This window comes from Ruegeria sp. CF5 (genome assembly GCF_056537325.1).
This window is the reverse complement of record NZ_JBQFRI010000001.1, coordinates 1,135,177-1,191,179: the sequence shown is the minus strand read 5'-3', so window position 1 is coordinate 1,191,179 and position 56,003 is coordinate 1,135,177. Positions and strand designations below refer to the sequence as shown.

General features: G+C 57.1%; 56 protein-coding genes and 1 tRNA gene (2 of these 57 only partly in view). 38 read left to right on the top strand and 19 right to left on the bottom strand.

The window, feature by feature from the left end:
- The 4 genes from ACR0NW_RS05685 to ACR0NW_RS05670 all read left to right on the top strand — a co-directional run.
- Positions 1-737, top strand: the 3' portion of a protein-coding gene (locus ACR0NW_RS05685; RefSeq protein WP_480448442.1) for an NAD(P)H-dependent flavin oxidoreductase. It extends 391 nt beyond the left edge of the window; 737 of the gene's 1,128 nt are visible here — the last part of the coding sequence; its start codon lies off the left edge, out of view; its stop codon occupies positions 735-737.
- Between the two features lie 2 nt (positions 738-739).
- Complete coding sequence (locus tag ACR0NW_RS05680; protein WP_480448444.1) at positions 740-1,531, top strand: TIGR03084 family metal-binding protein; 792 nt, start codon at positions 740-742, stop codon at positions 1,529-1,531.
- A 107-nt stretch (positions 1,532-1,638) separates the two neighbouring features.
- Complete coding sequence (locus ACR0NW_RS05675; protein WP_170651195.1) at positions 1,639-2,796, top strand: acyl-CoA dehydrogenase family protein; 1,158 nt, start codon at positions 1,639-1,641, stop codon at positions 2,794-2,796.
- 253 nt (positions 2,797-3,049) lie between these two features.
- Positions 3,050-3,814, top strand: coding sequence for a nuclear transport factor 2 family protein (locus ACR0NW_RS05670; RefSeq protein WP_480448445.1), 765 nt, complete (start codon positions 3,050-3,052; stop codon positions 3,812-3,814).
- A 27-nt stretch (positions 3,815-3,841) separates the two neighbouring features.
- On the opposite strand, the gene ACR0NW_RS05665 is transcribed toward ACR0NW_RS05670, so the two are convergent.
- Positions 3,842-4,732 carry a LysR substrate-binding domain-containing protein gene (locus ACR0NW_RS05665; RefSeq protein ID WP_480448446.1) on the bottom strand — a complete coding sequence of 297 codons (891 nt, stop codon included), beginning with the start codon at positions 4,730-4,732 and terminating at the stop codon, positions 3,842-3,844.
- A 98-nt stretch (positions 4,733-4,830) separates the two neighbouring features.
- Here ACR0NW_RS05665 and ACR0NW_RS05660 point away from each other — a divergent pair, with 98 nt between their 5' ends.
- Genes ACR0NW_RS05660 through ACR0NW_RS05645 form a run of 4 tightly spaced genes read left to right on the top strand, consistent with a single transcriptional unit; the run spans position 4,831 to position 10,564 of the window.
- Positions 4,831-5,997 carry a pyridoxal phosphate-dependent aminotransferase gene (locus tag ACR0NW_RS05660; protein WP_480448447.1) on the top strand — a complete coding sequence of 389 codons (1,167 nt, stop codon included), beginning with the start codon at positions 4,831-4,833 and terminating at the stop codon, positions 5,995-5,997.
- A gap of 30 nt (positions 5,998-6,027) precedes the next feature.
- Positions 6,028-8,220, top strand: a complete 2,193-nt coding sequence (locus ACR0NW_RS05655) for a dehydrogenase E1 component subunit alpha/beta (RefSeq protein WP_480448448.1) — start codon at positions 6,028-6,030, stop codon at positions 8,218-8,220.
- Positions 8,217-9,251 carry an ACP S-malonyltransferase gene (locus ACR0NW_RS05650; RefSeq protein WP_480448449.1) on the top strand — a complete coding sequence of 345 codons (1,035 nt, stop codon included), beginning with the start codon at positions 8,217-8,219 and terminating at the stop codon, positions 9,249-9,251. The genes ACR0NW_RS05655 and ACR0NW_RS05650 overlap by 4 nt, the downstream gene beginning before the upstream one ends.
- 41 nt (positions 9,252-9,292) lie before the next feature.
- The gene (locus ACR0NW_RS05645; protein ID WP_480448450.1) at positions 9,293-10,564 is read left to right on the top strand and encodes an NAD(P)/FAD-dependent oxidoreductase; all 1,272 of its coding nucleotides are present in this window, start codon (positions 9,293-9,295) and stop codon (positions 10,562-10,564) included.
- 4 nt (positions 10,565-10,568) lie between these two features.
- Here ACR0NW_RS05645 and ACR0NW_RS05640 read toward each other — a convergent pair whose 3' ends face one another.
- Complete coding sequence (locus ACR0NW_RS05640; protein ID WP_480448451.1) at positions 10,569-11,273, bottom strand: SDR family oxidoreductase; 705 nt, start codon at positions 11,271-11,273, stop codon at positions 10,569-10,571.
- A gap of 104 nt (positions 11,274-11,377) precedes the next feature.
- On the opposite strand from ACR0NW_RS05640, the gene ACR0NW_RS05635 reads away from it, so the two are divergent.
- Positions 11,378-12,229, top strand: coding sequence for a LysR substrate-binding domain-containing protein (locus ACR0NW_RS05635; protein WP_480448452.1), 852 nt, complete (start codon positions 11,378-11,380; stop codon positions 12,227-12,229).
- Here ACR0NW_RS05635 and ACR0NW_RS05630 read toward each other — a convergent pair.
- Positions 12,220-13,122, bottom strand: coding sequence for a LysR family transcriptional regulator (locus ACR0NW_RS05630; RefSeq protein WP_480448453.1), 903 nt, complete (start codon positions 13,120-13,122; stop codon positions 12,220-12,222). The two genes, ACR0NW_RS05635 and ACR0NW_RS05630, sit on opposite strands and share 10 nt — an antisense overlap.
- Before the next feature lie 74 nt (positions 13,123-13,196).
- On the opposite strand from ACR0NW_RS05630, the gene ACR0NW_RS05625 reads away from it, so the two are divergent.
- From ACR0NW_RS05625 to ACR0NW_RS05595, 7 genes are all read left to right on the top strand, one after another.
- The gene (locus tag ACR0NW_RS05625; RefSeq protein WP_480448454.1) at positions 13,197-16,409 is read left to right on the top strand and encodes a reductive dehalogenase; all 3,213 of its coding nucleotides are present in this window, start codon (positions 13,197-13,199) and stop codon (positions 16,407-16,409) included.
- A 127-nt stretch (positions 16,410-16,536) separates the two neighbouring features.
- A complete protein-coding gene (locus ACR0NW_RS05620; RefSeq protein WP_480448455.1) occupies positions 16,537-17,397 on the top strand; it encodes an FAD binding domain-containing protein in 861 nt (286 codons plus the stop codon).
- 3 nt (positions 17,398-17,400) lie between these two features.
- A complete protein-coding gene (locus ACR0NW_RS05615; RefSeq protein ID WP_480448456.1) occupies positions 17,401-17,880 on the top strand; it encodes a (2Fe-2S)-binding protein in 480 nt (159 codons plus the stop codon).
- Complete coding sequence (locus ACR0NW_RS05610; protein ID WP_480448457.1) at positions 17,880-20,138, top strand: xanthine dehydrogenase family protein molybdopterin-binding subunit; 2,259 nt, start codon at positions 17,880-17,882, stop codon at positions 20,136-20,138. The genes ACR0NW_RS05615 and ACR0NW_RS05610 overlap by 1 nt, the downstream gene beginning before the upstream one ends.
- Positions 20,131-20,376: a MoaD/ThiS family protein gene (locus ACR0NW_RS05605; RefSeq protein WP_480448458.1), complete on the top strand. Its 246-nt coding sequence runs from the start codon at positions 20,131-20,133 to the stop codon at positions 20,374-20,376. The genes ACR0NW_RS05610 and ACR0NW_RS05605 overlap by 8 nt, the downstream gene beginning before the upstream one ends.
- Positions 20,377-21,405: 1,029 nt before the next feature.
- A complete protein-coding gene (locus ACR0NW_RS05600; protein WP_480448459.1) occupies positions 21,406-22,581 on the top strand; it encodes a PH domain-containing protein in 1,176 nt (391 codons plus the stop codon).
- A 227-nt stretch (positions 22,582-22,808) separates the two neighbouring features.
- Positions 22,809-23,429, top strand: a complete 621-nt coding sequence (locus tag ACR0NW_RS05595) for a thermonuclease family protein (RefSeq protein WP_480448461.1) — start codon at positions 22,809-22,811, stop codon at positions 23,427-23,429.
- 1,241 nt (positions 23,430-24,670) lie between these two features.
- Here the strand turns inward: ACR0NW_RS05595 and ACR0NW_RS05590 are convergent.
- The 3 genes from ACR0NW_RS05590 to ACR0NW_RS05580 form a co-directional block, all read right to left on the bottom strand.
- The gene (locus ACR0NW_RS05590) at positions 24,671-25,231 is read right to left on the bottom strand and encodes a recombinase family protein (protein ID WP_480448462.1); all 561 of its coding nucleotides are present in this window, start codon (positions 25,229-25,231) and stop codon (positions 24,671-24,673) included.
- Between the two features lie 251 nt (positions 25,232-25,482).
- Positions 25,483-25,920, bottom strand: a complete 438-nt coding sequence (locus ACR0NW_RS05585) for a hypothetical protein (RefSeq protein ID WP_480448463.1) — start codon at positions 25,918-25,920, stop codon at positions 25,483-25,485.
- A 3-nt stretch (positions 25,921-25,923) separates the two neighbouring features.
- Entirely contained in the window at positions 25,924-27,054 is a 1,131-nt protein-coding gene (locus ACR0NW_RS05580) for an XRE family transcriptional regulator (protein WP_480448464.1), read from the bottom strand.
- 12 nt (positions 27,055-27,066) lie between these two features.
- On the opposite strand from ACR0NW_RS05580, the gene ACR0NW_RS05575 reads away from it, so the two are divergent.
- On the top strand, positions 27,067-27,555 hold the full coding sequence (locus ACR0NW_RS05575; RefSeq protein ID WP_480448465.1) for a hypothetical protein: 489 nt from the start codon (positions 27,067-27,069) through the stop codon (positions 27,553-27,555).
- Positions 27,556-27,583: 28 nt separating this feature from the next.
- Here the strand turns inward: ACR0NW_RS05575 and ACR0NW_RS05570 are convergent, their stop codons facing one another.
- The 3 genes from ACR0NW_RS05570 to ACR0NW_RS05560 all read right to left on the bottom strand — a co-directional run bounded on the left by ACR0NW_RS05570 (position 27,584) and on the right by ACR0NW_RS05560 (position 29,942).
- Entirely contained in the window at positions 27,584-29,116 is a 1,533-nt protein-coding gene (locus ACR0NW_RS05570; protein WP_480448466.1) for a site-specific integrase, read from the bottom strand.
- Between the two features lie 282 nt (positions 29,117-29,398).
- Positions 29,399-29,474, bottom strand: a tRNA-Ala gene (locus ACR0NW_RS05565).
- Positions 29,475-29,621: 147 nt separating this feature from the next.
- Positions 29,622-29,942: a TIGR02300 family protein gene (locus ACR0NW_RS05560; RefSeq protein ID WP_480448467.1), complete on the bottom strand. Its 321-nt coding sequence runs from the start codon at positions 29,940-29,942 to the stop codon at positions 29,622-29,624.
- Between the two features lie 100 nt (positions 29,943-30,042).
- Here ACR0NW_RS05560 and ACR0NW_RS05555 point away from each other — a divergent pair, with 100 nt between their 5' ends.
- The 3 genes from ACR0NW_RS05555 (at position 30,043) to ACR0NW_RS05545 (ending at position 32,689) form a co-directional block, all read left to right on the top strand.
- Positions 30,043-30,738, top strand: coding sequence for a M48 family metallopeptidase (locus tag ACR0NW_RS05555; RefSeq protein WP_480448468.1), 696 nt, complete (start codon positions 30,043-30,045; stop codon positions 30,736-30,738).
- Positions 30,739-30,768: 30 nt separating this feature from the next.
- Positions 30,769-31,416 (top strand): GntR family transcriptional regulator, encoded by a 648-nt coding sequence (locus ACR0NW_RS05550; RefSeq protein WP_480448469.1) that lies wholly within the window; start codon positions 30,769-30,771, stop codon positions 31,414-31,416.
- A gap of 133 nt (positions 31,417-31,549) precedes the next feature.
- Complete coding sequence (locus ACR0NW_RS05545) at positions 31,550-32,689, top strand: lytic murein transglycosylase (protein WP_480448470.1); 1,140 nt, start codon at positions 31,550-31,552, stop codon at positions 32,687-32,689.
- Between the two features lie 36 nt (positions 32,690-32,725).
- On the opposite strand, the gene ACR0NW_RS05540 is transcribed toward ACR0NW_RS05545, so the two are convergent.
- Entirely contained in the window at positions 32,726-33,688 is a 963-nt protein-coding gene (locus ACR0NW_RS05540; RefSeq protein ID WP_480448472.1) for an acetyl-CoA carboxylase carboxyltransferase subunit alpha, read from the bottom strand.
- Between the two features lie 124 nt (positions 33,689-33,812).
- Here ACR0NW_RS05540 and ACR0NW_RS05535 point away from each other — a divergent pair, with 124 nt between their 5' ends.
- Complete coding sequence (locus tag ACR0NW_RS05535) at positions 33,813-34,646, top strand: AraC family transcriptional regulator (protein WP_480448473.1); 834 nt, start codon at positions 33,813-33,815, stop codon at positions 34,644-34,646.
- Position 34,647: 1 nt separating this feature from the next.
- Here the strand turns inward: ACR0NW_RS05535 and ACR0NW_RS05530 are convergent, their stop codons facing one another.
- Positions 34,648-35,244 carry a LysE family translocator gene (locus tag ACR0NW_RS05530; RefSeq protein ID WP_480448474.1) on the bottom strand — a complete coding sequence of 199 codons (597 nt, stop codon included), beginning with the start codon at positions 35,242-35,244 and terminating at the stop codon, positions 34,648-34,650.
- Positions 35,245-35,316: 72 nt separating this feature from the next.
- On the opposite strand from ACR0NW_RS05530, the gene ACR0NW_RS05525 reads away from it, so the two are divergent.
- Positions 35,317-35,769, top strand: a complete 453-nt coding sequence (locus ACR0NW_RS05525) for an Lrp/AsnC family transcriptional regulator (protein WP_480448475.1) — start codon at positions 35,317-35,319, stop codon at positions 35,767-35,769.
- A gap of 119 nt (positions 35,770-35,888) precedes the next feature.
- Positions 35,889-36,470, top strand: a complete 582-nt coding sequence (locus tag ACR0NW_RS05520; RefSeq protein ID WP_480448476.1) for a PA14 domain-containing protein — start codon at positions 35,889-35,891, stop codon at positions 36,468-36,470.
- A gap of 196 nt (positions 36,471-36,666) precedes the next feature.
- Here ACR0NW_RS05520 and ACR0NW_RS05515 read toward each other — a convergent pair whose 3' ends face one another.
- The gene (locus tag ACR0NW_RS05515; RefSeq protein ID WP_480448477.1) at positions 36,667-36,807 is read right to left on the bottom strand and encodes a hypothetical protein; all 141 of its coding nucleotides are present in this window, start codon (positions 36,805-36,807) and stop codon (positions 36,667-36,669) included.
- 208 nt (positions 36,808-37,015) lie between these two features.
- Between ACR0NW_RS05515 and ACR0NW_RS05510 the strand changes: the two genes are divergently transcribed.
- On the top strand, positions 37,016-37,825 hold the full coding sequence (locus tag ACR0NW_RS05510) for a division plane positioning ATPase MipZ (protein ID WP_170651168.1): 810 nt from the start codon (positions 37,016-37,018) through the stop codon (positions 37,823-37,825).
- Here the strand turns inward: ACR0NW_RS05510 and ACR0NW_RS05505 are convergent.
- Entirely contained in the window at positions 37,822-39,057 is a 1,236-nt protein-coding gene (locus ACR0NW_RS05505) for an adenylate/guanylate cyclase domain-containing protein (protein ID WP_480448478.1), read from the bottom strand. The genes ACR0NW_RS05510 and ACR0NW_RS05505 overlap by 4 nt on opposite strands.
- Before the next feature lie 59 nt (positions 39,058-39,116).
- Entirely contained in the window at positions 39,117-39,569 is a 453-nt protein-coding gene (locus ACR0NW_RS05500) for a MarR family winged helix-turn-helix transcriptional regulator (RefSeq protein WP_480448479.1), read from the bottom strand.
- 57 nt (positions 39,570-39,626) lie between these two features.
- Between ACR0NW_RS05500 and hmgA the strand changes: the two genes are divergently transcribed.
- The 9 genes from hmgA to ACR0NW_RS05455 all read left to right on the top strand — a co-directional run bounded on the left by hmgA (position 39,627) and on the right by ACR0NW_RS05455 (position 47,501).
- The gene (gene hmgA, locus ACR0NW_RS05495; protein ID WP_480448480.1) at positions 39,627-40,982 is read left to right on the top strand and encodes a homogentisate 1,2-dioxygenase; all 1,356 of its coding nucleotides are present in this window, start codon (positions 39,627-39,629) and stop codon (positions 40,980-40,982) included.
- Positions 40,983-40,989: 7 nt separating this feature from the next.
- Positions 40,990-41,613: a LysE family translocator gene (locus ACR0NW_RS05490; RefSeq protein ID WP_170651164.1), complete on the top strand. Its 624-nt coding sequence runs from the start codon at positions 40,990-40,992 to the stop codon at positions 41,611-41,613.
- A gap of 44 nt (positions 41,614-41,657) precedes the next feature.
- Complete coding sequence (fahA, locus tag ACR0NW_RS05485) at positions 41,658-42,914, top strand: fumarylacetoacetase (RefSeq protein ID WP_480448481.1); 1,257 nt, start codon at positions 41,658-41,660, stop codon at positions 42,912-42,914.
- A 10-nt stretch (positions 42,915-42,924) separates the two neighbouring features.
- Positions 42,925-43,875 carry an MBL fold metallo-hydrolase gene (locus ACR0NW_RS05480; protein WP_480448482.1) on the top strand — a complete coding sequence of 317 codons (951 nt, stop codon included), beginning with the start codon at positions 42,925-42,927 and terminating at the stop codon, positions 43,873-43,875.
- A 135-nt stretch (positions 43,876-44,010) separates the two neighbouring features.
- Complete coding sequence (locus tag ACR0NW_RS05475; protein WP_170651161.1) at positions 44,011-45,621, top strand: FAD-dependent oxidoreductase; 1,611 nt, start codon at positions 44,011-44,013, stop codon at positions 45,619-45,621.
- A gap of 6 nt (positions 45,622-45,627) precedes the next feature.
- Complete coding sequence (locus ACR0NW_RS05470) at positions 45,628-45,825, top strand: DUF2783 domain-containing protein (protein WP_480448483.1); 198 nt, start codon at positions 45,628-45,630, stop codon at positions 45,823-45,825.
- Between the two features lie 5 nt (positions 45,826-45,830).
- A complete protein-coding gene (locus ACR0NW_RS05465; RefSeq protein ID WP_170651159.1) occupies positions 45,831-46,373 on the top strand; it encodes a VOC family protein in 543 nt (180 codons plus the stop codon).
- Positions 46,374-46,442: 69 nt separating this feature from the next.
- Positions 46,443-47,081, top strand: coding sequence for a maleylacetoacetate isomerase (gene maiA, locus ACR0NW_RS05460; RefSeq protein ID WP_480448484.1), 639 nt, complete (start codon positions 46,443-46,445; stop codon positions 47,079-47,081).
- An 87-nt stretch (positions 47,082-47,168) separates the two neighbouring features.
- Positions 47,169-47,501: a DOPA 4,5-dioxygenase family protein gene (locus ACR0NW_RS05455; protein ID WP_480448485.1), complete on the top strand. Its 333-nt coding sequence runs from the start codon at positions 47,169-47,171 to the stop codon at positions 47,499-47,501.
- A 50-nt stretch (positions 47,502-47,551) separates the two neighbouring features.
- On the opposite strand, the gene ACR0NW_RS05450 is transcribed toward ACR0NW_RS05455, so the two are convergent.
- A complete protein-coding gene (locus ACR0NW_RS05450; protein ID WP_480448486.1) occupies positions 47,552-49,180 on the bottom strand; it encodes an acyl-CoA synthetase in 1,629 nt (542 codons plus the stop codon).
- Positions 49,181-49,400: 220 nt separating this feature from the next.
- Between ACR0NW_RS05450 and ACR0NW_RS05445 the strand changes: the two genes are divergently transcribed.
- Both ACR0NW_RS05445 and ACR0NW_RS05440 read left to right on the top strand, forming a co-directional pair.
- Complete coding sequence (locus ACR0NW_RS05445; protein ID WP_480448487.1) at positions 49,401-50,798, top strand: aminotransferase family protein; 1,398 nt, start codon at positions 49,401-49,403, stop codon at positions 50,796-50,798.
- A gap of 205 nt (positions 50,799-51,003) precedes the next feature.
- Positions 51,004-51,822 (top strand): M90 family metallopeptidase, encoded by an 819-nt coding sequence (locus ACR0NW_RS05440; protein ID WP_170651154.1) that lies wholly within the window; start codon positions 51,004-51,006, stop codon positions 51,820-51,822.
- 109 nt (positions 51,823-51,931) lie between these two features.
- Here the strand turns inward: ACR0NW_RS05440 and rplT are convergent, their stop codons facing one another.
- The 3 genes from rplT to pyk form a co-directional block, all read right to left on the bottom strand.
- Positions 51,932-52,297, bottom strand: coding sequence for a 50S ribosomal protein L20 (gene rplT, locus ACR0NW_RS05435; protein ID WP_008756009.1), 366 nt, complete (start codon positions 52,295-52,297; stop codon positions 51,932-51,934).
- A gap of 14 nt (positions 52,298-52,311) precedes the next feature.
- Positions 52,312-52,512, bottom strand: a complete 201-nt coding sequence (rpmI, locus tag ACR0NW_RS05430) for a 50S ribosomal protein L35 (RefSeq protein WP_010443552.1) — start codon at positions 52,510-52,512, stop codon at positions 52,312-52,314.
- Between the two features lie 152 nt (positions 52,513-52,664).
- Positions 52,665-54,110, bottom strand: a complete 1,446-nt coding sequence (gene pyk / locus ACR0NW_RS05425; protein WP_480448489.1) for a pyruvate kinase — start codon at positions 54,108-54,110, stop codon at positions 52,665-52,667.
- Between the two features lie 118 nt (positions 54,111-54,228).
- Between pyk and ACR0NW_RS05420 the strand changes: the two genes are divergently transcribed.
- From ACR0NW_RS05420 to ACR0NW_RS05410, 3 genes are all read left to right on the top strand, one after another.
- On the top strand, positions 54,229-54,966 hold the full coding sequence (locus ACR0NW_RS05420) for an N-formylglutamate amidohydrolase (protein ID WP_480448490.1): 738 nt from the start codon (positions 54,229-54,231) through the stop codon (positions 54,964-54,966).
- 87 nt (positions 54,967-55,053) lie between these two features.
- Positions 55,054-55,293, top strand: coding sequence for a DUF6868 family protein (locus ACR0NW_RS05415; RefSeq protein ID WP_170651151.1), 240 nt, complete (start codon positions 55,054-55,056; stop codon positions 55,291-55,293).
- A gap of 125 nt (positions 55,294-55,418) precedes the next feature.
- The gene (locus ACR0NW_RS05410; protein ID WP_480448491.1) at positions 55,419-55,733 is read left to right on the top strand and encodes a DUF1244 domain-containing protein; all 315 of its coding nucleotides are present in this window, start codon (positions 55,419-55,421) and stop codon (positions 55,731-55,733) included.
- Here ACR0NW_RS05410 and ACR0NW_RS05405 read toward each other — a convergent pair.
- Positions 55,720-56,003: the 3' end of a CaiB/BaiF CoA transferase family protein gene (locus tag ACR0NW_RS05405; RefSeq protein WP_480448492.1), read on the bottom strand. It continues 907 nt past the right edge of the window; only the last 284 of its 1,191 coding nucleotides appear in the window; its start codon lies beyond the right edge, outside the window; the stop codon is at positions 55,720-55,722. The two genes, ACR0NW_RS05410 and ACR0NW_RS05405, sit on opposite strands and share 14 nt — an antisense overlap.

Here is a 56,003-nt window from a genome sequence, read left to right as displayed (position 1 = left end):
AGGAAATGCTGGATGTGGCCTTTTCCTTTCCCATCAAACTGATCGCAAATGCGCTGGGGACACCGCCGCAGGTAATGCTGGATCGTGCCCGTCAGGCGGGTGTCCCGGTCGCGGCTTTGGTCGGATCCCGAAAACATGCCGAACGTCAGGTTGCGGCGGGCGTGGACATTCTGGTGGCAGCCGGTGGCGAGGCCGGCGGGCACTGTGGTGAAATTTCGACCATAGTGCTGGTGCCCGAGGTGGTCTCGGTCGCGGGGGATACGCCGGTTCTGGCGGCGGGTGGTATCGTCACGGGGCGGCAGATGGCTGCCGCAATGGCCATGGGGGCCGCCGGGGCGTGGTGCGGTTCGGTCTGGCTGACGACTGCCGAGGGCGAGCCCAGCCAGACGATCAAGGACAAGATGCTGGCGGCCTCGTCTTCGGATACGGTCCGTTCCCGGTCGCGCACCGGCAAAACCTCGCGCCAGTTGCGCTCGGCCTGGACCGAAGCGTGGGAGGCGAAAGGCCCCGATCCGTTGCCGATGCCGTTCCAGTCGCTGATCTCGGAACCGGCCCTGGGCAAGATCGAGAAACTGGCAGAAGGCGGGCACGAAGGCGCGGCCGAGCTTGCGACCTATTGGGTCGGGCAGGGGGTCGGTCTGATGAACCAGATGTCATCGGCGGGCGCTGTCGTGCAGGAGTTCAAGCAGGATTATCTGGACGCCACCGAACGGCTGATGGCGACGTTGGAGGGATGAGCATGGAACAGGCAAAGGATTTTCTGGACGAAAGCGAGGCTCTGCACGGCGTTCTGGCTGACGTGGCGGGCGACAAGTGGGAAACGGTTACCCAGTTCAAGGGCTGGACGTTGAACGATGTTCTTGTGCACCTGCACTTTTGGAATCAGATGGCTGAGCTGTCGTTGAACGACGAGGACGCCTTTCAGGTTCGCGTGGCCGAGACCTTTGCCGGAATTCAGTCCAACGGTTTCAGGGCAACCGAAAACGCCATGATATCCGAGCGTGGCGAAGATCTGCGTGATGCGTGGCGGGAACTGTACACGGGCATTGGTAAGCGCTGGGCCGGTCTCGATCCGAAGCAACGCGTGAAATGGGCCGGTCCGGACATGTCCGTTCGTTCGTCGATTACCGCCCGCCAAATGGAAACCTGGGCGCATGGTCAGGAGGTGTTCGACATCCTTGGGGTAGAGCGGCACGAGACCGACCGGATAAAGAACATCGTCATTCTGGGCGTGAACACGTTTGGCTGGACCTACAAGGTGCATGGCTTGGCTGTACCTGAAATCATGCCGCGACTGGACCTGACCGCCCCGTCCGGAACCCTTTGGGAGTTCGGAGAATCGGGCGAGAACCGGATTTCCGGTTCTGCGGTGGAATTCGCTCAGGTGGTCACACAGACACGCAACATTGCGGACACCACGCTCAAGGTAGAAGGGCCTGTTGCGGTCGAATGGATGTCCATTGCCCAGTGTTTCGCGGGCGGTGCCGAAACACCCCCGGCAAAAGGCGTTCGGCGGCGAGTATCCGGCTGATCCCAAAGGACGTTGCGTAGCGCCCTTTCGAGACGCGGCGTCACCCGGATTGGTTTGAATCGCCTTGCGCGTTAGCCTTTCTGCAACTTCAGACCGGAGAGATGGATATGTCGCTAATCACCAGCACCTCAGCCTGGGCCACCGACGAACACCGCATGTTCGCGGAAATGGCTGGCCGATTCATGGACGACGAACTTGTTCCCAACATCGACAATTGGGTCGGCAACGGTGTTGTCGATCGCGAGTTCTGGCACAAGGCCGGTGAAACCGGCCTGATGGCCGGTTCGATCGCCGAAGAATACGGCGGTGTTGGTGGTGACATGGGTTTCGACTCGATCACGATTTACGAACAGACATCGCGCGGGGATGCCGGTTGGGGTTATGGCATCCAATCTATCGTTACCCACTATATCACTGCTTATGGCAGCGAAGATCAAAAGCAGAAGTGGCTGCCCAAGCTGGCATCCGGCGAAATGGTCGGTGCCATCGCCATGACCGAACCGGGCACCGGGTCCGATCTGCAATCGGTCCGGACCACGGCGGAAAAGGACGGCAATTCCTACCGGATCAATGGCTCCAAGATATTCATCACCAACGGACAGACCGCCGATCTTGTCATTGTGGTCGCCAAGACGGACAAATCGCAGGGCGCCAAAGGTGTCTCGCTGATTGCTGTCGAAACGGATGGGGCCGAGGGTTTCCGCCGGGGGCGCAATCTCAAGAAGCTTGGGATGAAAGCCAACGATACCGCCGAGCTGTTCTTTGAAGATGTGAAGGTCCCGATGACCAACCTCATCGGACCCGAAGAGGGGCAGGGGTTCTATCAGCTGATGAAGCAGCTGCCTTGGGAGCGCCTGACAATCGGCATCATGGCGCTGGGCGCCATCGATTTCGCGATCGCTGAAACGGTGAAATACGTGCAGGAGCGCAAGGCGTTCGGCCAGCGCGTGATGGATTTTCAGAACACCCGGTTCAAGCTGGCCGAGTGCAAGACAAAGGCCGAGGTCCTGCGCAGCTTCGTCAACGACTGCATCGCCAAGCTGGAACAGGGGCAGCTGGATGCACCGACGGCTTCGATGGTGAAATACTGGGGCTCGGAAGTGCAAAACGAGATCATGCACGAATGCCTGCAACTGTTTGGCGGTTATGGCTTCATGATGGAATATCCCATCGCGCGTCTTTATGCGGATGCGCGCGTGCAGATGATCTATGGCGGCACCAATGAGGTGATGAAAGAACTCATCGCCCGTTCGCTGGACGTTTAAGCAAGCAAGGGGCGCTCCCGCCTGTCGTCGACCTTCCTGCCGGAAGACTTCCTCCCGTTGGGCTGGGCACGCGCGAGCATTGAACGCGTGCGCCCAGCCCCTCATCCCGCTGTCCGCAGGACGCAAGGCCGAAGGCCGCGCAGTTTAAGCTGCTGTATCGTTGCAGACCCAGTTCACAACCATGTTGCCGGGATCAAAGATGCCTGACATTCTGTCCCGAACCGCGACATCTGACCCGTGAATGGATATCGATATGTCGGACGCCAATAAGGACCGCATTCGCGCCCTGCTGAAAAGCATCGAAACCGGTGACCCCGGCCCGGTCGCCGTGGTCAATGAGGCCAAGTACATCCAACACAACCCTCAGACACACGAGGGCAGCGAGGGATTGGCGGTGCTGTTCAAGCGCCTGTCCGAAACCTCGCCCCGTGTGAATATCGTGCGCGCCTTTGAAGACGGGGATTTCGTCTTTGCACATACCGAATACGATTTTTCCCGCCGCAACATCGGGTTCGAGGTGTTCCGGTTTGAAGACGGTCAGGCCGTCGAGCACTGGGACAACATCCAGAAGCGGCAAGGCCCAAACCCGTCCGGGCGCAGCATGGTTGACGGCCCCGCCGAAGCCACCGATCCGGAAAAGACCGATGCCAATCGGGCCCTTGTTCGGAAGTTTGTCGAAACCGCTTTGATCGGTGGTGATGGGGGCCAGATCGATGCCTGCATCGACACATCCGCCTTTGCCGAGCACAACCCGCATTTTGGTGACGACCTCGTGCAGCTGCGCAAGGCTCTGTCCCCGGATATGGATGGGCAGCGGATGATCGACTATCACCATCTGCACCGGGTATTGGCCGAGGGCAGTTTTGTCCTGACGGTTTGCGAAGGGTATTCCGATGGGACGCACAGCGCGTTCTATGACCTGTTCCGTGTCGCGGATGGCAAGATCGTCGAGCATTGGGACACCGTTGAAAAGATAGCACCGCGCAGCGAATGGAAGAATGAAAACGGCAAGTTCTGAAGTTGAAAACTCGGACCGGTCACTTCATCAATCCTGCTCAAGTTGCCCCTTCAGCCATTTCAGAAAGGACTTGAGCGGTTCGGGCTCGGCCCGTCTTTGCGGCCAGACGAGGTAATAATCTCCAAGGCTTACCGCGGGCCCGTCCAAGGCCAGAACCAGACGCCCGGATTTCAGGTCTTCGGCCACCAGATAGCTGGGCATCAGCGCAACGCCCAGCCCGTGAATGGTTGCCTGTATCATTGTCGAGAACTGATCGAACAGCATGCCGCGGACGCCTTCGGCAGGCTGACCCTGTGCTGCAAACCACTGCTCCCAGGCATCGGGGCGCGTGTCGAGGTGCAGCAGCGGCGCGTCCTGCAGCCAACCGATGCTGCTCAAACCATCCGGCAAAAGGTCAGGTGCGCAAACTGGCAAAACCTCTTCGCGCATGATGGGCAGGTAGTTCACTCCGGCCCAGTCCTGCTGGCCAAAGTGGATTGCGGCATCAAAGGGCTCGGTTTCGAAATCGAACGGTTTCAGTCGCGTGTTCAGGTTTACCGTCACCTCGGGGTGGCGCCGCGCAAAGTCCTGCAGCCGAGGTGCCAGCCAGTGCATGCCAAATGCGGGCAGGATCGACAGATGCAGCGACCCGCCTGTTGGATTGGCCTTCAGCTTGAGTGACGCCTGCGCCAGTTGTTGCAGCGCCGATCTTGCCGTTTCCACATACTCTCTTGCCGCAGGTGTCAGATGAAGACGCATCTGTGTACGTTGGATCAGCTCGACCCCCAACTGTTCTTCCATCGTTTTGAGTTGCCGGCTGATCGCGCTTTGTGTCAACGACAGCTCCTCGGCCGCTGCCGAGGCGCTGCCAAGCCGGTCCACGGCCTCAAGCGCCAGCAGGGATGAGATCGAGGGCAGAAACCGGCGGGGCGCAATCATATGACTTATCCTCATACCTTTTGAATGGAATATCACTGGCTTTCTGCCAATGCCAGCAGGATACACGCAGGTACTGACTGCTATTCGGGGATTGCACCATGACCATTCAGAACAGCTTGGGCGAATTTCAAAGGGCCGGGCGGCTTGAAGGGATCGAACTGTCCGAAATCGTTCAGATTTCGGAACATGCGGCAAGACTGCGCGCACAGGGCGTGGATGTGATCGCGCTGAGTACGGGCGAGCCTGATTTTCCAACCCCAGGCCACGTGGTCGAGGCGGCACATAGCGCGGCGCTAAATGGGCAAACCAGATATCCTGCGACGGCCGGAACACCAGCATTGCGCGGTGCAATTGCGGAACAGGCAGGGGTGGAGGCCGCCAATGTGATCGTTTCCACAGGGGCAAAGCAGGTCCTGTCAGCGGCCTTCATGGCAACGCTCAACACCGGGGACGAAGTCATAACGACCGCCCCATTCTGGACCAGCTACGCGGACATGGTAAAGCTGGCCGGAGGCGTGCCGGTGGTGCTGGATTGCCCGGTCACGCAGGATTTCAAGCTGACTCCTGCGCAACTGGAGGCCGCGATCACCCCGCGCACCCGCTGGTTGCTGCTGAACACACCTTCCAATCCGACCGGGGCCGTATATTCCAAAGATGAATTACAGGCGCTGGGCGAGGTTCTGGAAAAACACCCTCAGGTCTGGGTGATTTCGGACGAGATTTATCAGCACCTTGCCTATGTGCCTTTCACGCCGTTTGTGCAGGCCGTACCAACGCTGGCGGATCGCACGCTGATCGTGAACGGGGTGTCCAAGGCCTATTCGATGACCGGCTGGCGGATCGGCTGGGGCATCGGGCCCGCGCCGCTGATCAAGGCTATGGTGGCGGTTCAAGGTCAGATTACATCCGGTGCCTGTTCCATCGCGCAGGCTGCGGCGCTGGAGGCCATCACAGGCCCGCAGGACTTGTTGGCCGAGCGTCGAAACGAGATGCAGGCGCGCCGTGATCTTGTCGTCGCAGGGCTGAATGCCGCCGGACTTAGCTGCGCAACACCTGACGGGGCTTTCTACGTGTTCCCCAAAACACCCGCGAAGATGCCTGTAGACCATGAGTTCTGCCGGTATCTGCTGGATGAGGCCGGTGTCGCGCTGGTTCCGGGTCGCGCCTTTGGGATGCTCGGCCATTTGCGCCTGTCCTTCGCCTATGCAACGGATAGCCTGACCGAAGGGCTTGCCCGCATCTCGCGCGCGGTTGCCGCGCTCTGACACGACAACACTACTTGAGAAGGCCGAGCCATGGACCGCGCCCAGATCGTTCACGAGAATTTCCTGACCCGCGTTGCAAAGCGCGACTTTCCTGATGGCGCCGACCCGACACCGGGTTTGAGTGATGCCGAGGCCGTCTCGCTCTATCGCTCGCAGGTGCTTAGCCGTGCATTGGATCGCACGAGCCGGGCGATGCAAAAGGCCGGGCAGGGGTTCTATACTATCGGTTCGTCGGGGCACGAAGGGATGGCCGCAGTCGCACACGCGCTGCGTCCGACCGACATTGCCTTTCTGCACTATCGCGACGCCGCGTTTCAGATCGCCCGCGCCGAACAGGTGCCCGGTCAACAGATCACATGGGACATGTTGTTGAGTTTTGCCTGTTCGAAAGAGGACCCGACTTCGGGCGGGCGGCACAAGGTGCTGGGATCGAAGGCACTGATGATCCCACCACAGACATCGACGATTGCAAGCCATCTGCCCAAGGCGGTGGGGGCGGCCTATTCGCTGGGCGCGGCGCGCAGGCACGGCCCGGAGCACCGGCAACTGCCCGCAGATGGGATCGCCATGTGTTCCTTTGGCGATGCGTCCGCCAACCATTCGACGGCACAGGGGGCAATCAACACGGCGGGCTGGACGAGTGTGCAATCCACGCCGCTGCCACTGCTTTTTGTGTGCGAGGATAACGGCATCGGTATTTCGGTGAAAACACCGAAGGGGTGGATACAGGCTTCGATGGAACATCGACCGGGCATCAGGTACTTCCAGGCCAACGGTCTGGATATCTATGAGACCTACGCCATCGCCCAAGAGGCGGCCGAGTATGTGCGCACCCGCCGCAAACCCGCCTTCCTGCACCTGAAAACCGTCCGCCTTTATGGTCACGCCGGGGCCGACGTGCCAACCACCTACCTCAGCAAGTCCGAGGTTGAGGCGGATGAGGCGAATGATCCGCTGCTGCATTCGGTGCGCCTGCTGGATCAGGCCGGTGCCTTGTCGCCGGATCAGGCCTTGCAGATTTACGAAGACACCTGCGCCCGCACCGACCGCGTAGCGGCCGAGGCGGCAACCCGTCCGCATCTGGCCACCGCGCAGGAAGTCATGGCCAGCCTGATCCCGCCCAAACGCGACTGCAAACCCACCAATGGCCCCAGCGCCGAGGCGCGTGCGCAGGCATTTGGTGGCGACATGCGGGCAATGAATGAGCCCCAGCCCATGAGTCGCCTGATCAACTGGGCGCTGACCGATCTGATGCTGGAACATGGCGAGATCGTCTGCATGGGCGAGGACGTCGGCCGCAAAGGGGGCGTCTATGGTGTGACGCAGAAATTGCAGCAACGCTTTGGCCCTGACCGGGTGATCGACTCGTTGCTGGATGAGCAGTCGATTCTGGGCCTTGCCATCGGTATGGGGCATAACGGATTTGTTCCGATCCCCGAAATTCAGTTCCTGGCCTATCTGCATAACGCCGAGGACCAGATCAGGGGAGAGGCCGCGACCCTGCCATTTTTCTCGAACGGTCAGTTCACCAACCCTATGGTGCTGCGCATCGCGGGGCTGGGCTATCAGAAAGGCTTTGGCGGGCATTTTCACAATGACAACTCGCTGGCTGTCCTTCGCGACATTCCCGGTGTGATCATCGCCTGCCCGTCGAACGGTTCAGATGCGGCGCGAATGTTGCGCGAATGCGTGCGGCTGGCGCGCGAAGAGCAACGGGTCGTGGTGTTCCTGGAACCCATCGCACTTTATCCGATGCGGGATCTGCACGGGGCGCAGGATGCTGCATGGATGACCACTTATCCATCGCCGGACCAGCGGATCGAGCTGGGCGAGGTTGGTGTACACGGCGACGGCACCGATCTGGCCATCGTCACCTACGGTAACGGGCACTACCTGTCGCAGCAGGCGCTGTCCGAGCTGGAGGCGGCAGGTCTGAGTACCCGGATTATTGACATGCGCTGGCTGGCGCCGCTGCCGGTCGAGGCGCTGCGCGAGGCCACCAAAGGCTGCAAACACGTACTGATTGTCGATGAATGCCGCCGTACAGGCAGCCAGTCCGAGGCGTTGATGACTTTCTTCTGCGAAGAAGGTGGCGCCATTCCGACCGCGCGTGTCGTGGCCGAGGATTGTTTCATCGCCACCGGCCCTGCCTATGCAGCGCCGTTGCCGTCGAAAGATGGCATCGTCACCGCCGCCCTCTCTCTGACCGGAGTAAAGAAATGACCCGTACCGCCGTTGTGATCTGCCCCGGTCGGGGAACGTATAACAAACCCGAACTGGGCTATCTGCACCGTCACCATGCCGGGCAGATGGATTTGTTCCGCACATTTGACGCCATCCGTGCTGAAACAGGGCAGGAGGCCGTTACCGCATTGGACAGCGCCGAACGGTTCTCGGTCGGCAGGTTTTCCCGCGGGGATGTGGCCTCGCCACTGATCTACGCCGCGTCGCTGGCTGACGCGCAGGCCCTGGCCGAGGATATCGAAGTGGTGGCCGTCACCGGCAACTCGATGGGTTGGTACATCGCGCTGGCCGCAGCCGGAGCGTTGAGCCCGGAAAACGGGTTTCGCGTCGTGAACACCATGGGCACGCTGATGCAGGACAAGCTGATTGGTGGGCAACTGGTTTATCCCTTCATGGGTGACGGCTGGGTCCGCGACCCCGCCCGCAAGGCTGAGCTGCTGGCACATGTTGCACGCATCGACGCGATGGACGGGCATGATCTGGCGCTGTCCATCGATCTGGGCGGCATGCTGGTTCTGGCAGGCAACGAAGAGGGGCTGAAGGCCTTTGAGGCCTTTCAACCCATTGTGCAGGAACGCTTTCCTATGCGCCTTGCCAATCACGCCGCCTTCCACACCCGGCTGCAGGCACCGGTTGCCGCCGAAGGGCGCGCGCAGCTTGGTGTCGACCTGTTCGATCAGCCTGATCGCCCGCTGATTGACGGGCGTGGCAATATCTGGTGGCCGGGGGCGACAGATACGGGCGCCCTGTGGGATTACACGCTGGGGCATCAGGTGACCGAGGCGTATGATTTCACCCGCGCCATCCAGACCGCGGCACGTGAATTCGCCCCCGATCTGTTCATCGTCACCGGGCCGGGCGCCACGCTGGGCGGGGCCGTAGCGCAGTCTCTGGTACTGGCAGAGTGGCGTGGAATGACGAACAAGGCGTCTTTTCAGGATCAGCAGGAGGCGCAGCCGATGCTGGTTTCGATGGGTCGTGATGACCAAAGGGCGCTTGCAACCGGCTGATCGTGCCGCAATGATCCGCGCAAAACCTTGATAGGCAGACCGTGAACAACCCCGAGCATTCACTGTGGCTGAATACCAGTCACGAACGGACCGAAACAGCGCCATTGGCCGGAGACCTGACGGTCGACCTTGCCGTGATCGGCGGTGGCTATACCGGATGTTCCGCCGCGTTGCACGCGGCGCAGTCCGGGGCGTCGGTCTGTCTGCTTGAGGCGCAGGAGATCGGGCATGGCGGTTCGGGGCGCAATGTAGGGCTGGCAAATGCCGGGCTGTGGCTGCCCCCTGACGACATCCGGGCGCATCTCGGGGTGCAGGCGGGGGATCGGCTAATTGACCTGCTGGCTCAGGCCCCGTCAGAGGTTTTTCGGCTGATCGGAGCCCACGGGATCGATTGCGAGCCGGTGCAGAACGGAACCCTGCATTGTGCGCATTCACCGACAGGGTTTCGTGATCTCAAGGCTCGCCACACTCAATTGCGCGACTCAGGCGCTCCGGTCGAATTGTTATCAGCAGATGAGACCTGCGCGAGAACCGGTAGCAACGCCTTTCACGGCGCTTTGTTTGATCCACGGGCGGGCACGATCCAGCCTCTTTCCTATGTTCGCGGCCTTGCACGGGCGGCCACCGCATCAGGGGCGCGGGTGTTTACTCAAAGCCCGGTCCATTCCCTGCGCCGGGAAAGAGACTTTTGGCAGCTGACGACAACCGGCGGTACGGTGCGCGCTCGTTCGGTCATTCAGGCAACAAATGCCTATCATCAGGGCTTGCAACCGACTGCGACGGCCTACGTGCCGGTCTATTATTTTCAATACGCTACAGCCCCTTTGTCCGACAATCTGCGCGCAGGCATTCTGCCCGGTGGTGAAGGTTGTTGGGATACCGGTTTGATCATGACCTCTTTCCGCACGGATCAGGAGGGGCGGTTGATTATCGGCGGCATGGGTGACCTGGGCCATGCGGGGCGCACCGCGCATACCGGCTGGATCAAACGCAAACTGGCAGAGCTGTTCCCGCATCTGGCTGATCAGCCATTGACCGAAGGATGGCACGGGCGCATCGCCATGACGTCGGACCATATCCCAAAGATCACCGAGATTGGGCCAAATGCCCTGTCTGCGCACGGGTTTTCCGGACGCGGTATCGGTCCGGGAACGGTGTTCGGCCGATTGATGGCCGAGAGCCTTTTGAAAAGTGACCCGGACCTGCTGCCGTTACCGGCCGTGCAAACCCATTCGGAAAGCTGGCCGGGCCTGCGCCGCGCCTTTTTTGAAACCGGCGCGGCACTGACACATCTGATAAAGGCTCGGTTCTGACCACTCAGACCGAACGTGTTATGCCACCGTCCACCCGGATATTCTGGCCGGTGATGTACCCGCCGCCCTCTGATGCAAGCAGGGAAATGACCGACGCGATCTCGTTATAGCTATTGCCATAGCGGCCCATCGGAATGCGGGCGCGAAACTCTTCCTTTTCCGGAAGGCTGTCGATAAAGCCGGGAAGGACGTTGTTCATACGGATATTGTCGGCGGCATATTTGTCCGAGAACAGCTTGGTATAGGCAGCAAGACCCGCCCGGAACACGCCGGATGTAGGAAAGACCGGGTCGGGTTCAAACGCCGCGAAGGTCGAGATGTTGATGATCGCCCCGCCACCTTGCTTTTGCATGATCGGGGTTACCAGTCGCGCGGGTCGCACTGCGTTCAGAAAGTAGACGTCCATCCCGCGATGCCAGTCCTCGTCGGTCAGTTCAAGGATCGGTGCACGCGGCCCATGCCCGGCGGAATTCACCAGAACATCAATGCGCCCCCAGCGGGACATGGCCGCATCCACAAGCCTCTGGAGGTCCTCGTTGGATTGGTTTGACCCGGTCACACCGATCCCTGCCAACTCCTCAGCCAGTGCCTCGCCTTTGCCGGAAGAGGACAGGATACCAACCTGAAAGCCATCGACGGCAAGCCTTCGCGCTGCATCTGCACCCATTCCACTGCCGCCTGCCGTTATCAGGGCCACTTTGTCCGACATTGTATTTCTCCATATCTAACCGGGTTCCAGAATGTTGCTTGAATTGCGATTTGACCAATCAGTTCTCGTGTCTTTATCCTGTAGAAAATCTACAGTTGGACCTCATGACTTCACTCCCTCCGCTCAATGCGCTCCGCGCTTTCGAGGCTTCGGCGCGTCACCTCAATTTCCGCGTTGCGGCTCAAGAATTGGGCGTGACGCAGGGGGCTGTGGCGCAACAGGTGCGGGGGCTGGAGGCGCGGTTGGGTGTGCAGTTGTTCGACCGGCTGCCGCGCGGTTTGCGACTGACCGAGCCCGGACGCCGCTTCCACGCGCCCCTGCGCCGCGCCTTTCGATTGATTGAGGAAGCCGTGGATGGATTGTCGGAAGTGCGGCAACTGACAATTTCGGTCACACCCAGCTTTGCCTCCAAGTGGCTTGTCCCGCGATTGCGCGATTTTACTGCGCAACACCCGGACATTTCGGTGCAGGTGGACGCCCGCGAGCGGCTGGCGGACTTTCAGACAGATGGCATCGATATCGCAGTCCGACAGGGGCGGGCGCCCTTCGGGCCGGGACTGACGGCCGAGCCACTGTTTTCAACGGAATTTGTAGCCGTCTGTGCCCCCGACCTGGCCGCACAGATTACCGAACCTTCGGATCTGTTGCGTCAGACATTGCTCAGCGATTCCCATGGCCTTTGGCCGCTTTTTCTGGAACGGTTGGGCGTTTCTGGCAAGCAGTGCATGATGAGTTTCAGCCAAACCAGCCTTGCGATTGACGCCGCAATTGCGGGTCAGGGCTGCGCGCTTGCAAATGCGCCACTGGTGTCTTCGGAAATAGTTTCGGGCCGACTGGTACGGCCGCTGGCGGAAAGCCTTGTCGAGGATCTGGGGTTTTTCATCGTAGCCCCAAGGCAGCCGCGGCAGCCCGAACTTGTCACGGCGATGCGGGAGTGGCTGAAATCTCAGATATGAAGGCGTGCCGCAATTCTCTCGATGCGTTCACGCAGCCAGCGATGTGCCGGATCGCCGGTCGAGCGTTCGTGCCAGACCATGTAGATGGATACAGGTTCGCAGTCGAAAGGCAGCGGCGCGCAGTCCAGGACGGTCAGCGGCCCACGCGCCATCAGCGCCGTGTCGGTCGAGATCAGGTCGCTGCCCTTCACAAAGGCGGGGATTGCGTTGAAATGCGGTAGCGTGACAGTGGCCGGTCGAATCTGACTCTGGTCCACGCCGCGCATGACCGACTTGGCGCTGCGGCCATCCGCAAAGCGCACCTCGACATGCTCTGCTGTGCAATAGTCCCGCCAGCTTGTGGGCGGGTCACGCCGCTCAGCATCATAGTAGATCATCAGCGGGCTGCTTAGCAGACGTTTCTGAAAAATGTCGGGCCCGTCCGGCGGCAGGGGGGTCAGTGCCAGCTGACAGCGGTCGCTGCGCAATATTGCGGGATCGGGAACGCCCGACAGTTCCAGGTCCAGTCGCAGCCTTACCCCCTCGGCCCGCGCTTCGCGCAGAAGGGCAGGAAAGATCAACTCGCGCTGCAGATCGTTGGCGGCGATCTGAAAGTGCATTTCTTCGGACAACGGATCAAAAGGCCGCCCTTCGGTCAGGGCCCGCATCCCGTCGAGCACCTTTTGCACCGGCTCCTTCAACGACTGCGCCCGTTCCGTCGGCGTCAGTCCCTGACCTGACCGGACGAAAAGCGGATCGCCAAGCATCACCCGCAATTTCCCCAGTGTGTGACTGACCGCCGATTGCGTGACACCCAGCCGGTCAGCCGCTTTTGAGACCGAGCTTTCTTCGAGGATGGTCAGAAAGGTGCGCAGCACCTTGCCATCGATATCTGTGAAATCGATTTTATTCATGCAATCTATGATTAATCATGAATGGTTTTGCTGTCCAATCCAGTCTAGCAGAGGCTGGAAACAGGAGATGCGCGATGGGACTCCGCTTTTTTTCGGACAAAAACAGGCCCGTTCATATGGGGGGCTATCCGCTGGAGCGTCTGGAACGCACCACCGGGATGCCGGACCTCTCCGCCGTGCCCGCGATGGCTGGGCTTAGCTTTCGCCGGCCCGAAAACCCCGATAGCATCGTCAATGCAATGGGCGAATTTCAGGCAATGATGGACGCGATCCGGGACGGATTCGTGAATCCAGCGATGGCGGAGATTCCGATTGACCCGCAGGAGCGTGCCGACCATCTGAAAGCGTTCGGGTATTTCAACGATGCGTCGATGATGGGCTGCGGCCCGCTGCCCGCTGAGGCCATGTTAGGCGAACCCCGCCGCAATCCGGATATCGACCGGTTGGCCCATGCGCTGAAGACCCGGCAGACCAAAACGCTGGCCTCGGGCATTGACGTGATCATGGCGGACCTCAAGGAAAGCATGGAGGCCGAACCAACCACCATTGATGGTCATCGCCATGCCATCGTGTTCCTTTACGAACATCACCGCGACCCTGAACCGAATGAACCGGGGTCGGATTGGATCGGAGATGCGCAAGACCATCGTGCCTGCCTGCTGGCGACAGAAAACGCCGTTGTCATCGCCAACTACATCCGCCTGCTGGGATTTGACGCGCGGGCGCACACGGCGACGTCTTCGGATGTCGATCTGGGCAAACTGGCAGTTGCGGCAGGATTGGTATCGGCCGAGGACGGGGCCCTTGTCGCGCCGTGGTTGGGAACACGGTTTGGGCTGGCGGCCGTGACCACCGAGTTGGAGATCGCCCATGACAGCCCTCTGGTGTCTATGGCCGATCAGCCCTGGTTCCGAACCCAAGGCCCGGCCTGGTGGCTGGGTACGGGGTTTGCCAAAAACGCCCTGAACCGCGATCCCTACGCCAAACGCCGATACATGGACGGCGCGCATCCGTTCGAAAGGCTCAAAAGGGTGGATGACCCGACCACCTATATTGACGAGGCCAATGTCGCCCGCGTGCCCAAACGCGCCGACATGTTTGCCCGGGCACAGTTTGGCGACATGGGTAAGGCGTTGCAGGACGGGGCCAAGGGCGGGCATTACGCACGCAAGGCCGCGCCAAGTTTTGCGCAACGCCGGGCGCTGGGGGCGTTTGTCCTGTTGCAGGACGGCGAAAGCGCTGAGGTCCCCGAACCCACTGATGCCACGCGCAATGCGGCCAATATCAAGGCCGCGACCTATTTTCTGGGTGTTGATGCAGTCGGCCTCAGCCGTTGTCCTGACTGGACTTGGTATTCCCACGACGCCACCGGAGAAGAGATTGTGCCGCCCCATGATCAGGCCGTCAGCATGATCATCGATCAGGGCTATGAGACGATGGAAGGCGCGTCTGGCGACGACTGGATCAGCGTCGCCCAGTCCATGCGGGCCTATTTGCGGTTCTCCCTGCTTGGTGGAGTGATTGCGCAACAGATCCGCAATCTCGGCTATAAGGCCAAGGCGCATACGGTGATGGATGGCGAAGTGCTGCAACCACCGCTTCTGCTGCTAAGCGGATTGGGTGAGGTCAGTCGCATCGGCGAGGTTATCCTGAACCCCTATCTGGGACCGCGCCTCAAATCCGGTGTTGTGACAACGGACATGCCGATGAGCCATGACAAGCCCATCGACTTTGGCCTGCAGAAGTTTTGCGAGGCCTGCAACAAATGCGCGCGCGAATGCCCGTCGGGCGCGATCACCGCCGGGCCAAAGCTGATGTTCAACGGCTATGAAATTTGGAAATCAGACAGTCAGAAATGTGCCACTTACCGGATCACTACGCCGGGCGGGGCAATGTGCGGCCGATGCATGAAAACCTGTCCCTGGAACCTCGAAGGTATTTTCAAGGAACGCCCTTTCCGCTGGGCGGCGATGAATATCCCCTCGACCGCGCCCGTGCTTGCAAAACTGGACGATGCCGTCGGTAACGGAGGACTGAACGACACCAAGAAATGGTGGTGGGACATCGAATTGCAGGCGGACGGGGCCTATCGGCCTTCCGTGCACCCCCTCAACCGGCGCGACCTGCAAAGGGATCTGGACCTGAAATACGAGGATCAGACTCTTGCCGTCTACCCGGCCTATCTGGCGCCGCACCCGTGGCCCTATCCGTTTGCGATGGACCGCGAGGCCGGGATCGCTGCCTATGAGGCGATGGTGACGGCGGAAGAGTATAAATCCCGCATGGCTTTGGGCGACATGTCCGTGGTGCACCGCTATCAGATTGCCGGCGATGCCCCGGTGATGCGTGTCGAACTGACCAAGGTCGATAAAATGACCACGGATGTCAGCAAGTACGAGTTTTCGGCCATAAACGGCGCATCGCTGCCGGAATGGACAGCTGGTGCGCATCTGGACGTGTTGGTGGCCCCCGAATTTCTGCGTCAGTACTCGATGTCCGGAGATCCGTCGGATCGCAGAAAATACCAGATCGGCGTGCTGCGCGAGGATGAGGGGCGTGGCGGGTCTGCCCTGCTGCATCGGATCTTTGATGAAGGTCGCAAGGTATTTATCTCGAAACCAATCAACCACTTTGATCTGGATGAAAGTGCAGCCAAGACGTTCCTGATGGGTGGCGGCATCGGCATTACCCCAATGATCGCCTTCGCCCATCGCCTGCACGCGCTGGGCAGAGAGTTTGAGCTGCACTATTCCTCCAGTACGCGCCAATCGGCAGGATATCTGGATGATCTGGCGGCGATGCCATGGGCAGATCGGGTCCACTACCATTTCTCGGATGAAGGTACCCGTGCCGAACTGGATGCGATCCTGTCCGGGTATCAGGATGGCTGGCACGTCTACACTTGTGGACCGGACCGGTACATGGACGGCGTAATTCAGGCGGCGGAACGGCAGGGCTTTCCGGATGAGGCGCGGCATCTGGAATATTTCTCGGTTCCGGAACAGCCGGAATACGAAAACCACCCCTTCCGACTGAAACTGGGCCAATCGGGGCGTGAACTGGAGGTTCCGGCCGACAAGGATGCCGCGCAGGTGTTGAATGAGGCCGGCATCCACGTGGATGTCAAATGCGCCGACGGGATTTGCGGCGTCTGTAAATGCGGCGTTGTTTCCGGCGAAATCGAACACCGAGACTTTGTGCTGTCGAAGAAACAGCGCGAAGGTGCGATCATCTTGTGCCAGAGCCGCGCGGCAGAGCCGGACGGGGTAATCGAAATCGATCTCTGACAATGGTCGGGAAACGACATTCCGGATTAAAAAAATAGGTCGCTCCTGCCATGGACGCGCCGGGGTTGCTGCACTAACGTCCATCAAAACCCCAGTGAACCCTGACCAACAGGCGCGAGGTAAAATCATGGACTATCATAGCCCAGCCAGCTTTGCCGAGGCATCGGCTCTGGCTGCGAACGCAACCGGCACTACCCGCTTTCTGGCGGGGGGCACAGACGTTCTGGTGCAGCTGCGCTCGGAACTTGTAACGCCGGACACACTGATCGATATCAAGAAAATCAACGGTGTATCGGATATAACCCGCAATGCCGACGGCAGCTGGACGCTGGGCGTCGCGGCCACCGGCGCCGAGATGAGCGAGCATCCCGAACTTGGCCGCGACTGGCCCGGCGTGGTCGAGGCCATGGATCTGATCGGGTCGACGCAGGTGCAGGGGCGTGCCACGCTGACCGGAAATCTGTGCAACGCCTCGCCAGCGGCTGATTCCGTTCCGGCCATGGTGGCGGCCGGAGTGACCGTTACTGTTACCGGCCCGGATGGAGCCCGTGAAGTCGCGGTCGGGGATATCCCCACCGCTCCAGGACGCACATCACTGGCCAAGGGCGAGCTGATTTCGGCGGTCAACATCCCTGCGCGTGGCGAGAATGGCGGTGACGCCTATCTGCGTTTCATTCCGCGCACCGAGATGGACATTGCCGTGGTCGGCGTTGGCGTCAACCTGCGACTGGACGGCGATACGATCGCCGAAGCCCGCGTATCACTGGGCGCCGTTGCACCAACCGTCTTGCTGGTGGAAGAGTGCGCCAATGCCATTATCGGCACCACATTGGACGATACGGCGCTTGACGCGCTGGCCGCTGCGGCCTCTGCCGCCTGCAACCCGATCAACGACAAACGCGGCACCATCGCATTCCGCACCGAAGTTGCTGGCGTTCTGGCCAAACGCGCCGCAAAAATCGCCTATGCCCGCGCAAAGGGAGAATGAGCCATGAGCAAGTTCCACGTTTCCACGACAGTTAACGGAGATACGGTCGAATATCTCTGCGATCCGCGCGAAACCCTGCTGGATTGCCTGCGCGACAAACTGAACCTGACCGGCGCGAAAGAGGGCTGCGGCACCGGCGACTGCGGCGCCTGTTCGGTCACGGTTGATGGCCGTCTGGTCTGTTCCTGCCTGATGTTGGGGGTCGAGGCCGAAGGTAAACAGATCGAAACGGTCGAGGGCATCGCCGACGGTGACGTTCTGCACCCGCTACAGCAGAAGTTCATCGAACACGCAGCCCTGCAATGTGGCATCTGCACACCCGGTGTTCTGGTCGCCGCCAAATCGCTGTTGGAAAAAAACCCCGACCCGACCGAGGAAGAGGCGCGGTACTGGCTGGCAGGCAACCTTTGTCGCTGCACCGGATACGACAAGATCATTCGCGCCGTGATGGATACGGCTGCTGAACTGCGGGAGGCTTCGTAATGGCACTCGACGATCGCAAATCGGACTTTAAATTCGTAGGAACGCGCCCCGACCGCCCTGACGGGTTGGACAAGGTGACGGGCCGCGCCAAATTCGGGGCTGACGCCTATGCGCCCGGTATGCTTCACGGGGCCATCCTGCGCTCGCCCCATGCCCATGCACGGATCGTCAGGATCGACACGTCCAAAGCCGAGGCGCACAAGGACGTCAAGGCTGTGGTCACGCGCGCCGACTTTTCGGACAAGGTGCCGTTCCTGCCCGGAATGGAAGGCGAATTCTGGAACGTTCTTGAAAACGTCATGGCCGGTGAAAAGGCGCTGTATGACGGCCATGCGGTGGCAGCTGTGGCCGCAACTTCGGCGCTGGCCGCGCGGGACGCGCTGAAACTGATCGAGGTGGAATACGAGGTTCTGCCGCACGTCACGGATGTGGACAAGGCGATGCAGTCTGACGCGCCGGTGATCCGCGAAGGGGCGGCGGATTATTCCGTGCCTGAGGGCATGCACCCTAACGTGGTTCGCTATCACGAAAGCGGTCACGGCGATGTCGAAGCAGGTTTTGCCGAGGCTGACCTGGTGCTTGAGGACAGCTTCACCACCGAGGCGACCCATCAGGGCTATATCGAACCCCATGCCTGTCTTGCCACGCTGGGCAATGACGGCAAAGGCGAGCTGTGGTGTACGACACAAGGACACTGGATCGCGCAAAAGACCTGCGCCGCTCTGCTGGGGATGGAAACCTCGCAATTGCGTGTGACGGCGTCGGAAATCGGCGGCGGCTTTGGTGGCAAGACCACCGTGTTCATCGAGCCCGTGGCACTGGCGCTTTCGCGCAAGGCCAATCGCCCGGTCAAGATCGTGATGAATCGCTCTGAGGTTTTCAGGGCCACCGGGCCGACGTCCTCGGCGTCCATGGACGTCAAGATCGGGATGAAGAAGGACGGCACTATCACAGCCGCTCAGGGCATCTTCCGCCTGCAGGGCGGGGCCTTTCCGGGCGCACCGGGTGAATTCACCGCCATGTGTGCCTTCGCGCCATACAATCTGACCAATGTTCGTCAGGTGGGTTATGACGTGATGACCAACCGCCCGAAACAGGCGGCCTATCGCGCGCCGGGCGCGCCGATGGGGGCATTTGCGGTGGAATCAGTGCTGGATGAACTGTGCAACAAGCTGGGCCTCGATCCCGTCGACGTACGCCTGAAAAACGCGGCGCACGAAGGCACCAAGGCCAGCTATGGCCCCCGGTTCGAACAGATCGGTCTGGTTGAAACACTGGAGGCCGCAAAGGCCCATCCCCATTATTCAGCGCCGCTGAAGCCGGGGCAGGGGCGTGGGATTTCCTGCGGCTTTTGGTTCAACCACGGAGGCGAAACATCCGTATCGCTGGCCCTGTCCGAGGATGGATCGGCGCAGCTTATGGTTGGCACGCCCGATATCGGCGGTTCGCGCGCTTCGATGGCGTTGATGGCGGCCGAGGTTCTGGGTGTTCCCTACCAGAATATACGCGTCACCGTCGCCGACACTGCCACGCTGGGTTACAACGATGTCAGCCACGGCAGCCGTGTGACCTATGCCAGCGGTCTGGCCACCATCAAGGCGGCACGCCATGCGGTTGAACGCCTGTGCGAACGGGCAGCAGCCAAATGGGGCATTCCGGTCGACGCGGTGAAATGGGAAGACGGCTGTGCCGTGCCTTCCGGCCCGAATGCAGGCGATTTCGATCCGATGCCACTGGCCGACATCACCGCCGATATGGGATCAACCGGCGGCCCGATCTCGGGTCATTTCGAGGCGACACCGGAAGGCGCCGGCGTGTCATTTGGCACCCATATCGTCGATGCCGAGGTCGATCCGGAAACAGGCAAGACCTCGGTCTCCCGCTACACCGTCATTCAGGATGCGGGTAAGGCGATCCATCCGACCTATGTCGAAGGTCAGTACCAGGGCGGTGCCGCGCAGGGCATCGGTTGGGCGCTGAACGAGGAATATGTCTATGGCGACGACGGACGCCTGCAGAACTCGATCTTCCTCGACTACCGCATTCCTGTCGCAAGCGACCTGCCGATGATCGACACGGTGATTGTCGAAGTGCCCAATCCGGGCCACCCATTCGGCGTACGCGGCGTCGGCGAAACCGGTATCGTGCCGCCGCTTGCGGCCATCGCCAATGCTGTATCCAACGCCGCTGGCGTGCGGCTTCGCCAACTGCCCATGTCACCGCCTCGTATTCTGGCGGCGCTCAAGGACAATGGTTGAGGTCCACCTCTGGTCCGGCCTCCGGTCTCTGACCGGGGGCCGGGAGGTTGTGACGGTTGAGGCAGGCACCACCGGCGAATTGCTGCGCGAACTGACCAAAGCCTATCCGCAGTTGCAGGGCCCGGTTGATGCCGGTGTCTCAATCGCCATTGACGGCCGCGTCATTGCAACCGGCCTGACCGAACCGATTCCTGAAGGCAGCGAAGTTTACCTGATGCAGCGCCTGCGCGGTGGCTAGTGCCTTGCGTTTTCTCCTCAGGCAGCGATTCGGCCTTGGTGGGGATTCGACCGCAATCTTGCTTTCCAGGCGGGGTAAGCGGGAAATTTCCTAAAAAAATACCTTCCTGAAAATTTCCGCTTAGAATTGGCCTTCTGAGTGTCTGGCTACCGCGTTTAAAGAGCTGTCAAAATAGTCGTGACATTTCTGCTTGTTACACGTGGGCTTCGCGCTGGTTCCAAGAGAAAATCCAACGGCAAGCTTGCCCGGAACTCAGCCCTGATAGGCAATTTGCTGCGGCTACGGGAATGCCCTAATACCCTGCGGTCGCGGAAAACGGTATAGATGATTCAACGGGTCACCATTCACAGATCCGGACACCCCCAAAAAGGGCTGACCTCTACCCCCTCGGTCAGCCCTTTAATTTTTCCCAAGCTTTATTGCACAACGTCTTTGTACGTTCTGGCTTTCCCTATCCGTGACGGGCTTGACCTGTGGCGTCACGACAGGTCTGCCAAGAGTGGAATAGCGGTAAAACACAGCGGCGTTGAGACGCCTGTCACAGGGGCCAACGGAAGCAATAGAAACCGTGTCTGGACAGCAAGAGATACTCCTGCAGCGAAACTTTGCGCCACACTGCTCTGGTGCTTGCGATCTAGCTGTCCTGTGGGGATTTGGTGGAGCCTAGGGGAAACGCCGCCGAACGCCTAATGTATTGATAGTAAACACTATTGTAGTGTGTTGGTTTGCAGTGTGTCTCACCCTAGTGCCGCACTTTAGTATGCGCAACCCTTTGTACTGAACTGTGCGTACCTAAACCTCGGCGCTTCCTTTTTGACCTGCGCATTTGCGTGTGTAGTCCTAGTGTTGGGTCAAATGTCGAGTAGTTTGATTATATTGCTTGAGGTTGATGCTGAGGTAGGTGCTCGGCTGATAGCGGCGTAACTTGTTGCATGCGGACGCAATGAAAAACTGCTCGACGCAATCCCGTCATGATAACTATGGTTGGGTAATTGTCTAAATAGAACTTTAACCTTTTTTGGTCGGACTATGAGTGATGGTTTAAGTGTTAGTGGCGGCAATCGTTTCTCAGGCACCACGAATAGTGAGGGCCGCCCTGACGGTGCCGGTGTATTTCTTGTAGGAGGTTCACACTCAGATCACCCGGCAAGTTTCAAGTTTCAGGTAGAAGGAACTTTCAAAAACGGTTTTGCCGACGGTGATGTGAAAATATCGAGGACGATAGAGGGTGGCGGGACAGAAACATATTTTGGTTCTGTAGGTGATGACTTTGCCCCCAAGGGAATGGGTGTATACACAACAGAGTATGGAAATCGTGTCACGGCTGACTTTGTCCACGACAGTCGTGCACTTGCTTCAAATAGGGGCATGAAGCGGTATCTACGTGGTCGCGGCGTTATAGAATTGCTAGACGCCGGGTTGCGACTGGAAGGTGACTTTCGACAAATGCTACCCGCTGGCGAGGTTACGATTTCCTTTGCAGGTGACGAATTCACCGGAACTCTAATTAGCCCTTACATTCATGATCTTCCGGACGAAGAGAAGAATATTATATCTGGAACCATAAGATACAAGGACGGCAGGAAGTATTCAGGAGAAATGGCCGTCGAAAACACAGGGTGGTGGCCGAGCCCATCGGGCGAAGGTATCATGGAGTATCCCAGCGGTCGCATAGAAAAGGGTATATTCTTTGGTGATAAGTACCAAGGCGATGCAACCACGTACTCAATGAGGTCAGTGGCAAATAAATTTGGAATTCCAGGATTGAGAGCAGTCGCGCAGCCGCATTGGGCTAGGCACTGGGAATTGTATGCCCTCACTGGGGTGTCTCTGGCTGTGCTAATTTGGTTGCTTTTGCGTTTGTATGAAGAACCGGAACCAAGATTTTCTCCGATCATTGTCGGTGCAGCATTTGTCTCGTTTGGATTGGTTTCTGTTTTGGCCCTCAAGAGATACCAAGATCGTTTGAGAGTTCTTGCGGCTACAAAAACGCATGTCGTGTTTAAGCAGGGAATGTTGTCCAGCCGATTAATTGAAATTCCCATAGGCACAACTTTGGCAATTGAAGTTAAGCGTTCCTTGTTGGGCCGGCTCCTAGGGTTCGGGGATGTGTCGATACTGCATGATGGGTCCATAAAGGCGAGTGCATCTAGAATAAAAAATCCAGATGAATTCCGAAACGCTGTTAATAACTCTGAAGGATAGTCTTCATCAAGGAACTTAGGCGACTTCACCTATTTCAGTGCAGAGGGCGAAGAGCGCTGTTGCGTAAACTATTCCACACTAGTGTAGAGTGTTTTGTCGTGGAGAGCGGGTCGATTTTTTCACTGGATTAAACTCCTCCACCATCCCAGTATCAACCATAACGTGCAGTGTGTCTGCGGACTTCTCTGCATGTGTTTTGAACCAAACCATTATTAAGGTCCGATCCTGTGGAAGTATTGATACTGCTTGTCGTTGCTGGGGTAGTTGTGCTGTTCGTTGTGCATAGTAAACGCCAGCCAGACAGAAGCACTAAGCCGACCTATCAACCAAATTCGGACTTGAAGCCGAGATTGGGCGCATCACGCCCCCAAGTGGTTCAGCAGCCCCCGCGTTTTGACGCTGACAGTGCAATACCTGAACCCATAGAAAAGGTCTTGGAAGGTTCAGCCTATGTTGTGGACGGCGACACCATAAAAATACAGAAAACCCAAGTGCGCTTGTTTGGCGTTGATGCGCCTGAGATTAACCACCCGTACGGCAAGAAGGCCAAGTGGGCTTTGGTGTCCCTTTGTAAGGGGCAAAAGGTGAGGGCAGTGGTTACTGCTGAGGATACCCACGGTCGTACGGTGGCAAAGTGCTACCTTGAGGATGGGCGCGACCTGTCTGCGGAGATGGTCAAGCTGGGGATGGCGATAGACTGGCCAAAGTTCTCGGATGGGAAGTACAGGGGCCTAGAGGTGCCTGATGTGCGTAAGAAGCTCTGGCTAGCTGATGCGCGGCAAAAGGGTCGTATTAAGGTCTGGGAACAATTCGAAGCCAAAAAGGCACAGCGCAATCAGAACAAGTAGGACCTCGCACTCTCTAGCGGCAGTGGTGTGGGTCAATAGTATGGTGCTTGGTTCGGTATTCAGAAGATGTCGCCGAGGGGTGTGTGTAGAGGTCTCACTGCAGCAGTAGCGTCCACACTACCCAACAGGTCTAACAGTTCGGCGCTGAACCTGTTTGTATTCCCGTTTGCTATCGTCAGCAGTTCACTAAATGCGCGTGAAAGAATGCTTTGCCCTAAAGGCGTCAGAACCCAGCCCTGACGGGCTCTTCTCTCTGCTATGCCCATGCTGTCATAGTCCACTAGATGCTTGCGTATGGCTGCTCTCGTGTAGCCTGTGTGGTGCTCAAGTTTTTGGATCGGCCATGGTCGTTCGTCGGTCAGGAAGGCGTTTGCCAGCATCCGGTCTAGCTCGTTTATGTTTATGGCCCGAGAGGCCTTTTGTAGCCGATAAATGCGATCAACGCCGCACAGTACATCTTCCGATAGAAGGTCTCTCAATTGTAGTCCCCAATATATAGAACAAGTTGATGTCAGCAGTGCTGTTCTGTACCCGGTGCAGTCTCTTCGATTTAATTGTTAGACTGCTTATGCTGGTGTGTCTTTAATCGCAAAGTTCAACCGTATACAGGGATAAAAAGTAATATAAAACAAATAGATAAACTGTTCTAGTTAGGTGTATATACCAAGTATACTAATCTTCATGCTGATACTGGCTAACCATCCAGTGCACTATGCATACATGTGTATAGTATTACTATTGGTGTGATGTTTTGTGTATATACACAAGCTATATTCCATAAGGTATCTACTACTGATGAATACTTACTGCACATTACACCTATTATGTATTCTATGTAGAGCTATTAGTATATTATACATATATACATACCGGGGTGCTCTATCATGTTTATACTATGATCATGCTGCTATGATGATCATCTATTAGTATATGTAATCAATATACTAAGCATGGTATGGTCTTGATCTGGTTATTAATCCAACTGGGGCAAACGGATGAAGCATTCAGAAATGTGCATCCGGCCTTGATCTGGTAATAATCCAACGGGGCAAACGGATCAAATATACAAAAGCATGCATGTATCCGTTTCTTCCCTCATAAGAGGAAGGGGTAAGCAAATTATCGGACTGAACCCGATCAAATTGCCGAATTGCAAAGAAGATAGATGGCCGAGCGCAAGCGCGCATCTGTTCAGGTTAGATTAGCACCTATCCAGCGCGCCGATAAATGGGGCTCAGCGGTCAGCTTTGGCCTGCATTGAGTATTCGGTACACCGATGCGCGGCTGATACCGAGGTCTTGAGCGATCTTGGTAGCGCCGATGCCTTCACCTGCCAGAGCAAGCACCTCATCCGACTTTGCCAGTGCGGTTGGTTTGCGTCCTTTGTACTTTCCGGCAGCTTTGGCCTTGGCAATTCCTTCACGCTGACGTTCCAGCATTATCTCACGCTCAAACTCGGCCACGCTTCCCAACAGGTTCAACATCAGCTTGCCTTGGGCAGTGGAAGTGTCGAGACTTAACCCCAAGATCGTTAGGTGCGCCCCAACGGCGTCAAGCTGGCTGCGGATTTCCATCAGGTGGGCCATAGAGCGCGCCAGACGGTCCAGTTTGGTGACTACTAGGTGATCACCCTCTCGGATGAAGTTGAGCGCCTCTGTGAGCTTCTCACGCGCTCTCACATCCACTGAGGATACCTGTTCGGTGAATACCTTCTCGCACCCGGCCTGTTCCAGTTCCCGCAGTTGAGCATCAAGCCCAGCCGTTTGATCCAACGTGGAAGTCCTAGCATAGCCAACAAGCATGATCTGTTCCGTTTCACAAAGTCTAAGATATTGAGAGACATATCGTCTCAAAAGGTGAAGTCAATATCTGTGAGACACAATTTGCATGTGTGCTAGCTGTGTCGCTGGGGCAGGGTCCAGTGAGGCACTTGGCGTCAAGTCGTAATGACAAAGGATAGGGGTATGGGGGAACAAGCTGGCCTCAGCAGTATAGATACCACCTCTTAAAAATTCGTCATAAAATCACACGGCCCCATGCCGTGCCCTTATTTTCATACAAGGTCGGAGATCGACAGAACCGGCACCTTGTCGTCAACCGATTTGCGGATTTTCTTGTAGTAGGCCAAGTGGCTGCCGTGGCTGATCAAGTTCATACTTTTTGACACACACAACGCATATACCTCAAAGCAATAGAATGGTGGGCACTGACCAAAGATTGTAGCTCCGCATTGCTCCGCATAAATGTTTGCTAGAGCTTTAGCGTTGGCTGGAACCTTCATATAACGGTACGGCCCGAAGGCTTTGTATTGGTTCAGCAGCACGTCGCCAAAGCCTTCGACTTCTTCTCTAACACCTTTGAGCGGCCACAAGTCACCTTCGCTAATCGCATCAAATACAGCAACTTTCTCAGCATTGCTGTTTGTCTCCAAGGCCCCGATGATACCTTGAATGTCTATGACCGCCTTCGGCCCAGCCAGTTTTGGAGCCATTTGTTAAACTCCAAGCAGGTCAAGCTGGTAGCGTGGTTTGATGCCTGATAGACGAAAAACATCAATGGCATCCATGTAGCCTTCAGCTTTTGCTTGGCTCAAAGATCGGATTAGTGAGAAGCCGTACTGAGTTCTCTTGTTGTGTATCGGATCAGCTGCTCCTCCTCCCGATCCATCAGTCGTATCGTCAGGATGAGTGTACCCAGAAAATTGGGAGCGCCACCTACGGTAGGTGTCATCTCCAATCACACCCATTTCCAAGAACCTGAGTATTGTACAGTGTTGGCTGACACCAAGAAAATTGGACACTAGCCTGACAGTGTCGGAGATGTCTTCTGGGTTAAAGTTGCTACGGCGCAGCGCTTCCCTTATGACACTCTCTGGGGCCAACAGAAATGCTGCGAACTGGTTGCAAAAAGTCTCTACCTTGTTGTTGGATACCGATGGGTCCGAAGCTCCCCGTTTTCTTAGCAAAACATGGCAAAACTCATGAGCAAGGGTAAACAGCTTTCTCGCTTTGCTGGAACCAGTAGTGTTTATTACGATGGTGTGAGGGCCACCTCCGTTAACTTTGGTATAAATTCCAACAACTTCATCGCTCTTGAACGGAAAATGCAAAACAAAAACGCCTTGGTTCTCAACAAATTCCCTGAAACTGGAATACAGCTTGTGTGAACTTCGGAAGGCGATTTGTTCTTCGTCAGTAATCCCCCATTTAGCCCGCCACTCTTCAGCAAGTTTTTTTGCTGATGCACGGGTCAGAGGCGCATCAACGGGCTCCATACCGGGTTCGAGATCAAGATTTAGTGGCATTGAAGTCAACGCACCGGAAATTTTCTCAACAAAACTGATGGCTTTGAGTGTGCCAGCGTCGTAAAGCGCCTTTCTTGGCTTCTTGCGCCTAAAATCAGGAACATCAGACAGAGGTAATGTTTTGGTTGCAAAAAGGGCGGCCTCGGGAACGGCCAACGCCTTCGCAACCAACTCGATTGTTTCATCATCGACCGAGGTCTTCTTTTTGACCGCGTCTTGCAACTCTGGCGTCGGAATGCCCGTGCGTGTAGACAGCTCGTCAACGCTCATGTTCCGGTTGTGCAAAATATCATTTAGGGCGTCTGAAAAACTTAGTGCCATTAGGATAGTACCATGATTAGCTTGAATTCTTTGGGTTTGTGTCTTGGGGATTTCTCCAGCGTGCAAGAGGTTGGTATCGGGTTATTGCTCGGTTTAGCTATTCTGCAAGTTATTGGTTCGGGAGAAATTTCCAACCTTGTTCGCAGGACAAAGAGGCTAAAGCTGAGTGCAAAATCTCTTAGTGATGCCTCAATAAAAGAAAAAATCCTCAGGCTTGAAAACGATCTCAACATGATCGAAATAGGCATCTTTTCTGTATCTAGGACCATATTTTCGGTTGTTTTGGGTCTGCTAATTATCGCTCTAGGTGTATTGTCGTATAGCACGCTGTTCCCTGATGTGAACATCGAATGGGGTTGGGCTTTAGCAATTTTGCTTCAGAACCTAGTCGTGCCAATTGTTATCTTTGTAATTTCTTCTCGTACTATCAGGGGCCGTTGCGCCGATCTAAGGGTACGTATTGCCGAAACCGAGAAGGTTCTTGCCAGGATGCTCGTATGACTTTTGCAGCAATTTGCAAGCCATCCCGTTAAGCCCGCTGGAACGGCTTGATTTGCTCGCCCGATAGGCCCTTATGATCAACCTTGCAGACAGCTTCGTACAATACCGACAAAGGTACGTTCCCGTCGCCATATCGTCCAGCCATACCGGGCAGAGCATGACCCAAGAGGATGTCATTGATGTCAGGTTGTACACCCGCATGACGGCAAGCATCTTTGAAGTTATGGCGGAAAGAGTGGAACGAGGTCTTGACTGTCTTCGCGCCAATTTTGTCGATGTAGCGGTTAAAATCTTTGCTGGCCTGATCTGAGTAGTAGCCCGTCGCTCCGAGCTTCAGTTCAGGGAACACCCGCTCGTGACCTGCCTGCCGCTGTACCTCTACGAAGCGTAGGAAGCCCAACCGTATTAAGTCGGGGTGTATGGGAACAAGCCTGCTTTTGCCGAACTTGACGCGCTGGTCTTCGTCGCCCTCTTGGACCCGAATTAGGGGTATGCCCTCTTCTTGGTCGATGTCTTTAACGCTCAACTGGCACAACTCGTTCAGTCGTGCGCCAGTCCATAGGCCAAGCAGCGGAAGCCAATACCAACTGGTATCGCTCAGGTCTGTATCTCCCGGCACTGTGCGGAACCGCCTCGATTTGCACCCTGTGTACAGGGGGCTGTTGAAGATGGTCTGCAGTTGCTCTTTGCTGAACGGGTCGTGTTGGTTTCTGGCGTTGTTGTTGTCAGCTATCTTCATCGGCCCAAAGATGTCTGTAACCTCTTCGTCCAACTGTTTGTCAGCCCACTTCCATATCCCTTGCAGCCTTCCCAAGGCTTTGTTGACTGTACTTACTGATAGCGTTGGCAGACCGTGATCTTTTGCTGCTTGTGTGGCTTCTCTAGGCGTTAGGCCAATCGTTTGCGGTAGTTTATTCCTGTTGGTGGGAAGTTCTAGCAGGACATTCTTAAAGTCGCGTGCGTCCGTTTTTTTGTAGTCGAGAATAGGACGGTCGCCTTGCAATTCTATGAAGAGGTCTGTCCAAGCCTGATAGTCGTTCAGCAGCTTGGCTGACCATTGACCTGTCTGTTCCGCCTCAGATTTTCTCTCGGCAAACAGGACGGATAGGAGCGGGCTAGAAAGCGCCTGTGGGGGCCTCTTTGAAATTGTGACTGGGGCACTGCTGGAACTGGCTTGAGCGCATTCTGGGGCGCTTACAGCCGCGCTGGGCTTCGTGCTGAAATCGTAGTTCTCGAACGTCTTATCGTGTTCCAGCAGAGCTTTATAGAAACTGGCTTGTGCTTTTCGGATTTCATCAAGGATAGCCCATTTTGTCTCGATAGGCTGGGCTTGGGCTACGTCAGTTGCAATGCAAAAATTTTTGTATTCCCGCGTGGCGTATTCCTTGCCCATCAAGTCCCAGTAGTCTTCGTTATCCATCTCATAGTATTGGAGAGTATCAATCATGCGCTCTTTTTCACCCTCGGTGTATGGGCCGAGTTCGTCCCTGCGCGCCTTTGCCCTTTCTAGTACTCTCTTGAAATGCCCGTGCACCTTTGTGCGTAGTTCGCCGTAGTTCATGCCCGATTGTTCTATGTGCTTTGTTATTGTGTCGCCGCACACTGCAAGACGCCGTGCCAGAGTACCAGCCTCTTTGGGGCATCTCGTACGCAATGACACCCGAAGGGTCCTACGTGTGGTGTTTGGTCTAGTGTGTGGTTTTGGTGCCGTGTCGGGTAGGGGCCAACGGAAGTAATAGATGCCGTGTCTGGACAGCGAGAGGTACGCATGCAGCTTCATTTTGTGTCACACCTGTGTGTCACACCGCTCTAATGCTTGCTATCTAGTTGTATTGTTAGGTTTTGGTGGAGCCTAGGGGAGTCGAACCCCTGACCTCTTGCATGCCATGCAAGCGCTCTCCCAACTGAGCTAAGGCCCCAAATAGGTACCGCTTCGCGGTGGACGGACGTTTATGAGACGAAGCACCCGAGTGCAAGCCCAAAAAACAGAGTCCGGTAAAAATTTGTCGGCCGAAATCCAGCCGGAGATTCAGAGGCGGCGCAGTTTCCGCCGCCTCCGAAATGTATCAGGATTCGTCCTCGGAGGACATATCCGTGATGTCGTCCAGAGAGACGTTATCGTCGTCGTCATCCTCGAGAATGTCGTCGTCGATATCAACGTCCGCGGCGTCATCATCGTCGAGAACCAGATCCTCATCCGAGGCATCCTCACGTGCCTTGGCCGATGCGGCGTCTTCGGCGTCCGCGGCAATCATCCGGCTTTTGCCGGTTTCCAGTTCCACGATCTCGCCGGTATAGGGGCTAACGATCGGGTCCTTGTTCAGGTCATAAAACCGTTTGCCTGTTGTCGGACAAACGCGCTTTACACCCCATTCTTCCTTGGGCATCTCAAATCCCCTTGATATCAGGTGAGTCGTATAAATGATTCAGCTCACCTGCCACATGCGGCAGGGGCTGTCAAAGCCTTTGAGCAGAGGAGATCGTGCCATGGGGCGACATGCGTTGCCAGGGCATCCGCCAGTGCCCCTGACATTGCGCAGATCGGCGCGTGCGCGACGGATCAGCCTGAGGATTTCTCAGCTGGATGGTCGGGTTACGCTGACCTTGCCACCCGGAGTTCCCGAAACCGAGGCGCTGGATTTCGCGCGGGTCAAGGAGGACTGGATTCGAGGGCATCTGCAGGCCAGACCAGAGCATTCCGTTGTACGGCCCGGCGAAGAGATTCCGATTGAGGGGCGGCTGCGGCGAATCGTTGTTGCAACAGGGCGCAGAATTGAACTGCGTCCGGGGGAAGTTGCTGTCCCGTCCGGGTCCGAGGCCCGCAGGCTTGCCCGGTTCCTTAAGGAGCTTGCGCGCGAGCGCCTGACTGAAGCCAGCGATGACTATGCCGCCATGCTTGGGCGGTCATACTCACGCCTCACCTTGCGCGACACTCGGTCCAGATGGGGGTCATGCAGTTCGGATGGGGGGCTCATGTATTCCTGGCGCCTCATCCTGGCTCCGTCCGAAGTGCTGCATTATGTTGCGGCGCATGAGGTCGCGCATCTGGCCGAAATGAACCATTCCCCAGCTTTCTGGGCGCAGGTCGAACGCCTATTCGGGCCGTACCAGGTGCCTCGCCGCTGGTTGCGGGACAATGGCGCGGAACTGCATCGGTACCGGTTCGATATCGACGCGAGTTGACGTCGCCGCATTTTGTGATCACATGGGGCCATGTTGTCCGCACGCTCCACAGACTCCCAATCAGCCACGCATGATCGTGTCTACCGCGCATTGCGGGCGCGGATCATGCATGGGGAAATTCCACCGGGTCAGGCTTTGACCCTACGAGGCATTGGCAAGGAATTTGGCGTATCCATGACTCCGGCGCGCGAGACAGTTCGAAGGCTGGCAGCGGAAGGTGCGCTTTCGTTGTCGACATCGGGACGGGTTTCGACACCTGAGCTGAGCAATGACCGTATCGAAGAACTGGCTGCCTTGCGGGCGCTGCTTGAGGTGGAATTGGCCAGCCGTGCGCTTCCGCGTGCCCATATGGCGCTGATCGATCGGTTGCAGACCATCAACATGTCCGTGGCGGAAATGGTGACCAAACGGGATGCAGTTGGGTATATCCGCGCCAATCTGGAATTTCATCGCACCCTGTATCTGCGGGCGCAGGCGCCGGCCATGCTGGCGATGGCAGAGACCGTATGGCTGCAGCTTGGGCCAACCATGCGGGCCCTGTATGGTCGGTTGCGCCGAACCGAACCGCCACATTTTCACAGGCTGATCATATCCGCCCTGAAGGCCGGGGACGAGCCGGGTCTTCGCCTGGCGGTCCGCTCGGATGTCACACAGGGCCTTCGTCTGCTTGTGGCCTGAGCGGCTTTTTGCCGAATTTTCCAGTGCGGATCGCGTGATGCTTTCGAAAGCAATTCACGCGCCATGTTTGCTGGTACGATGCCGGCGAGTTCGCTAATCTAAATACAAATCAAAACAAGAGCAGATTTCAGTCATGATCAATCGTCGAATTTTCTCACTTGGGCTTGGGTCAACGATGCTGGCGGCCTGTTCCGGCGGCGGCGTGACGCAGAATACGTCAAGCAGTCGGATGAAGGCGGTGCCAAATGCCGGGTGGGATGCCTGGGTCGCGGGCTTCAAAGGGCGCGCGTCGGCTCAGGGTATCTCGCAAACGACCATAGATCGCGCATTTCAGGGGGCGGGATATCTGCCTGGCGTGATCGAGCGCGATCGCAACCAGACCGAATTCAAGCGCTCGCTTGAGGATTATCTGGCCATTGCCGCTTCGGATGAAAGAATAAGCACTGGCAAGCAGATGCTTCAACGCCACGGGTCTACGTTGTCGCGCATCGAGGCGCAATATGGCGTGGACAAGGAAGTCGTGGTTGCCGTCTGGGGGCTGGAAAGCCGGTACGGCGCGCGGCGCGGGGATGTTCCTGTGGTTTCGGCGCTTTCGACGCTGGCCTATGACGGGCGGCGTGGAGCTTTCTTTGAAAGCCAGTTGGTGGCCGCGATGAAGATCCTGCAGAACGGTGATACAACGCCTGCGAACATGACCGGCAGCTGGGCCGGGGCCATGGGGCATACGCAGTTCATTCCGACGTCATATCTGGCCTATGCCGTGGATTTCACGGGCGATGGCCGTCGCGATATCTGGTCGGATGATCCGACGGATTCGCTGGCCTCCACCGCCGCCTATCTGGCCCGTGCGGGTTGGGTCCGTGGACAGCCTTGGGGAGGTGAGGTCGGATCGGCCGCCGCCAATTCCGGCACGCCAGTTGCGGTTCTGCAACCGCAGGTTCCAGGACCCAGAATTGCCGTGTTCCGGAATTTTCAGGTTCTGAAACGGTACAACAACTCGGACAGCTATGCGATAGGGGTGGGGCACCTGTCAGACCGCATCGCAGGCGGTGCACCGTTTCAGGCTTCTTTCGGCCCGGACGCGACCGGGTTGACGCTGGATGACCGCAAGGACCTGCAAAGACGTCTGACCGCTGCAGGATACGACACGCAAGGCGCAGACGGGGTGGTCGGGTCCAACACCAAGGCCGCCATCAGCGAATATCAAAGTGCCAACGGCCTGACGGTTACGGGTGAGCCCTCAGTGGACCTACTGCGCCGCCTAGGCGGCTGATGGTCTAATCTACCGGGTACAGAGCTGGCCGCGCAGTTAAGCGGCCAGTCCTTTGGAGCCGATATCAAGGAATTTCTGCCTGCGATCCTGAATCAGGGCCGCAGCGTCTTTTCCGCTCAACTCCTCCAACATTGCGGAAATCGCTTCGCTGACGGCTTCGACGGTTGCCGGACGATCACGGTGCGCACCGCCTTTGGGTTCAGCAATGATCCGGTCGCAAACCCCAAGTTTGTTCAGGTCCTGCGCTGTCAGGCGCAGCGCCTCGGCAGCTTCGCGCATCTTTTCGGAATCTTTCCAGAGGATCGAGGCGCAGCCTTCGGGAGAAATCACCGAATAGATCGAATGTTCCAGCATCGCGACGCGGTTGGCGGTCGCAAACGCAACCGCGCCACCTGACCCGCCTTCGCCGATGATGACCGAAACCAGAGGCACACCGATTTTCAGGCACATCTCGGTCGAGCGTGCGATGGCTTCGGATTGTCCGCGCTCTTCGGCACCTTTGCCGGGATAGGCGCCAGCAGTGTCGATCAGGGTGATCACCGGCAAACCGAACCGGCCCGCCATTTCCATCAGACGCACGGCCTTGCGATACCCTTCGGGTCGGGCCATGCCGAAATTCCGTTCGATCCGCGATTTCGTGTCAGAACCCTTTTCGTGGCCGATCACCATTACCGGCTGATCGTTGAAACGGGCCAACCCACCAATGACGGCCAGATCGTCGGCAAAGTTCCTGTCACCGGCCAGCGGAGTAAATTCGGAAAACAATTCCTCGATGTAGTCTTTGCAATGGGGCCGTTCAGGATGGCGTGCCACCTGGCATTTCCGCCATGGCGTGAGGTCATCGTACAACTCGTCCAGAAGCTTGGCCGCTTTTGCATCAAGCGCTGCCGCTTCTTCGGTCACGTCCATCTCTTCGTTGGCACGCGCCAGCGCGCGCAGTTCCTCGGCCTTGCCTTCGATCTCGGCCAGGGGTTTTTCGAAATCCAGATACTGAGTCATGACGCCTCTTAACGCGAAAGTTCCCTGCTATATGACCTCAGGCCGCTCAGGATGCAACTCAGCAAGATTTGTGGCAATGGAATATGCATCCTCAATGGAGCAAAGTGAAAGAGGAAAAGCCACTATGGCAACCAGTTACGAAGATCGCGTGTTGCGCGTGCTTGCCCATATCCACAACCACCCGGCAGATGATCTGTCGCTAGACGCTCTGGCTGATGTGGCGGCAATGTCGCGGTTTCATTGGCATCGCGTATTTCGCGCGATCACGGGCGAGACATGCGCACAGGCTGTTCGTCGTTTGCGTCTGCATCGCGCCGCTACGTGGCTGGTACAATCCGAAACGCCGGTTCCGCAGATTGCGGCCGACGTCGGATATCCGAACCTGAAATCCTTTGCACGGGCCTTTTCCGAGGCTTACGGCAGAAGCCCCGCTGCATTCAGAAAGGCGGGGCAGTTTCTGCCGGCTCATCCAAACTTCAAAACCGGAGGATATCCCATGCACCCTGTGACCACCCGAAATGAACCTGCCCGCCGCGTGGCTGTGCTGCCGCACAAGGGTGACTATGCCAAGATCGGCAAGAGTTTTGAAGCGTTCGGAGCGTTGTGCGAATCCCGCCAGCTCTGGCCACATGTCGGACCCATGCTGGCCCTGTATCTGGACAGCCCCGAAGACGTTCCGCAGGATCAATTGCGCAGTTTTGCAGGCGCTGAATACCGGGGCGCGGATATTCCCGATGGTATGGAAGAGTGGCAGATACCCGGCGGCAAGACCGCTGTTCTGACCTACAAGGGGCCGTATTCCGGCATCCATGCGGCCTATCACAGCCTGTTTGGTAACTGGTTGCCGCAATCGGGCGAAGAGCCCGCTGATCAGCCTTGTTATGAAATCTACCTGAACAATCCGCGGGAAACGCCACCTGAGGAGTTGCTGACCGAGATCTGTCTGCCACTCCGCTAATTCATTGTGGCCAGAGAACCGGATAGAGCGAGGCAACAAGCAGTCCGGCCATGGTCCAGTTAAAAGCCACCAGATGGCGCGGGTTTGTTAGAATTCGCGCCATCTGCTGCCCTAGGACCGTCCATGTACTGACCGAAGGCAGGTTGATCGCACCGAACACAAGGGCGACAACAATTATTGCGTTCAGCGTCTGGCCCGGCGCGTATGCGGTTGTAGCGGTCAGCGCCATCGCCCAAGCCTTTGGGTTCACCCATTGAAACGCGGCGGCCTGTAGAAAGCTCATTGGCCTGCCCGATGCGTCCTGACCGGTTGCCGGCGCGGCATGGGCAATCTTCCAGGCGAGATAAAGCAGATAAACCACAGACGCGATCTTCAGCACGGTATAGCTGACCGGAAATCTGTCAAAGACCTGCACCAACCCTGCGCCAACCAGAAGCACCATGAAGGTAAATCCCAGCCCGATGCCCAACATGTGCGGGATCGTGCGCCGAAAGCCGAAATTGGCGCCCGAGGCCATCAGCATCAGGTTGTTCGGCCCCGGCGTGATGGATGAGACGAAGGCAAACACCACAAGGGCTAACAGGATATCGTAGGTCATGCGCCGATAATTGCTGCGTTCACGGCAAATGAAATTGCGTTTTTGTGTGTGTATCAATAGATTTCGCAACAAATGACTAAATTGGACGAAATAAATCGCCGAATATTGCGCGAGCTATCGCGGGATGGACGCATCAGCAATCTGGAATTGGCCGAGCGCGTGGGGCTTTCTCCCTCGGCTTGCCTTCGTCGCGTGCAGGAACTGGAGCGGTTGGGCATCATTGCGGGCTATCGTGCCGTGCTGAACCCCGCTGCGCTTGGGCTGGGCTTTGTGGCCTATATCGGTGTCGGGCTGGGAGAGCACACAAAGGCCGCGCAGGAAGGGTTCGAAAAGGCGCTGCAACAGGCACCGGAAGTGGTGGAGTGTCACAACACTACCGGAACCATCGAATACCTGCTGCGGGTGGAATGTGCAGACCTTCCTTCATACAAGACATTTCATACCGAAGTTCTTGGGACATTGCCCCATGTCACATCCATCACATCTTATGTTGTCATGGGCTCGCCCAAGGACATGCGGGCCTGAGTCGACAAAAGTGATGCCGAGCGGGGTTGTCGCACGAAAAATTGCCGCCTAGGCTCATGGATGAGTTCGTTTGCATCAGATCGGCGAGGGTCGGCAAACTAACAGCACGGGAGATGAGTATGAAATCATTCTTAACAGGAATGGTTGCGGTATTTGGGTTGACGCTGGCCTCGGCGCTCTCGGCCGCGCCTATCAAGCTAAAGCCGGCCAGTCCGCAGCCTTCGAGCCCCAAAGCCGGACTTGCGGTGAAATATGCCTGGGGCGGCGATCCGCCGTCCAAGATTCAATCGATCGACATGGCCAAGCAGATGGTATCCAGCGCCAAACCCGGCCGCGCGTTGCGGGGTTTGGATTATCGGGACACATCCGAAGGCGACCCGGTTCTGACGTTTGACAAGGCGATGAACGTTGCAGCCGATATCAATGGATATATCCGGTTCGATGCGCCCGGAATCTACGAGCTGGAAACCTGGTCCAATGACGGGATCGACGCCCGGATCGGCGGTCAGCAGGTCGGTTATTTCTCTTCGCGCCAGCCATGCGAGGCCAACCAGCGTGTCGAGGTCGAAGTACCCGAGGCCGGATGGTATGATCTGAACATCGTGTACTTTCAGAAATACAGCACTGCCTGCCTGATGATGAAATGGGGCAAGCAGGGCGAAAAGATGAAGTGGGTGCCAAACAACGTATTTGGACACTGAAAAGGTTTGAAAACGGGGCTTCAGGCCCCGTTTTCTTTTGACAGCCCATAGGCTGCAGGCAGGATACGTTCCGGCGACAACGATGTTGGTATCATCGTTTTATGAGGCTCGCCGCCTCGGCCATCATGTAACGGAAGATCCATACCCCGATCTTGGTTGTGGCTAGATCCGTTAGGATCAGGGTCGGGCAGCCGACTCACGCAACGGGTCTTCTGATGAGTTTGTCGTCAACCGGGGCGTCGATATTTTCCAGCCAGTATCCCATTCCGGCACGGATCAGTACTGGCAGGACGATATTCAGGACATTCAGAAAGACGTGTTCCACTCGTTCCTGCATTGGCCCTCGCGTACCACAAAAGAGTGATTCAGCAGCAGAAATTCGGGACGTGCCGGGCAGGGCAAAGAAAACCGCGAAGCAATCGCTGCACTTTTGAACCTCAATATGCCCGGTAAACGCATGTAGGTTCTTTCCTTCGATGCCCACACAACATATAGTGTTGACCAACAACGCGTGGTCAAAAGCGTGACAAACCGGGAATACAGGCATGGCACATATCATCGTAGTGGGGAACGAAAAGGGCGGCGCAGGCAAGTCTACGGTATCCATGCATGTGGCCACGGCGCTGGCCAGATTAGGTCATAAGGTCAGTTCGCTGGATCTGGATTTGCGCCAACGCAGCCTTGGCCGCTATTTCGAGAACCGCAAGGGCTATATCAACGGGTCCGAGCTTCGGCTGCCCAGCCCCCGACACCACGACCTGCCGGAAATCGACGCTTCGGTTCTGAAACCCGGCGAGAACATCTATGATCACCGGTTGTCTGCAGCCGTTGCAGAGCTGGAAAGTGACAGCGATTTCATACTGATCGACTGTCCGGGGTCTCATACTCGGCTCAGCCAGGTGGCGCATTCATTGGCCGATACGCTGATCACTCCACTCAATGACAGCTTCATCGACTTCGATCTGCTGGCGCGGATCGACACCCAGGGCGAAAAAATTCTTGGCCCGTCCGTCTATTCCGAAATGGTCTGGAACGCACGTCAGCTTCGGGCGCAGGCAGGGCTGAAACCCCTCGATTGGGTTGTCGTGCGAAACCGGGTCGGTACGCAGCGTATGGTCAACAAGGAAAAGATGCAGCGCGCTATCGAGATGCTGTCCCAGCGAATCGGCTTCCGTGTCGCCTCGGGCTTTTCCGAGCGAGTGATCTTTCGCGAGTTGTTCCCGCGCGGTCTGACGCTGCTGGATCTCAAGGACATCGGCGTCAAGCAGCTGAATATCTCGAACATCGCGGCCCGGCAGGAATTGCGCGACATGATGAAGGAACTGAACCTGCCGGGTGTCGAGATCGATTTCTAGGACCCGCCCCGATACACGGTGAACAGTTCTTTCGGCTCGGAAACGCCGCGCAACATGTAACGGCCAAGCGAGATCAGATCGTGCGCGCATGGTTGTGCGGCACGCGCCACGTCGTCCGAAAGCAAAATCCTCTGCCCCAATGATCTGTGCATTCCGGCTATTCGGGCCGCCTGATTTACCGCCGGGCCAATCACGGTAAAATCAAGACGGTTTTCCGCCCCGATATTTCCATACAGAATTTCGCCTGCGTGCAGGGCCAGAGTATAATTTGCGGTGGGCAGACCGACTGCCTGGCGCTCAGCGTTCTTTTCGGCCATTCGAGCCTGCAACTGAGCAACCGCCTCAAGCGCCGCCCGCGCATCGGCGTCGATTTCACCGACATCGAACATCGCCATCAGGCCGTCGCCCATGAACTTCAGAATGCTGCCGTCGCAATCCTGAACCACGTCGACAGCTACGGCCAGATAGTCATTGAGCATTTCGATGATTTCGGGGCCCGGCAGTTCTTCGGACAAGCTGGTGAACCCCTCAAGGTCGAAATTCCAGATCACCGCATCGATCTGTTGAAGCGATCCACGGCGGATTTCGCCCGACAGCACGCGGCGCCCCGCGTCCCGGCCCAGATATGCGCGCATCAGATCACTGGCCATCTTGCGATTGGTCGCCGATTTGATTGCCAAACCCAGATGCGGCAGTGCCGCCCTGATCAACTCCAGATCGCTGTCACGAAACCCGTCGGCGCCGTTGCTGGCCCAGGACAACAGGACACCTTCGGGTGAATTTTTGGGATCGATGGGTTTGTCTGGATCCCATTTCTCCAACACAAGCCCTGTGGCGAGATAATCGGTGGCTCCGCGTTCGCGCAGCTCATTCAGAAAAGGGAACCGACTGGGTTCGTTTTGCTCAACCAGCCTTTCGCGCAGGGTATCCATCTTTTGTTGCATCAATATATATAGCGGGCTGTTTACCCATCTTTCGCTGGGTGTTTCTGTATATTCATAATTTTCGAAATGCCCGCCTTCGTCGTGATACCAGCTATATCCAATCCCCCCATAGGTCGGATGCAACGCGGTTTGAGCCGAATGAAACCGCATGAGCGGCACACCAAGCTCGACCAGCCTCGTACAGTACCCCTCAAGAAGTTCTTCGTGGCCTGCACCTTCCAGCCCCCGCTCGATCAGCCAGCTGATCAGTGTATTGGCCTCAGGGGAAATGGTATTTGCGGCGGTCATGTAAGGCTCCAAATCTGTTGAGAGTCATCTGGGGTTGGCGTCCTGAATTTACCAGTGCGTCAATCCATACCTGCCAACCGTCGCAGCATCATGCGCAGCAGCGCGGCCTCGCCATTTGTGAAATGCGCGGCCAGTTTTGCGTCATATTGCTCTGCAATCCCCCGTAATTCACGATAGACCGACTGACCGCCGGTCGTCAGAGCCAATCGTTCCACCCGGCGATCGTTTTCATCGCGGGTGCGGGACAGATATCGACGCTGTTCCAGCTTATGAACCGCACGGCTGACCTTGGTCTTGTGAATCTTGGCGCGCTCGCCAATTTCCTTGGCGGTCATTTCACCATAATTGCCCAGATGAAAAAGGACGCGCCACTCGGTACGCAACATTCCATACCGATTCTTGTAGACGCGCTGAAATTCAAGCGAACTCTCCTCGGCAGCCTGATTCAGAAGAAAAGGCAGGAAATTTCGCAGATCGAAGTCATCTTTTTCGGTTTTTTTGTGTTGTGTCATGCTTGTTAGTTACAAAATCAACTATTATTCGACAAGCAGCAAACGGAGGAACGCGCCATGAATCGTCCGACTGACCCTCATAAAATGACCCAGGCCAGTACGCCTGTGGGCACGCACGAAGGCTATATGCCGGGTTTTGGAAACGACTTCGAAACCGAGGCTTTGCCCGGTGCTCTGCCGCAGGGCATGAACAGCCCACAGAAATGTAACTATGGACTGTATGGTGAACAGCTGAGCGGTACGGCCTTTACAGCAACGCATCCTGAACGGACTTGGTGCTATCGCATTCGCCCGTCGGTCAAGCACTCGCATCGCTACGAAAAGATCGATCTGCCCTATTGGAAATCTGCGCCCTGCGTCGATCCTGACGTAATCAGCCTTGGCCAATACCGCTGGGACCCGGTTGCGCACTCGGACGAGTCGCTGACCTGGTTGACCGGCATGCGTACCATGACCACGGCAGGTGACGTGAACACCCAGGTCGGAATGGCCAGCCACATATATCTCGTCACTGAATCCATGGTCGACGACTATTTCTATTCGGCCGATTCCGAATTGCTGGTGGTCCCACAAGAAGGCCGCCTGCGCTTTGCGACCGAGCTTGGCATTATCGATCTGGAGCCCAAGGAAATCGCGATTATTCCGCGCGGACTGCTCTATCGCGTCGAAGTTCTGGAAGGCCCGGCCCGTGGATTCGTCTGCGAAAACTATGGCCAGAAATTCGAGTTACCGGGCAGGGGCCCGATCGGCGCCAACTGCATGGCCAACCCGCGAGATTTCAAAACGCCGGTTGCCGCGTTCGAGGACCGCGAAGTGCCGTCGACCGTCACCATCAAATGGTGCGGACAGTTCCATACCACCAGCATCGGGCACAGCCCGCTGGATGTGGTTGCCTGGCATGGCAACTATGCGCCCTGTAAATATGATCTGCGCACATACTGTCCGGTTGGAGCGATCCTGTTCGACCACCCCGATCCGTCGATCTTTACCGTTCTGACCGCACCTTCGGGACAACCGGGAACCGCCAATATCGACTTCGTGTTGTTCCGGGAACGCTGGATGGTGATGGAGGACACATTCCGCCCGCCATGGTACCACAAGAACATCATGTCCGAGTTGATGGGGAACATCTATGGTCAGTACGATGCCAAGCCGCAGGGATTTGTTCCCGGCGGGATGAGCCTGCACAATATGATGCTGCCGCATGGACCGGACAAGGAAGCCTTTGAAAAGGCATCGAATTCGAACCTTGGGCCGGACAAGCTGGAAAACACGATGTCGTTCATGTTCGAGACCCGCTTCCCGCAGCATCTGACCGCGTTTGCAGCCAACGAAGCGCCACTGCAGGACGACTATATCGATTGCTGGACAACGCTTGAGAAGAAATTCGACGGAACTCCGGGCAAGAAATGAGCGTATCATGAGCTTTGATATCTGGATCACATACGTCGCCACGGTTCTGCTGCTGATGAGTACACCGGGACCAAGCCAGTTGCTGATGCTGTCCAATTCGGCTGCTAACGGGTTGCCGCGTGGCCTGTTCACGGCAGCCGGTGACCTGACAGCAAACCTGTTACAGATGCTGGCAGCAGGTCTTGGCCTTGCGGCGCTGATTGCGACTTCTGGTACTGCGTTGGCGGTCATCAAGTGGCTCGGCGTGGCGTATCTTGTGTTTCTCGGCCTCCGCACAATTCTGAAGGCCGAAAGCAAGACTTCGCAATCCGCGAAACTGGCCAGCCGCAAGGCACTGTGGATGCAAGGTTTTGTAACCTCTGCTGCGAACCCCAAGGCTGTTGTGTTCTTTGCCGCGTTGTTCCCTTTGTTCATAAACGGCGCACAACCTTTCTGGCTGCAGTTCGCAATTCTGTCGGCAACCTACCTGGCTATCGACGGGCTTTTCCTGACGGTCTATGGCGGCAGCGCAAGCTGGCTGGCCAGCCGCCTGAAAGGGTCCGCACGGCTGTGGCTGGACCGGATCGGTGGCAGCTTCATGATCGTGGCGGCCCTGCTTCTAGGGCTGAAATCGCTGCGCTCCGCCCAATAACCCAATTTAGCGGGCTTATATCCGCGACTGATTAAGGACGTAACATGCCGTTAATGAAATCCTGGGTGGCTTCGGCCAACGATGCGAACCACCCCTTTCCGCTGAACAACCTGCCTTATGGCGTCTTTTCGACCGCCGGGTCCGATCCACGTTGTGGTGTTGCCATCGGAGACATGATCCTTGATGTTACCGAGGCAGAGGCCGCCGGGCTGATTTCACTGGCCGATTATCCTCTGTTCGACGTGCCCTTCTGGAACGAGTTGATGGAAGAAGGTCCTGCCGTCTGGGCGGCGCTGCGTGATCGGCTGATCGCATTGCTTTCAGAAGGTTCGACGGAACAGGACAAGGTTGAACCATTGCTTGTGCCGATGACTGACGCTGAATTGCATATGCCTTTTGCGGTCAGCGAATACACCGATTTCTATGCAGGCCGGAACCACGCATTCAACGTCGGTACCATGTTCCGTGGGCCTGAAAATGCACTGCCGCCCAACTGGCTGCATATTCCGATTGGCTACAATGGCCGCGCATCGTCAGTTGTAGTCTCTGGTACGGATGTCCGCCGGCCTTGGGGACAGCTCAAGTCACCTGACCATGATCTGCCTGCGTTCTTGCCCTGTCGCAGATTCGACATCGAACTGGAAATGGGCGCAATTGTCGGCACACCGTCCGACGGACCGATATCGGTGCAGGAAGCTGATGATAATATCTTTGGCTACGTTCTGCTGAACGACTGGTCGGCCCGCGACATTCAGGCATGGGAATACCAGCCTCTTGGTCCCTTTCAGGCCAAGGCCACGGCCACCTCAATCAGCCCGTGGATTGTGACCAAAGCGGCGCTGGAGCCGTTTCGCTGTGACACTCCCGCACGCGAGTTCGAGTTGCTGGATCACCTCAAGGACTGTGGTCCGATGCTCTATGACATCGACCTTGAAATCACCATGGCGCCGGACGGGAAGGACGCGACCACGATTGCGCGTACCAACTATAGGGAAATGTACTATTCCGCCGCGCAGCAACTCGCCCACCATACGACGTCAGGCTGCCCGATGAATGCGGGCGACCTTTTGGGGTCCGGCACCATTTCCGGGGCGACCAAGCCCGAGCGCGGTTCGCTGCTGGAACTCAGCTGGGGCGGCAAGGAGCCGTTGACGCTGGACACGGGTGAGGCCCGGTCCTTCATCGAAGACGGCGATACGCTGACTCTGAAAGGTGCTGCCAAAGGTGACGGCTACACAATCGGCTTCGGTGACTGCACGGGCACCGTTCTGCCTGCACTTGAAAACCCCTACGCACGATAAGGAAATCACCATGAGCAAAGCATTTGCGTCCCAGGGGGACATGACGGAAAAGAAGATATCCTTCACCGAAGTCGGCGAGGGACTGTATGCTTTCACGGCTGAGGGCGATCCGAACTCGGGCGTCATCATCGGCGATGACAGCGTTATGATCGTAGAAGCACAGGCCACACCTCGACTGGCGAACAAGGTGATCGAGTGTGTGCGTTCAGTGACAGACAAGCCGATCACTCATGTGGCGCTGACCCACTATCACGCGGTGCGCGTTTTGGGTGCCAGCGCATTCGGTGCACAGCAGATCGTCATGTCCGACATGGCCCGCGCCATGGTCGTGGAACGCGGGCAGGAGGACTGGGACAGCGAATTCCAGCGCTTTCCTCGCCTGTTCGAAGGACATGAGAGCATCCCGGGCCTGACCTGGCCAACCACCACGTTCAGCGACACGATGACTATCTATCTGGGTAATCGCCGGGTCGATCTGATGCATTTGGGCCGGGCGCATACGGCAGGGGACATTGTCATCCATGTACCGGACCAGAACGTGATGTTCACCGGCGACATCGTCGAATACCACTCGGCCTGCTATTGCGGCGACGGTCATTTCAATGACTGGGGTGATACTCTGGACGAAATCAAGTGGTTTGACGTCGATGCGATCGCGCCGGGCAGGGGTGACGCGCTGGTTGGCAAGGACATGGTCAACGCCGCCATTGAGAACACGCGTGACTTTGTTGAAAGTACTTATCGCCCGGCGGCAAAGGTTGCGGCGCGCGGCGGTTCTCTGAAAGAAGCATGGGATGCCGTGCGCGCAGAATGTGATCCGAAGTTCGCCGATTACGCGATCTATGAACACTGCCTGCCATTCAACGTCGCCCGCGCCTATGACGAAGCGCGCGGTATAGACACACCCCGCATCTGGACCGCCCAGCGTGATCTGGAAATGTGGGAGGCCCTGCAGGGCTAATGAATCGGGGCGACTTTGATCCAGATCGTGTTGCCCCGAATGAAACAATGAAACGATACACCAGAACCTTCGGCGCCAACGCGGCGAAGGACAGGAGATTTGCGCCCTGAGCGCATGAGCATCGGGGGAGGGCCCATGAACAAGATCTTTGAAGTTCCACTCTATGCCTACGAACACAGCGCGGATCAGGACGCATCTGCGCCGGTTCGGCACAAGGTGATCGTGGTCGGTGCAGGGCCAATCGGTCTCGCCGCTGCTATCGACCTTGCGCAGCAAGGTGTCGAAGTGCTGGTTCTGGACGATAATGACAAAGTGAGTTTTGGCAGCCGCGCAATTTGTTTTGCCAAACGCCCGCTGGAAATCCTGGACCGGCTGGGGTGTGGGCAGCCTATGGTGGACAAGGGCGTCGTCTGGAACCTTGGTAAGGTCTTTTTTGACGACCGTCAGGTTTATGGGTTCAACCTTCTGCCCGAAGAGGGCCACCAACGCCCGGCGTTCATCAACCTGCAACAATACTATTTCGAAGAATATCTGGTGAACCGGGTCCGTGAATTGCAGGCCGGGGGAGCCCCGATTGAAATCCGGGGCCGCAACAAGGTCGAAGCCATCGGTACTCATCCCGATCATGTGAAACTAGAGGTGGAAACGCCCGAAGGTTCCTACACGGTCGAGGCGGACTGGCTGATCGCCTGCGATGGGGCAGGGTCTCCAACCCGGGCCATGCTGGGCAAGGATTTTGTCGGTCGCGTGTTCGAAGACAACTTTCTGATCGCGGACGTAATCATGGACGCCGATTTCCCGACCGAGCGCTGGTTCTGGTTCGATCCGCCCTTCAACCGGGGTCAGTCGGCGTTGTTGCACAAGCAACCGGACGGGGTCTGGCGGATTGACCTGCAACTGGGATGGGATATCGACAAGGAACGCGAGAAGCGGCCCGAAAACGTCATTCCCCGCCTCAAGGCAATGCTGGGCGAGGACGTGAAGTTCGAACTGGAATGGGTCTCGATCTACACATTCCAGTGCCGCCGCATGGAAAAATTCCGCCATGGTCGTGTGATCTTTGCGGGCGACAGCGCACATCAGGTTTCACCCTTTGGGGCCCGTGGTGCGAATTCAGGGCTGCAGGACACCGACAATCTGTGCTGGAAACTGAAGCTGGTGATGGACGGCAAAGCCCCGGAAAGCCTGCTGGACAGTTATGATGCCGAGCGCATTCACGGTGCGGACGAGAATATTCTGAACTCGACCCGCTCGACCGATTTCATCACTCCGAAATCCGAAATGTCGCGCGTTCTTCGGGATGCGGTTTTGGACCTCAGTGAACACTATGAATTCGCCCGCCCATTGGTGAATTCCGGCCGTCTTAGCGTGCCCTGCACATATGACGGCTCGCCGCTCAACTCGGCGGACGCTCTGAACGGGCCAGCAAGGACGAGGCCGGGTTCTGCCTGCCCTGATGCCCCACTGGGCGATGAGTTCCTGCTGCCCAAGCTGGCGGGTAAGTTCACACTGCTCACGATTGATGCGGATGCACCGGACGTCATCGAAGAAGATGGCATCGAAGTCACGCGCCTTGCCCTGTCCGTCAAGGATGATCCAACGCTGGAGCTGAAGCGCCGGTATCTGGGTGACGCCACAAGCGCCGTTTATCTGATCCGTCCGGACCAGCACGTGGCGGCGCGGCGCGACACTTTCGAAGAAAACTCGTTCCGGCATGCGATCCGCCGGGCCACCGGCAAGGAGTAAGAGCACATGACCGATCTGATCCTGACACCGAACATCGACGGCGCGGATGATTTTTATGCCGATCTTTTGGCGGCCCATGAGGGGCTGGACAAAGCAGATAGTGATGCCCTGAACGCCCGGCTTGTACTGGTGCTCGCCAATCACATTGGTGATCGCGCAGTACTGAGCCAGGCAATCAATGCAGCGGCCCTGAAACAGGAGTAAGCCCAATGAAAATTGAACAGATTCACCACGTTGCCTATCGCTGCAAGGACGCCAAGGAAACGGTCGAGTGGTATGGCAAGATGCTGAACATGGACTTCATTCTGGCGATTGCCGAGGATCATGTCCCCTCAACCCACGAACCCGACCCGTACATGCATCTGTTTCTGGATGCGGGGAACGGCAATGTTCTGGCGTTTTTTGAATTACCGACCAAGCCCGAAATGGGTCGCGATCCGAATACCCCCAAATGGGTGCAGCATATCGCCTTCAAGGTAAAAGACCGTGACGAACTGATTGCGTTCAAGGATCATCTGGAAGCCAATGGTGTTGAGGTTCTTGGCGTCACGGATCACTCGATCTTTCATTCGATCTACTTCTTCGATCCGAACGGGCATCGCGTCGAACTGGCCTGCCCGGACCCGGAAGAACAGGCGATGCTGGACAAGCTGAACGATGTGAAGTGGGACATGCTGGAAGAGTGGTCAAAGACGAAAAAGGCCCCCAAACATGCAGACTGGCTGCATGCGAAGGAACTGAGTAACCTCTGAGGCAACCATACTGTTCGAAACTGGCAACCGGCAGGCGTCGGTTGCCTTACTGCATTCGGGGAAGATTGAATGAGCGACGTCGTGCTCTATGACTACTGGCGGTCTTCGGCCAGTTACCGCGTTCGGATCGCGCTGAATTTGGCCGGGATTGCATACCGGTCAGTTGTTGTTGATCTGGTCAGCGGAGAGCAGAAATCCGACGCTCATTTAGCTTTGAACCCTCAGGGATTTGTACCTGTTCTGGAAATTGACGGCCAAAGGCAGACACAATCACTGGCGATACTCGATTATCTGGATCAAACACGGGGACTGGGCCTGTTGTCTGAAGTCCCGGCCGCGCGGGCCCGTGAACAGGCTTTGGCCCATGCCATTGCAGTAGATATTCACCCTGTCTGCAATCTGCAGGTGGCCAAATACGCGACCGACCTTAGTGGTGGAACTGAAGGAATGCCCGGCGACTGGATGCGGCATTTCATTCGACCGGGGTTGCTGGCTTTTGAAACCCTGCTGAGCGGCTTTGATCAGGCACCCTTTTGCACTGGTTCACAACCGGGACTGGCCGATATTTGTTTGATGCCACAGATGTATAACGCCCGGCGATGGGACGTGGACCTGACCAACATGCCAAAACTTCTGAGTGTTGAAGCCGCTTGTGCCAAACATCCTGCTTTTGTTGCGGCACATCCGGATATGTACGCACCCGCCTGAACAGGCGCACACATTATGTTTGCGGATGGCTGTGTTCATCGCCGTCCGGCCACCTTAAATTTCGGGCAGTCACCGTAAGAGGTTGGAATGCCCGAAATCACCGGATACCACGCCCACGTCTATTTCGATGCTGATACGCAGGATACTGCGCAGCAGGTCTGCGAAGATGCCGCCCGCCTGTTTCCCGTTCAGATGGGCCGGATGCACGCCCGCAATGTCGGCCCTCATCCCCGATGGAGCTGCCAGCTGGGGTTCGACGCCGACGCATTTGACGCTGTTATCCCCTGGCTTTTGCTGAACCGGCAGGGATTGACCGTTTTTACCCACCCCGAAACCGGACAGCACCTTGAAGATCACCGCGACAGGGCCTTCTGGATGGGCGAGATGCTGGATCTGGATTTGTCGATTTTCGATCGCTGAACCGACAAAACAGGCCGTCCCAGAGCGGCCTGTTTGTTTTCAGTATCCGATCAAAGCGCCCGCGCCCGGTCCCGCAGGGCGAATTTCTGAATCTTGCCCGTAGACGTCTTGGGCAATGCTCCGAACACGACGGTCTTGGGTGCCTTGAAGTGGGCCATGTTGTCCCTGCAGAATGATATCAGTTCTGCCTCGGTTACCTCTTTGCCGGGTTTCAGTTCGACGAAAGCGCACGGGGTTTCACCCCATTTTTCGTCCGGGCGGGCGACCACCGCCGCCTCCATCACTGCCGGGTGTTTGTAAAGGATGCCCTCAACCTCGACTGACGAGATGTTTTCGCCCCCCGAAATGATGATGTCCTTGGACCGGTCCTTGAGCGCGATATACCCGTCAGGATGCATGACCCCCAGATCGCCCGAGGCAAACCACCCCCCCTTGAAGGCCTTGTCCGTGGCGTCGGGATTCTTGAGGTATCCTTTCATCACGATGTTGCCCTGCATGAATATCTCACCCATGGTTTCACCGTCAGCGGGAACCGGTTCCAGTGTTTCGGGATCGGCAACCATGAGACCGGACAAGGCAACGTATTTCACCCCTTGCCGTACTTTCAGTGCCGAACGCTCTTCGGCCTCTTTGGCGTCCCATTCATCCTTCCACGCACAGACGACTGATGGGCCGTATGTCTCGGTCAGGCCATAGACATGGGTGACCGCAACCCCCATCCCTTCCATCTTTTCGATGACAGCGGCAGGGGGCGGCGCACCTGCTGTCATCACCTTGATCTCATGATCAAAATCCCGCAGGTGATCGGGCGCGTTTGCCAGCATGTTCAGCACGATCGGGGCGCCACAGAAATGCGTGACCTTTTCATCATGGAAGGCGCGATAAATCGGCTCGTCCCGCACCGCACGCAGGCAGATCGACACACCCGCATTGGCCGCCATCGTCCAAGGGAAACACCAGCCATTGCAATGAAACATCGGCAGCGTCCACAGATAGACCGAATGCTTCGGCATACCCCAGTCCAGAATGTTCGAGGTCGCATTCAGCGCCGCCCCTCGATGGTGGTAAACCACCCCCTTGGGGTTGCCGGTCGTGCCTGAGGTGTAATTCAGAGAAATTGCATCCCATTCGTCCTCTGGCAGCGACCAGTTAAACTCGGGATCGCCCTCGGCCAGCAGTGCGTCATAGGTCAGCACCCCCAGTTTTTCACCGCCGTCAAAGCTGGCATCCTCGATATCGACGACCAGAAGGTCCGGCCTCTCGACCTGCTTCAATGCATCCTGCACAACACCCGAGAACTCGGGATCGACAAGCAGAACCTTGGCTTCGGCGTGGTTCAGAATGAACGCGATGATGGTCGCGTCGAGGCGCGTGTTGATGGCGTTCAGAACCGCTCCGGCCATCGGTACACCAAAATGCGCCTCGTACATTTCCGGGATATTGGCTGCGATGATGGAAACCGTATCTCCCCGCCCGATGCCGCGCTTGGCCAGCGCGCTGGCCAGACGTCGGCTACGCGAATAGGTTTGCGCCCAGGTGTACCGGCGCTGGCCATACACCACCGATTCATAATCGGGATACACGGCTGCGGTCCGCTCGATATAGCTGAGCGGAGAAAGCTGTGTGTGGTTGGCTTGATTCTTGCCCAGATGGCGATCGTAAATGTTGGTCGAAGTCATCTGCCATTCCTCCCAGATCGTGTTGGCGCATAGAGCACAAAGAAGTGTTTGAAATAAATCCGTAGTAATACTAGTCCGTTTTGGACTGGAGATACGCGATCAGCCCATCTGGCCCTATCTAATACTGGCCTTTCGCGCTGATCTGAGTCATGGAAAATTGCTTGCCCGGACAGAGCACGCCCCGAGTTCAGCGCAACACTTCACTTTGAAAGGACATGTCATGGACGGCACGTTCAACGAAAACGATCTTTCCCGTGTGGTCGAAGCCGACCGCGCCCATATCTGGCATCACCTGATCCAGCATAAGCCCTTTGAAACCAATGATCCGCGCATCATTGTCGAAGGTAAGGGCATGCGTGTCTGGGATCAAAAGGGCAAGGAGCACCTCGACGCTGTCTCGGGGGGCGTCTGGACCGTCAACGTCGGCTACGGCCGCGAATCCATTGCCAAGGCGGTGTACGACCAGCTGTTGAGGCTGTGCTATTTCGCCAATTCCGCAGGCTCTATCCCCGGTTCGATCTTTGCTGAAAAACTGATCGACAAGATGCCGGGCATGAGCCGAGTTTACTACACCAACTCCGGCTCGGAGGCGAATGAGAAGGCCTTCAAGATGGTTCGCCAGATCGCGCACAAGCGCTATGGCGGCAAAAAGACCAAGATTCTCTATCGTGACCGCGACTATCACGGCTCGACCCTTGCGACCATGTCGGCAGGTGGTCAGGATGAGCGGAACGCACAGTACGGCCCCTTTGCACCTGATTTCGTGCGCGTGCCCCATTGCATGGAATACCGCAAGCACGAGCTGGGCAAAGAGGACCTGTCGGGCGAGGCCTTTGGTCAGGCAGCGGCGGATGCCATCGAAGAGGTGATCCTGCGCGAAGGCCCTGAAACCGTCGGCGCACTGTGCCTTGAACCGGTTACCGCTGGTGGCGGCGTGATCGAAGCGCCCGCAGGCTATTGGGAGCGTGTGCAGGAAATCTGCAAGAAATACGATGTCCTGCTGCATATCGATGAGGTTGTTTGTGGTGTGGGCCGCACCGGCACCTGGTTCGGCTATCAGCAATACGGCATCAAGCCCGACTTTGTGACCATGGCCAAAGGCGTCGCTTCGGGCTACGCCGCGATTGCCTGCATGGTAACCACCGAAGAAGTCTTTGACATGTTTAAGGACGACACCTCTGATCCGCTGAACTATTTCCGCGATATTTCGACCTTTGGTGGCTGCACCGCCGGACCGGCAGCAGCAATCGAGAACATGCGGATCATCGAGGACGAGAACCTGCTGGGCAACTGTACCAAAATGGGCGAGCGCATGATGGGCAACCTGCTGGCGCTGATGGAAAAGCACAAAGTCGTCGGCGACGTGCGCGGCAAAGGCCTGTTCCTGGGGGCCGAGCTGGTGTCAGATCGGTCAACCAAAGAGCCGGTGGATGAAAAGCTGGCACAGGCCGTTGTGGCGGATTGTATGAACCAGGGGGTTATCATCGGCGTCACCAACCGGTCGCTGCCGGGCCGCAACAACACACTGTGCTTCTCACCCGCCCTGATCGCGACACCAGATGACATCGACCAAATTACAGACGCGGTCGACGGCGCACTGGGACGTGTGTTTGGCTGACACTCGCTTGGTAGTTTAGGCAATTTGAAACCGGCGCGCACAGCGCCGGTTTTTTTTGTTGCACCAGAAGAGCCTGAAGTATGGCATCTCAGGTGGTACTGGTTTGGACGTTCAACCGGTGTATGAAGCTCTGCCAGCAACCGACATCGGTCTGTCTTAGGAGAATATCATTCCCAGTCTCAACTGACCGCAGTAGTGTCTGTCCATGACAATTTTCATCGCAGTTCTTCTTTTGGCCGTAGGCTATTTCGGGTACCGCTATTGGTCGAAACAGCGCATTCGCGCGCAGTTGCTTTCCACCCCGCTTTCAGACCGGCAACGCGCCATCGTTGAAACGCAGGTTCCTTTGATCCGTAGGCTTCCGCCGAACCTGCGCGGCAATCTTGACGGCAAAGTGAATCTGTTTCTCGAGCAGGTGAACTTTGTCGGCTGCAATGGGCTGGAGGTTACCGAAGAAATGGAACTGTCCATTTCTGCTCAGGCGTGCCTTCTCATTGTCAACAGTGACTTGTGGTACGATCATCTGACGACCATTCTCATTTATCCAAATGCCTTCAAGTCCCGGCAAAGTAGACATTCGGGCTTTGTCGTCACGGAACAGGAAGTCGTGCGCACCGGAGAAAGCTGGGGGCGCGGTCCAGTCGTTCTGTCCTGGGCGCACAGCAGGCAAGGGGCCTTGAACGACCGAGATGGACAAAACGTCGTGTTTCACGAATTTGCGCATCAAATAGACGACTTATCCGGCCACACCGACGGAGTTCCCGTGTTGAGTGAGGGACAGAGCTATTCCAAGTGGGAGCAGGTGTTTCTGACAGCCTATGACGCCCATGTCCGGGCGGTAGAAAACGGGCAAAGGACGATAATCGACGCCTATGGCGCAGTAGGTCATGAAGAGTTCTTCGCGGTTGCTGTAGAGGTGTTTTTCGAAAGACCGGCAGCTTTGAGAGCTGAGGTACCGGCAGTTTACGATGAACTGGCCAAGCTGTTCCGATTGGACCCGGTTACCTGGGAAAATTCAGCTTAGGCTGAAACCGAAAGTATCCGAACAAAGCCAACGCGAATTGCGTTCTTTCATAACAAAAAAGGCCGCTCCCAAAGGAACGACCTTTCAATCACTGTCTCTCGAAAGAGGATCAGGCAGCCAGAGCAGCCTGTGCTTTGGCGACGATCGCGCCGAACGCTTCCGGTTCGTGCACGGCCAGGTCGGCCAGAACTTTGCGGTCTACTTCGATACCGGCCAGATTCAGGCCGTTGATGAAGCGGGAATAGGTCAGAGCCTCGTCGTGGCTGCGGACAGCAGCGTTGATGCGCTGGATCCACAGAGCGCGGAAGTTACGCTTGCGGTTCTTACGGTCGCGGGTTGCGTACTGGTTGGCCTTGTCGACGGCCTGACGGGCAACCTTGAAGGTGCTCTTGCGGCGGCCATAGTAACCTTTGGCGGCCTTGATGACCTTCTTGTGACGGGCGTGAGTTACGGTTCCACCTTTAACGCGGGACATATCGGTATCTCCTCTTAGCGGTCGTAGGGCATGTAGCCCTTGACGATCTTGGCGTCGGGGGCGGACAGAGTGGTGTTGCCACGGGCATCGCGGATGAATTTCTTGGTCCGCTTGATCATGCCGTGACGTTTGCCGGCCTGGCCAGCAAGGACCTTACCGGTCGCAGTCACCTTAAAGCGCTTCTTGGCGCTCGATTTGGTCTTCATCTTAGGCATTTCCGTCTCCTTTCGGGGTTCGGTACTAAACGCGACTCGGCATGCCACATTGGCCGGTCACGCGATCAGAGGCGCCGTTTACGCAAGTCTTGGCCAACTGGCAAGAGGTAAAGGCAGGATTCTTTGCCAAAGGCATAGAAACAGCGTTCGAATTACTCTGGATCGGTGCTGTAAATCAACCTTTCGTCACAAGGCGCAACACGCAGGATATTTGTGGTGCCCGGGACATTGAACGGGACACCCGCCGTAACGACAATCTGATCCGTATCCCCTGCGAACCCTCCGGCCCGTGCAGCGCGCGCCGCATTGACCACCGCGCTTTTAAATCGCTCCAGTTCCGGGGTCATCACGCAGTTGCAGCCCCAGCTCAGGCACAGACGCCGCGCGGTGCCTTTAAGAGATGTCATCGCAATGATGGGCACGCCGGGGCGTTCTCGTGCGGTCAACAGGGCGGTCGTGCCACTTTGCGTAAAACAGCAGATCGCCTTGATATTCGTCTTTTCGGCAATCTCACGCGCTGCAGCGACGATGCCGTCGGCAACTGTCGTGCCCTTGGCCGTCCGCGAGGCGGTGATGATCTGAGTATAGTTCGGATCGGCCTCGACCTCGACAGCCACCTTGTCCATGGTCTGAACCGCTTCGATCGGATAGGACCCAGCGGCGGACTCAGCGCTGAGCATGATGGCATCCGTACCTTCATAGATGGCCGTGGCCACGTCGGACACCTCGGCACGGGTTGGCATCGGACTTTCGATCATGCTTTCCAGCATCTGGGTCGCCACGATCACCGGCTTGGCGGCCGCGCGGCAGCGGCGCACCAGTCGTTTCTGAATTGGTGGTACGGCGGACACCGGCAGCTCTACGCCCAGATCACCGCGCGCCACCATGATCCCGTCGGAGGCATCAAGAATTTCGTTGAATGCTTCGACCGCGGCGGGTTTTTCAATCTTGGACAGGATCGCCGCGCGGCCATCGGCCAGCGCGCGCGCCTCGAACACGTCTTTCGCACGCTGCACAAAGCTCAGCGCCAGCCAGTCGACACCCAGCTGACAGACAAATTCCAGATCGTCCCGGTCCTTTTCTGAAAGTGCGGCCAGTGGCAGTACCACATCCGGTACATTCACCCCCTTGCGGTTCGAAATCGTGCCACCAATTTCCACCTTGCAATCCGCGAAATCAGGGCCGCATTTTTCCACCAGCAGACTGATCTTGCCGTCATTGACCAGCAGATGAGCGCCGGGCTCCAGCGCCTCGAAAATTTCGGGGTGCGGCAGGCAGACGCGGGTTGAATTGCCGGGCGTTTCATCCAGATCAAGACGAAACGCAGCACCTACTTCAAGGTCCTCGGCATCATTGGCAAAGACACCGACCCGCAATTTGGGGCCTTGTAAATCCGCCAGAATGGCGATCGGGCTGTCCAGATCCTTTTCCACCTGCCTGATGATCCGGTGCTTTTCCCGAATCTCATCGTGGCTGCCGTGGCTCATGTTCAGGCGGAAAACGTCTGCCCCGGCCTCGTGCAGTGCCCGGATCATTTCATAACTTTCGGACGCCGGACCCAACGTCGCCACGATTTTCACATTTCTCAGGCGTCGCATTGGCCTTGCTCTCCTCAATTTATCGCTGTTATCGCAAACAGCGCCCCGGTCTGCTTATTGCGCAATTCCCTTTTCCAGACAACTGCCCTACACCTGCGACAAACTAGATGACAGGCTTATGACATACACTCCGTTCTTTATTCACGGCGAGGACAGGCCGTCCCGCTGGCTGATTACCTGCGATCACGCGACCAACACCGTTCCGCCGGAAGTCAACGGAGGGGATCTGGGCCTGCCGCGCGAGGATATGGAGCGCCACATCGCCTATGACGTCGGGGCCTATGAAGTATCGAAGCATCTGGGTGAGATACTGAATGCACCGGTTATCGCGGCGAACTTTTCGCGACTTGTTATCGATCCGAACCGGGGCGAAGACGACCCAACCCTGCTGATGAAGCTTTATGACGGTTCGATCATCCCCGGAAACCGCCACGCTGATGCGGCAGAGCGGGAGCGGCGGCTGAACATGTGTTATCGCCCCTATCACGACGCATTGGGGCGAATGGCCGCTCTGCCTCATGCGGTTGTCGTATCTATGCACTCGTTCACACGCCAATTACGGGGCCGCGATCCGCGTCCGTGGCACATTGGAGTTCTGCACACTTCGGATGAGCGATTTTCCCGACCGCTGATCGACCGGCTTGAGGCCGAAGGCGACCTGTGTGTCGGTGTGAACGAACCCTATACGGGTGTGCTGCCCGGAGATGCGATCGACAAGCATTGCACCAGTCATGGACGGCCTAACGCGTTGATTGAAATACGGAATGATCTGATTTCAGACCACGCTGGGCAACGTGCGTGGGCTGAGCGGCTGGCCGTTGTTCTGCAAGACGCGCTTGGGAATAGCGGAGCGTAACGTGGGGTCAATTTAGACCGGTTTCGGGCGTCAGATTATTGTGCGGGCACAGGCCGAACCCCATATTATGGGTGAAAGGAGACGACCATGACTCAGGAATTCCTGACGACCGTCTTCGGCTGGATGACGGTCCTGAACATTGCGATTTTGCTGTTTACCACGCTAATGGTTGTGGTGCTGCAGGACTGGATTGCAGGCATACACGGCAGGATGTTTCAGATGGAACGGGCCGATGTCAAAAAGGCCTATTTCAAGTATCTGGCCAACTACAAGATACTGACGATCATCTTCTGCCTGATACCCTGGCTGGCGCTGAAACTGGCCTGAGAACGCCATGGGCAGCAAAAATACCAATTGCGGGGGACCTTTGGGTCCCTCCTGTTTGTTGTAACTGGACGTCTGGATTGTTAGGTCGGACACAGGACAACAGTATTTCACGCGGAGCCACACTCATGGACCAGCAAACCGAAATTGAACTTCAGGCCGCTGCCTTTCGCCGTTTGCAAAAACACCTGATGGAAGACCGGACCGATGTGCAGAACATCGACCTGATGAACCTTGCCGGGTTCTGCCGCAACTGTCTGGCCCGGTGGTATCAGGAAGCTGCGAATGAAAAAGGTATCGAGATGGACAAGGCGGCAGCGCGTGAGGCGTTCTATGGCATGACCATGGACGAATGGAGGGCCAATTATCAGACCGAGGCCAGTGCGGAAAAGCAGGCCGAATTCAAGGTCGCCTTCGAGGAAAACGTACTCAAGAAGGGCTGAACACAACGCCAGCCGCGGCCAGAGCGTCAAATCTGGCCGCGTCGATCCCCAGTTCTGCCAGAACGGATCGGCTATCGGCTCCGTGCACCCTCGGGGCGTCGGTCAGCTTTGGGCTGCCGTGATCATAGGCGAACCCGGCGACCGCAAATCGCGCCTCGTCAACCTGCTGAATGACGTTACGAGAGGCAACCTGACCCTCGCGAAGCGTCTCGGCAAGACCTCGCACTCTTGCAGCAGGGACATGGTGCGCATTCAGGATGGTTTCCCACT

Excerpts from the sequence above, each read along its gene's own strand:
- ACR0NW_RS05510 (WP_170651168.1), top strand. The coding sequence starts at position 37,016 with ATGGCACATATCATCGTAGTGGGGAACGAAAAGGGCGGCGCAGGCAAG.
- ACR0NW_RS05480 (WP_480448482.1), top strand. The coding sequence starts at position 42,925 with ATGAGCAAAGCATTTGCGTCCCAGGGGGACATGACGGAAAAGAAGATA.
- ACR0NW_RS05550 (WP_480448469.1), top strand. The coding sequence starts at position 30,769 with ATGTTGTCCGCACGCTCCACAGACTCCCAATCAGCCACGCATGATCGT.
- ACR0NW_RS05625 (WP_480448454.1), top strand. The coding sequence starts at position 13,197 with ATGGGACTCCGCTTTTTTTCGGACAAAAACAGGCCCGTTCATATGGGG.
- ACR0NW_RS05470 (WP_480448483.1), top strand. The coding sequence starts at position 45,628 with ATGACCGATCTGATCCTGACACCGAACATCGACGGCGCGGATGATTTT.
- ACR0NW_RS05490 (WP_170651164.1), top strand. The coding sequence starts at position 40,990 with ATGAGCTTTGATATCTGGATCACATACGTCGCCACGGTTCTGCTGCTG.
- ACR0NW_RS05440 (WP_170651154.1), top strand. The coding sequence starts at position 51,004 with ATGACAATTTTCATCGCAGTTCTTCTTTTGGCCGTAGGCTATTTCGGG.
- ACR0NW_RS05515 (WP_480448477.1), bottom strand. The coding sequence starts at position 36,807 with ATGCAGGAACGAGTGGAACACGTCTTTCTGAATGTCCTGAATATCGTC.
- ACR0NW_RS05615 (WP_480448456.1), top strand. The coding sequence starts at position 17,401 with ATGAGCAAGTTCCACGTTTCCACGACAGTTAACGGAGATACGGTCGAA.
- ACR0NW_RS05680 (WP_480448444.1), top strand. The coding sequence starts at position 740 with ATGGAACAGGCAAAGGATTTTCTGGACGAAAGCGAGGCTCTGCACGGC.
- ACR0NW_RS05410 (WP_480448491.1), top strand. The coding sequence starts at position 55,419 with ATGGACCAGCAAACCGAAATTGAACTTCAGGCCGCTGCCTTTCGCCGT.
- ACR0NW_RS05610 (WP_480448457.1), top strand. The coding sequence starts at position 17,880 with ATGGCACTCGACGATCGCAAATCGGACTTTAAATTCGTAGGAACGCGC.
- ACR0NW_RS05455 (WP_480448485.1), top strand. The coding sequence starts at position 47,169 with ATGCCCGAAATCACCGGATACCACGCCCACGTCTATTTCGATGCTGAT.
- ACR0NW_RS05650 (WP_480448449.1), top strand. The coding sequence starts at position 8,217 with ATGACCCGTACCGCCGTTGTGATCTGCCCCGGTCGGGGAACGTATAAC.
- ACR0NW_RS05630 (WP_480448453.1), bottom strand. The coding sequence starts at position 13,122 with ATGAATAAAATCGATTTCACAGATATCGATGGCAAGGTGCTGCGCACC.
- ACR0NW_RS05540 (WP_480448472.1), bottom strand. The coding sequence starts at position 33,688 with ATGACTCAGTATCTGGATTTCGAAAAACCCCTGGCCGAGATCGAAGGC.
- ACR0NW_RS05420 (WP_480448490.1), top strand. The coding sequence starts at position 54,229 with ATGACATACACTCCGTTCTTTATTCACGGCGAGGACAGGCCGTCCCGC.
- ACR0NW_RS05660 (WP_480448447.1), top strand. The coding sequence starts at position 4,831 with ATGACCATTCAGAACAGCTTGGGCGAATTTCAAAGGGCCGGGCGGCTT.
- ACR0NW_RS05555 (WP_480448468.1), top strand. The coding sequence starts at position 30,043 with ATGGGGCGACATGCGTTGCCAGGGCATCCGCCAGTGCCCCTGACATTG.
- rplT (WP_008756009.1), bottom strand. The coding sequence starts at position 52,297 with ATGTCCCGCGTTAAAGGTGGAACCGTAACTCACGCCCGTCACAAGAAG.
- ACR0NW_RS05635 (WP_480448452.1), top strand. The coding sequence starts at position 11,378 with ATGACTTCACTCCCTCCGCTCAATGCGCTCCGCGCTTTCGAGGCTTCG.
- ACR0NW_RS05640 (WP_480448451.1), bottom strand. The coding sequence starts at position 11,273 with ATGTCGGACAAAGTGGCCCTGATAACGGCAGGCGGCAGTGGAATGGGT.
- ACR0NW_RS05545 (WP_480448470.1), top strand. The coding sequence starts at position 31,550 with ATGATCAATCGTCGAATTTTCTCACTTGGGCTTGGGTCAACGATGCTG.
- ACR0NW_RS05675 (WP_170651195.1), top strand. The coding sequence starts at position 1,639 with ATGTCGCTAATCACCAGCACCTCAGCCTGGGCCACCGACGAACACCGC.
- ACR0NW_RS05530 (WP_480448474.1), bottom strand. The coding sequence starts at position 35,244 with ATGACCTACGATATCCTGTTAGCCCTTGTGGTGTTTGCCTTCGTCTCA.
- ACR0NW_RS05560 (WP_480448467.1), bottom strand. The coding sequence starts at position 29,942 with ATGCCCAAGGAAGAATGGGGTGTAAAGCGCGTTTGTCCGACAACAGGC.
- ACR0NW_RS05585 (WP_480448463.1), bottom strand. The coding sequence starts at position 25,920 with ATGGCTCCAAAACTGGCTGGGCCGAAGGCGGTCATAGACATTCAAGGT.
- ACR0NW_RS05475 (WP_170651161.1), top strand. The coding sequence starts at position 44,011 with ATGAACAAGATCTTTGAAGTTCCACTCTATGCCTACGAACACAGCGCG.
- ACR0NW_RS05600 (WP_480448459.1), top strand. The coding sequence starts at position 21,406 with ATGAGTGATGGTTTAAGTGTTAGTGGCGGCAATCGTTTCTCAGGCACC.
- ACR0NW_RS05655 (WP_480448448.1), top strand. The coding sequence starts at position 6,028 with ATGGACCGCGCCCAGATCGTTCACGAGAATTTCCTGACCCGCGTTGCA.
- rpmI (WP_010443552.1), bottom strand. The coding sequence starts at position 52,512 with ATGCCTAAGATGAAGACCAAATCGAGCGCCAAGAAGCGCTTTAAGGTG.
- ACR0NW_RS05605 (WP_480448458.1), top strand. The coding sequence starts at position 20,131 with ATGGTTGAGGTCCACCTCTGGTCCGGCCTCCGGTCTCTGACCGGGGGC.
- ACR0NW_RS05520 (WP_480448476.1), top strand. The coding sequence starts at position 35,889 with ATGAAATCATTCTTAACAGGAATGGTTGCGGTATTTGGGTTGACGCTG.
- maiA (WP_480448484.1), top strand. The coding sequence starts at position 46,443 with ATGAGCGACGTCGTGCTCTATGACTACTGGCGGTCTTCGGCCAGTTAC.
- ACR0NW_RS05670 (WP_480448445.1), top strand. The coding sequence starts at position 3,050 with ATGTCGGACGCCAATAAGGACCGCATTCGCGCCCTGCTGAAAAGCATC.
- ACR0NW_RS05465 (WP_170651159.1), top strand. The coding sequence starts at position 45,831 with ATGAAAATTGAACAGATTCACCACGTTGCCTATCGCTGCAAGGACGCC.
- ACR0NW_RS05525 (WP_480448475.1), top strand. The coding sequence starts at position 35,317 with ATGACTAAATTGGACGAAATAAATCGCCGAATATTGCGCGAGCTATCG.
- hmgA (WP_480448480.1), top strand. The coding sequence starts at position 39,627 with ATGAATCGTCCGACTGACCCTCATAAAATGACCCAGGCCAGTACGCCT.
- ACR0NW_RS05570 (WP_480448466.1), bottom strand. The coding sequence starts at position 29,116 with ATGAACTACGGCGAACTACGCACAAAGGTGCACGGGCATTTCAAGAGA.
- ACR0NW_RS05590 (WP_480448462.1), bottom strand. The coding sequence starts at position 25,231 with ATGCTTGTTGGCTATGCTAGGACTTCCACGTTGGATCAAACGGCTGGG.
- ACR0NW_RS05575 (WP_480448465.1), top strand. The coding sequence starts at position 27,067 with ATGATTAGCTTGAATTCTTTGGGTTTGTGTCTTGGGGATTTCTCCAGC.
- fahA (WP_480448481.1), top strand. The coding sequence starts at position 41,658 with ATGCCGTTAATGAAATCCTGGGTGGCTTCGGCCAACGATGCGAACCAC.
- ACR0NW_RS05620 (WP_480448455.1), top strand. The coding sequence starts at position 16,537 with ATGGACTATCATAGCCCAGCCAGCTTTGCCGAGGCATCGGCTCTGGCT.
- ACR0NW_RS05535 (WP_480448473.1), top strand. The coding sequence starts at position 33,813 with ATGGCAACCAGTTACGAAGATCGCGTGTTGCGCGTGCTTGCCCATATC.
- ACR0NW_RS05505 (WP_480448478.1), bottom strand. The coding sequence starts at position 39,057 with ATGACCGCCGCAAATACCATTTCCCCTGAGGCCAATACACTGATCAGC.
- ACR0NW_RS05580 (WP_480448464.1), bottom strand. The coding sequence starts at position 27,054 with ATGGCACTAAGTTTTTCAGACGCCCTAAATGATATTTTGCACAACCGG.
- ACR0NW_RS05665 (WP_480448446.1), bottom strand. The coding sequence starts at position 4,732 with ATGATTGCGCCCCGCCGGTTTCTGCCCTCGATCTCATCCCTGCTGGCG.
- ACR0NW_RS05415 (WP_170651151.1), top strand. The coding sequence starts at position 55,054 with ATGACTCAGGAATTCCTGACGACCGTCTTCGGCTGGATGACGGTCCTG.
- ACR0NW_RS05500 (WP_480448479.1), bottom strand. The coding sequence starts at position 39,569 with ATGACACAACACAAAAAAACCGAAAAAGATGACTTCGATCTGCGAAAT.
- ACR0NW_RS05450 (WP_480448486.1), bottom strand. The coding sequence starts at position 49,180 with ATGACTTCGACCAACATTTACGATCGCCATCTGGGCAAGAATCAAGCC.
- ACR0NW_RS05445 (WP_480448487.1), top strand. The coding sequence starts at position 49,401 with ATGGACGGCACGTTCAACGAAAACGATCTTTCCCGTGTGGTCGAAGCC.
- pyk (WP_480448489.1), bottom strand. The coding sequence starts at position 54,110 with ATGCGACGCCTGAGAAATGTGAAAATCGTGGCGACGTTGGGTCCGGCG.